This is a genomic window from Glutamicibacter sp. FR1 (assembly GCF_047300825.1).
GTDB classification, from domain to species: domain Bacteria; phylum Actinomycetota; class Actinomycetes; order Actinomycetales; family Micrococcaceae; genus Glutamicibacter; species Glutamicibacter nicotianae.
The window spans coordinates 57,672-112,089 of sequence record NZ_CP178603.1; the positions used below are offsets into that span (position 1 = coordinate 57,672).

Genomic DNA, 54,418 nt, shown 5'->3' on the forward strand with positions numbered 1-54,418 from the left:
GAAGGCAGCGAAGCGCTGTTTGACCGATTCCTCAACAGCGGGTGAAAGCTCATGGATGAGCATTCCCCGGCGACGTGAATCAACAGCTGCAGTTTCCATGTAGCGAATGCGGGTCTCGAAGACCGGTGCTGCCTCCCCCAGTGATTCAGTGAGGCGTTCCCGTGTCTGACGTGCAATGCGGCGACTTGCCCCACCGATGCCGAACATTACGGCCCCTGCTAGTCGAAGGTCGGGGTTGAAATGACGGGCACGCATGAATTTCTTGGCGGTGTTTTCAACGGCGTCAAGTGTGCCATCATCTGGTCGAGCCGGGATCACTAATGCTGAAGCCACACAGAGGGCACCTTCGGTGATCCATGGATCACCAGGCGGGGTATCAATGATGATCAGGTCGTAAGGCTCGGCAATTGCACCCAAGCTAGCCGACAAAAGTGAAGCGAAGGCCTCCATTGGAGCCTGGCCCCTGGAGAATAAGATTCCTTGTAGGTCTCGAAGTTCCGCTCCGCCTGGAACTACATCCAGATTTGGGCGAACGTCCTTGATGACAGGCAAAGGGTGCCCCTTGCGAAGTGCATCAAACAGTCGCGCCCCATCCTCTTTGTCGTAACCAAGGTCGTTGTGCATGGCACCTACGGGATCAAGATCGATAATGAGCGTCTTGTATCCAGCGGCTGCAGCCTGACCAGCGACGTTGCATGAGCAAGAGGTTTTACCGACCCCACCCTTGTCAATACCGAAGACTACGGCGCGAGCGATCTGCGTGATTTGCGGGCTGGTTCCAGCGAGAGAAAAAGAGCTAGACATGCTTCCTCCAAGAGATGATCTGACTTGAAGATCATAACACTATTCATAGGTAATTCAACAGTGGGCTAACTGGTTCGGGAGTAATTTCATATCTATGTACATATCTATGTACACAACTGTTCATGCATTAGGTAAGTAACTAGGTAACATGACAATGAAGATCATAGTTTCATAACTATGTAGTAAGTAACGTGTTATCTATGTGGTCTACTAGCTGCCCTGTAGTTGATGGTTGAAACGAAGCCAGCGGGCACTGTTGGCCTCAATCTACCGATCAGCATGCCTCCAATGGGGATTACTGTCCCTGCGCGCCAGGCCGCACTGAGGCAACTAGGCGGATACTTATGATCATCACGATGTGGATAACTAGGTAAGAAAATCTTCATTTACCTAGTTGTGCAAATAGTTGCCTAACTAGTTGCGTTCATATGTATATAACCTGCGGCCCGGGGATGCTTTTGGGGCTCCAGGGTGCTTTGGCTCAAGGCCGGCATCAGTTATTCGAGTGGGTGCGGTTATATCTGCCGTTTTGTGATTCCAGGTCGTCAATCTTTGCCCATGTCGGGCGGGTGATCCTATGAGGGATGCAGGGTATGGCGTGGGTTCGCAGGAATTTCGGGCAGCAAACTGGGGGAGAATGAGGTAAAGGAAAATTCTATGGCAGGTTTTCTGTCAGCACTGGGCTACCTGTAAGTATCAGTCAGTCCGACGGGAGTAAGAGGATGTTTGTTCGAAGGATCATGAGTAACTCGGCGCATCGAGATCGTTGCGCCTGGTACGTTACTGCGGTGCTTCCTCGAAGCTCTGGTGGTATGTCCCCTTTGACGGCGCCTGCTGCTTCTAGTGCCCTTAGGTTGGCCCTTACGGTGTGCTCGTTTAGATCCAGGCGTCCAGCAAGCATGGGAATGGAAGCGGGGCCTCGCCGCTGGAGGTCCCTGATCAGTTGCACTCGTGCCGCGGACCCAAAGGCATCAATTGCGAATTGGAGATCTGCAGGGAGGCCTGTATCTATTTTGCGCGGCATGATCCCATCATGACTTTTCCTTGTGCTCATGACCAATAAGCCTAGATTTAAAATCTAGGCAGTGCTACCGTTTTCTTGTCAGATCATCCATAAAGAGGAGAATCCCAGTGACTACTGAAGTCACCAGCGAAGAGACCCAGAAGAAGCAGATGCATGCGGGTCTTCCCCATCGCGGTAAGAACCCTAAGTTGCCGTCGCGCCGTAAAGGCTTTGTCGCCGCTGTATTGGCCATGGCTGTCCTCGGTGCATCTTTAGCCTGGGTGGGAACGAGGTCTACCGGAAGCCACCAGATTCTGACGGTCAAGAATGACGTTTTTCGCGGACAAACTATCAAGCAGGAGGACCTCACTTCGCTGTCGGTGGAGGGGGAGCAGCCACAATACATCGATATCAATCGTCAAAGTGATGTCGTGGGTACTAAGGCTCAGACAAATCTGCTCGCCGGCACACCTGTTGTCGAGGGTTCGTTTGCATCTGCAATGCCGGTTCCTGAGGACATGAGCATCGTGGGATTAGGCCTGAAGCCTGCCAACATGCCAGGGCGCGAACTGGTGCCTGGTGACAAAGTTCGTGTAGTTCACACCCCATCAGGAGAACAGCTTACTGGCGATGAGACTCTCAAAACCGTTGCAGCTGTCATAGAGAGGTATCCGACTGCCAGCGAAGATGCAGAAGGTAACAGCAACTTCATCGTAGATATTCGAGTGAAGAAGGCTGATGCACCACAGATCGTTACCTGGAGTTCATCTGGTCTGGTGGGCATCGTGTTGGACGGTGAAAAGTAAATGGCTATGGTCACGCTCACCAGCATCGGTACGTCCCCGGGAATAACGACAACAGCGGTGGCCCTGGCAGTTGAATGGCCAAAGCCAGTCCTCTTGGTAGAAGCAGACATTTCTAAGCCATCATCTGTGATTGCTGGCTACATGCAATGTCAGATATCAGGTAAGCGGGGACTCAGCACGTTAGCGGAAATTTCTGCCATGAGCTCTGTTGACCGGGAATCCATCCTGGGATCATGCGTGCCACTAACCAGCACGGGAGAAGATGAGGGAACCGAGAATCTACTCCTACCTGCGATTTCAAACCCGGAAGCTGGCCACGGTATCACCACCATGTGGGGAGAGCTCGCGGAGGAACTGACAGCTTTTGAAGCCTCCGGCTACGACGTGATCGTTGATCTTGGGCGTTGGACGGGAAGCAAAGACCGCCGAATTGCTTTGGCTGAACGTTCAGACGTTATGTTGTATGGTCTGCAACCTACATTCTCCGCACTTGCTGCTCTCGACTATGGGAAAAAGTCCATAGAACCTCTTCGCGATGCAGTAGGGAGGGGCGACTCCTCTTCTGCTGTTTTGTACCAGCCAGCTGTAGGCGGCTCTAGCACGCGGGAAGTCAAGAAGTTCCTCAACATGGGGATTTCTGGGGAAATTCCATTTGCTCCCAAGCAAGCCGCAGTCTTTTCACAAGGCGAACCTAGCTCGAAACGAATGATCATGCGTGACAGCTACATGTCAGCTATCCGTGCACTGCGAGCCAAGATCTTCAAAGATCTTGATAAGACAAGAGAACTGATCCAGGAGGAAAGCGATGCCGGATAACATTACTAGCGACTCTGACCAGGATCTCCGCTCTCTGCCATTTTTCGCTTCTGAATTGACGGCGCAGCCATCACTCAAAGTGCCCACTTCAGTGAAAGAACATCTCAATGCAGGACAGAGCGGGCGCCGTGCGGCGAAAATTCAAAGTGAAGCCCGTGTAGAAGGCTCCCAAGAGTTCTCGGAAGAGAGCGAAGAATATTGGGAAACCATTCAGCATCTGCGCAGCCAAGCAGCAGAGCTTCAATCCCAGAAGCTGATGGAGCGCCCGGACCTCGATAACGACGCCCGCGAGCAAATGGGACGCCAGCACATTAAGCAGGTGGTACTTGATCACGTCAAACTCCAGATCCGGACCCACGGCCAAGAAGGCAGCTGGAGCGCACGCACGCAAGAAGAAGTTGAACGTACTCTGCGTGACTACATGTTCGGATTGGGGCCATTCCAGAAATATGTTGATGATGAAACCGTAGAAAACATCACCGTGAATGGGTGTGACGAAGTATGGACAGAGCACGCCGGGGGCGAAATGCGCCGCCAACCGCCTATTGCGCCAAGCGACCGTGTGCTGGTTGACGATGTTCAATTTCTCCTCAACCGTAAAGAAGAAGAAGCCCGCCCCTTCGACCAGGCCCACCCAGACGTGGACGCCGATCTCATGGAAATGGTCCGCCTTGCGGCTGTCACAAAGCCTGTGACGACGCGGCCCGTAATCGTGTTGCGCGTTCACCGATTCCTCAACATCACTCTTGACGAAATGGTGCAAATGGGAAACCTTACCGAGTCCGCAGCACACTTCCTCCGTGCAGTGATTGCTGCGAAACGTTCGGTAGTTTTCAGCGGCTATGCGGGTGATGGAAAAACTACCATGTTGCGAGCAGTCGTCAATGAATTCGACCCCTACGAACCAGTGATCACCATGGAGATGGAACGAGAACTTCATCTCCATCACCTATCTGGCCGCGCTGTTTCCCCAATTTCGCTTCAGTATCGTCCCGCAGGCGAGGCCGGTGGCGCCGGCGAATATTCCATGTGGGCCGCCAGCCGTAAAGCGCTGCGTCTAAATGCTTTCCGATTCATCGTGGGTGAAGTCCGCGGTGACGAAATTGGTCCCATGATTCGAGCCATGCAAACCGGAGCGGGAAGTCTTTCAACTGCACATGCTGAAGATCCTGAAGATTGCGTAGAAGCCCTCGTGGGCCTCGCTAGCCAGGAATACTCCGAAGAATATGCCAAGCGCCAGATCGCCCGTCATATCGATTTCATCGTGCAGCTCAACCGTGTAGAGCAGGAAGACGGAAGCAAACTTCGAAAAGTAACCCATATTACTGAAGTACTGCCACACGAAACTCATGGAGTGACTACCCTGGACCTCTTTCACCTCGATGAAGAGGAAAACGACGAACACGCGAAGTTTCTTCGCCTTCCAAGCGATTCACGCATGCGCCGCCGACTCGCGCGTCACGGTTTGAAAGAAGAAGTTCTGAGGAGGGGATTCTAATGCAACAAATGATGCTCCCCCTTGGGGTTTTCCTCCTGATTACAAGCCTTGGGTTAGCGGTCTCATATTTGCTGCTTCAGCCTAAAAAGAAGCTCAAGACGGTAGCAGTTCCGGCGCGTTTCCAGTGGGTGAACACGAAATTCTCGAAAGCTGAGAAAGTCCGTACCGCTGCTGCATTCGGCGCAGCGGTCATCCTTTGCATCTTTACCCGTTGGTTCCCTGCTCTTATTCTCTTTCCGCTCGCTGTTCTTACAATCCCAGCACTTTTCTCGAACCGCGCTGATCGGCTGGTGATGGAACGACTGGAGGCCCTGGAAGCTTGGACACGTTCGCTTTCGGGTCTCATCGGGGTTGGAACTGCGCTAGAAACCGCGTTGAAGGCTTCGCTTTCAAGTGCTGCAGAATCCATCCGCCCAATGGTGAAACGCCTCATTGCTCGACTTGAAGGCGGGTGGATGCTGAAAGATGCCCTCGAATCATTTGCTGATGAAATCGACGACCCAACAGCTGACATCATCATCATGAATCTCATGCTTGCTGCTGAACAAAGGGGAGCGGGTCTAAGCACCGCCCTGGAGAACATCGCTGAAAGCGTGCATGACGAAATCAAAGCACGTCACCAAATCGATACAGATCGCTCCAAGACCCGCTCAGATATCCGGATCATCATCGTGGGCGTGGCAGTCATGCTCGCCATCATGCCCTTTATGCCGATGGTTTCAGAGCCCTATAAAACTACAACAGGTCAGATCCTGTATCTAGTGTGGGTAGCGCTGCTTTGCTACATCGTGTACGGGATGTACCAGCTGGCTAAGCCATACCGTGCAGCGCGACTCTTAGGAAGGACAACCAAATGATACTCATCATTCTTGGCGGTGCCCTCATTGGACTAGCAGTTGCTCTATTGGCTGCGCCTCTATTTACTGCGAAACCAAAATTGGCAGTAGCTATGGATAATTTCGGTTCCGAAGTTCTCATTGACAAAGAATCTAAATTGGCCCCAGTCGACTGGAAGAGCAAGATTGGGCTTTGGGGCATGAAACTTCCACCGGTTCCAATGACCCCAAAGGTCTCCAAAGAAGACTTGCAACTCATTGGACGCACGGAGCTAGATCATTCTTTCCAGAAAATGATATACGGCTTTGGGATTGCCGGAATTGCAAGCTTTGGAGCAATTCTCTTATCTATAGCTGGCATTGAAAACACCATGTTTCCTTTGCTCGTGGTCGTCGCTTTTATGATGGGACAAGCTGTGCCGGACCGTCGAGCCCGCACCATGGCACACCATGCTCGTAAAGAGTTCGGCCGTGGTGTAGGAAGCTTCATCGAGCTCGTCGCTACTGAGGTACGACGTGGGGCCCATGTCACGGCAGCAGTCACTAGCGCTTCTACAATCAGTAACGATTCGTGGGTCTTCGCTCGAATCAGGCAAGTTCTCACCAGAGCTCAATACCAACAGCAGCAGGTATGGGATGCACTTGAAGAATTGGCTAACGAGATTCAAGTCCCGGAACTCTCGGAGGCAGCAAGAATTGTACGACTAAGCGGAAAGGACGGAGCCAGGATCTATGAAGCACTACGCGCTTCAGGCAAGAATCTCAGAATGAGAGCCCTTGCGGAAGAGCACGAACAAGCCAACCTAGTAAGCAACAAGATTTCAAGACGCGTGCAGGCAATCGTGATGGTCTTCCTAGGAATGATCCTCACCGCACTCTTTATCAATATCTCTAATTCCCCTTTTTGAAAGGAAATAACAATGCGCAAGACAATCGCAGATAAGGCAGTTCTGGCAACATTGACGGCTGTAGCTTTCATGACCTCACAGCTCAAAAGTGTTGCTCCGCGCAACGAACGAGGCAGCAACGATACCTCCAATTTCAGCTGGATCTGGATCGCTGTAATTGTGGCAGCTGTTGCAATTTCCTTCATGACTGGCAAAGCCCAGGAATGGATGGAAAAGATCAATCAAAGCGCTTGGTGGTAAACCACAATGATTCATGCACCCAAGAATCAGTGGCGTTGTGAGAAAGGGAGCTCCAACGTTGGAGGGTTCGCCTTTCTCCCAATCCTCTTAGTGCTGATTTTTGGAGCCATCGAATTCGGATTAGTGGTCAACGCTGATCAAAAAGCTCATGCAGTCGCGGCGGCCGCTTACAACGTCGCCCGATATGAGGGCTCTACGGCCGCAGACGGCCGCCGCGCTGCTAATGAGCTACTAGCCAGATATCAGATGGAACTCCCGTCTGATGCAGTTACGGTGACCCGAAGCGCAACCGAAGTTCGAGTCAGCGTCCGTGCTCGTTCTGACTCCATGATTCCGTTTCATGACGGATGGAAAATAGACCAGGAAGTGTCTGGCCCGACGGAAAGGATCATTGCACGATGAAAGATCTTTTCAAGAATTCCGAACGCGGCAGCCAATCAGTCAGTGCTTTCTTTGCAATACCGATGATTTTCCTATTTTTCATGCTCATCCTTTATGCAGGCGTTATGGGGTCTGCGAAACAGGCCGTGCAATCTGCAGCTAATGCAGCTGCTCGTGATGCATCACTTGCTCGCACCTCGAATTCTGGTAAAGCCGCGGGGATACAAGCAGCCACCCGTGTAATGACACAAGGTTCAGTCAATTGCGATTCGATTGATGTTGACGTGGACACCTCAAGATTCCAAGCATCTGGCACTAACTTCGGCAGAGTTGATGCAACTGTGACATGTGACGTTGTCTTTTCTGGAATCAAGATTTCCGCTATTCCAGGCATTAAAAGCACTACAGCACACGGTACGTCCCCCGTCGATTCATTCCGAGAAAGGTAAGCGACTAACCATGAAAGCTAAATGGTGGCAGAAAGAACGAGGTGAAGCCCCAGTGATCCTCATCTTCGGCATGATTCCAGTGCTTCTTATCGTCATTGGCTTGTTCATGGAGAACGGGGCGCTCATCAATGCTCAAGAACGAGCAACCTTGATTGCGCAGTCAGCGGCGCGTGCCGGGGTTAATGGTGGAATCACTGCTGATACGTCGATAAATTCCGAACTGGCTAGGCGAGCGGCGCAGAAATACCTAACTCAATCTGGGGCAGAAGGTAGCGTGGCTGTACAGAACGGGAAAGTAACAGTTCGCGCTGTCATCCCCTATGAACCAAAATTCCTGCCTATCGGAAACAAAGAAGGCGTAGGAATCGGCGCAGCCAGAGTATTCAAGCCAGGACAGTAGAAAGCATGAAAACCATGAAGACCAAATACATGATTACCGCATCGACCGCTGCTTTGGCCCTACTCCTTGCCGGCTGCAGCCAGACTACTGAACCAGAGGGCGGTACGTCCCCAAGCACTAAACCTACGGCGAGCGCTTCTGCTGATTCTTCGGCCAGTTCTTCGCCGGTGGCTTCAGAAAGTGAATCGGAGAGCGGCTCGGGGGAGTCGAATGATTTTGAACCGGTGACTACGAAGCCTGGTCCGGATGCATCGGTGGATGCTGCCTTCGAGACATTTCAACAACTGGTCGCTGTCAGCAACAAGCAGATGCAAGCGGGAGATACTTCTACTGAAGATTTGGCCAAGTTTGCCGTAGGGAACGAACTAAAGTCCACTCTAGACTCGTTGAAGGCCATCAAGGAAGAAAAAGAAAAAGTCTCGGGTGAAGTTGAGGTTGAGGAGATATCTGGCTATTCCGCCTCTGTAATTGAGGGGAAGAAGGAGCTGGATGATCACGTGGTTTACTTGGAAGTCTGCAACGACACCAGTGAAGTCGAAGTGACGCGTGCAAATGGAAAGCCAGGAGAGAAGCCGGAACTACTCAGAGCGGTTCTGAATGTTCAGGCACAGTACGACACCAAATTGGGAAAATGGTTTATTAGCAAAACTGAATTTAAAGATGGCGGTGTGCCATGTTAGCCAAACGTGTCGCAACGATCATCGCTGTACTTGCGCTTGCACTTGCGCTTGTGCCTTTTACTGCTAATGCCAGCATGGCGCCGATGGTAAAACTCCCTAAGGGGCTTATTTGCGATCGAATGGGTACGTGCAGTTCCACGGAGAAGAACAAAGGTGATGATGGTGATGGGACGAAGACTCGTCCTATCGGCAATACGGAGAAGCCTAAGGGGAAGAACAAAGGACCATCGAAGTGCGAGAACACCCACGGTACTGAGATTCCCTGCTCTGATAAGGAGCGCGGTGTGTGGAGCGCGGGGGATGAGTGCTACTGGCAGTTGAGAAATCCGCAGAAGGCGCCACCTCCAGGTAAGGATCCGTCGGAGGGCGCTTGGTATGTATGTTCTCCTGCTCCCAAGGATTGCTCGCACATTGATAAGGACGATTCCATTGCTTTGAACCTTTGTGAGCAGAGCCCGAGTATCTATGCTCCGCGTCTGGAATGGCGTGATACCCCGCCCCCTGGCGTCGATCAATTGACCCCTCCTCAAGCCGCGAAGCGGTTCATTGATACGTTCCAGCTTGAGGGTGTTGATTTCACTTCTACGATCGCTCAGAAGGATTCTGGTGCGGTGAATTTGCCGGTGTGGTTGTGGGTTCCTGCTGAGAATCAGAAGCCGTTGAATTGGGGTCCTTATAAGCGTTCGAAGACTCTTGGTGGTGTGGCGATTACTGCTGACGCCAAGGTGACCAATGTGAAGTACTCGATGGGCGACGGGGGATCGGTGTCGTGTAATGGTGCTGGGCAGCCATGGATCAAAGGTTCCGGGCGGACGGATTCTCCGAGCTGTGGCTACCGGTACTCGAAGATGAGTCCTGGCGATGGTTCGCGGCCTTATGAGATTACTGCTCGTGCGACGTGGAAAGTGACGTGGACTGGTGGTGGTGAATCTGGCACTGTGACGACGTTTACTGAGTCTACGGGGAATGGTTATGTTGGTGAGCTGCACGTGCTTAATAGCCGGAATCAGTTCGTAAACCAGATAGGGTGTTGTGGGACGGTCTGGTCTGGATCTGCTTGATGGGGGAGTGGTTCTAGGCCAGACTTTTTTGTTCCCGCGGCGCCGGGGCTGGGGCTGAGCTTCGCACGCAAACTGCGAGATATTTAGTCGGGGTAGTAGCTCATAATGTTGATATGAATATCGAGCAGAAAGCTGTGGGTAGAGTCAACGACGCTATTTTAGATTGTGACCATCTTGCGCCCTATATCGCTTCCATTGACCGAGTCCCGCTCACCGATGGTCATATCAATATTCATTCATCCGAGGAGCATACGAAAGCTACTTTCGTTGGAAGTGTCAATGTGCAGGTCAAAGGCAAAACAGTCAAGAATTTAGACCGGTATAGCAAAACTTTTCCCATTGAGAGGGTGGATCTTGAGGGGTACCACAAAGATGGCGGAGTTCTGTATTTTGTAGTCTTCATGGGAGAGCGCGGCCAGTCTCCTAAAGTTCACTACAAAGTGCTGACACCTTTCGGCATTGACGAGCTTCTTAAGAATATGAAACCTACGCAGAAGTCGAAAACAATTTCGCTGAAGAAACTTCCGGCAGATCCGGACAAAATTGAGAAGATCCTTAACGTAGCGCTGCAGGCTAAACGAGAAGTGCCAGGTTCTCAAATAGATTCCGCACTGTTAGAACACATCACTGGGATGAAGCTCTACACCGACGGCAACATTCCATTCGATGAGCCAATGATCCTCGATCGTACTAATCAAGACTTCACGATTGAGTTTAGAACTGCTGGAGGAATGGTCGGAGCTCTTGATGGCCAGTTCGAGTTCGTCCCTGAAGAGTACATGAGGCGACAGATGGATATTCCGGTCACATGCGGTAGTTTCACTTTCGAGAGACCGTTTCGACGACGGATCAGTAAGCACTTGACCGAGGTTGAGCTCAGCCTCGGGCTGAAATTGGTTGTACCGGATACCAATGAGTCCGAGGCAGTCGGATCTGTTTCGTTCACTACTCAGCGATACCTGGAGAGCAGGTATAAGGACCTTGGATTCTTGTTGGAATGTGCGGCTACCGGAGAGATTCGGTTTGGAGAAGCAGTCGCTCAGATTCAGGTTAATCAATTTCTTGACGACCATGAAGAATTGAAGTCCCACTTCAGATTCTTGACTGAATTGAGGGAGCTCGTCGTTGGTGTGCACGGTAATCCTGACCTCGTGGAACTGGAAGCACTGGACCAACGAAGAATTCAGCAGCTAGGGCACCTCAAACCGATGCTTTTGGAAGGGGCGGAACGAAAGCAAGAATTCGACAGGCCAATGCGCCTTAGACAGCCTCTTGGGGAATGGAACATTGAGCTCGTCTTTCTTGAAGGAAAAAAGCCGGGGGAGTGGCGTTGCGTTGATCTATTTAGCAAGGAGCTTCATCCTTGTTTCGTTAAGCATGATCTGGATGCTCCCGAGGATGCACCAGTCGCGGTGAGAGTCACGCCCTATGACATTCTGGAGGTCGAAGAATTAGGAAAATGCCTGAACCTTAATCTCGAACACATCGTGGAGGTATACGAGCCCTTTGCGATTTATCCGCAGAGCAGAGCGGAAGCCAATCATACGGTGCTGAAACTCATCCATTGCGCCGATAAGCACGAATGTCGAAAACGCGAGTTCCTTGATGCAGCTGCTCGCCTGAACGGATGGCTGATCGAAAACGAAGGAGAAGAGCCTCTGCATCTCATCAATCTGCTCCAACTCAAATATCGGACTTCACAACTAGACGAAGCAGATATGAGAAAGCTCCGAACAATAAAAAGAGAAGCTTCTCGCAAGACCAACGCGCCGGCATCAACGATTGAAGTCGCCTGTGCAATCCTCATGCAGGACTTCGATGAAGCGCTAGAGTGCTTTGAACTTCTCAACGATGAAGAGCAAGAAAACATGCCAACATGGCCGATCTGGAACCTGATGCCTGCAGAAGATCTCGAATCTGTCCCTGATATTGCGCAGTGAGCGCCGGAACCTCATCATGAAGATGGTGCGGTGCCGACGCTCAAGTAGTAAAGCGTGATTAATTGCCTTCTCGTTGCACTGTTACCTCGCCGTGCTGCATCAGCCATTGCTTATTGAAGGGCACGTTGTATCCATGGCCGAGTGTGAATGTTACCGTCTCATCTTCTGTTTCAGTGATGAGAATGGGGTGCAGTAATTCTGTTCCCCTGGCGTGCGTCATGATGTCGCCTGCACGGAGTGATTCAACCGGTAACTCGACCTTTCGCCATAGGGGGCCGGTAGTATCGGGAAGATCCTTTGTCCGGAACTCGCCAGAGCGCAGCTGAACAAACTGCGGCTGGTCCTTCAATTTGTACTGCGCCCAAGATTCCTTAAACCGTCCGCTGTAGTCTTCATCGCTTTCACCTGGTTTCCGTGCAAAGAACCGTTGAAATGACTTGTGACTCGGTGGCAGCGGGGGCATATGCAGTCCCAACTCGTTGAATGGCGGCATGAGACGGATCTCTTGTGCTAGGTCATAAAGCTTCATTGCATATTGATGGAACTGAACCGCAAGCAGGATGTCCCCGGCATCTCCGGTGGTCGGATAAGTGAGCTGGGCGTGGGCATCTCGAATGAGTTGGTCGGCCCAGAGCCCCTCGGCAATCGGAATGAGAACTTCTGATTTTGCGGTGTAGGCCGAGAAATTCTTTTCGTGGGATGGCACGTAGGAATCGATAAACGCGTTGGCTAGCGAGTAGCGGATCTGGCGAGCAGCTCGCAAAGCCGTTCCGGACTCCCAGAGGACCTGAGTGAAATCCCAGAGTTCTTCAGCAGTCCTGAAGCACCAGACAGCAGTGATGGCTAAAGCTGAGAGGCTATCTCGTTCATCTTGAAGTTCAGAGTCCGGGCGCAACATCGAAAGTCGCTCGGCCAACCCCATGAGATTGTGAACGAGGGAGCGGGCTTGCTCTTCTTTCACTTCAGAGTAAATGTCTTGGAAGTAAGACTCAGCTTGAAATACTTGAGTGAGAACTTGTGCGATGTTGCTTTCAAGCACTCGACGTTGCTGATCTGCAAAGGGCAGTGATTGATCCTGGAGGAACGCTAAATGAGAATCAACTTCTAAATATGGGTCCTGCGGCGCTTCGTCCGAGCCTCGACGATGCGCAGAATAGGAGCGCCAATCTCGTGCATTCTCATCCCACTTTTGGAAGGGGCCATAGTCGGCGCCATGCTCCACATGTAGATAGTCTAAAAATTGGGTGATGCTGGGCCGACGGAAATTGATTGTCACCTGTGAACGTTTCGGATGCAAGGGCTCACCTGGTGAGTACGCGTTCCATCGCTCGACAAAGCCTCTGTCGATCAGTTCCAAAAGGGTACGGTTGACTGTAGCTGCGGGGATCTTTGTCGCTTTGGAGATTTCTTTTCCTGTAGAAGGGCGTTGTTGATGTACGAGCCCAACCATTACCTGCTCAGCAGTATCGAATCTAGCCATAAATTCACAGTAGCGAAGAACCTGCAGATAATCCACATGTAGGTCTCAGAAAATCAGTATTGAGTTTTGCCTAACCAGATAGGTAGAGTGGGAGCAGGGTGATGGAGTAATTAGCATCTTTCTGATTGGAGGTACGAGGTTGGCGCCGATTGCTTTCATAAAAAGTTTTGCAACCTGTGACCGGTTTTCACCCTGAGAGGGGCTATCCCCTGATGGAAGGCGTTGTTTGCGTTTCACAAGGTGGTACGTCCCCCTTGGTACAAGGATCGAAGATTGAGGTCAACGATGAAATTAGTTAAAGGCCTAGCGGCCCTCATAGTCCTTCTTGGGCTCATTGCGGGTCTGCCATTTGCTCTTTTCGCTGCAGCCGGCAACCCACTAGAACGCCTGCCCGATATCCTTCAGCTAGCATCGCGCCCAGACTACGGGCTCATCATCACGATGAGCACAATTCTCCCGCTACTTGGCTGGGGCTTCTGGCTCTATTTCATGCTCTCAGTGCTTATGGAGCTGCCAGCAGCCATCAAGGGGATCAAAGCCCCACGCATCAAGGGCTTCGGCTCCGCCCAAGGCATCACCGGGGCATTGCTGGCAGCCGTGATCGGCATCTTCGGTATCGCCGGCCCAGCCAACGCCGCCACGGTAGATACCTCCATGAGCAGCCACACGGTGATCTCTGCTCCGCAACAATCCGGCAATGTCACCATCGACCAGAAGGCAGCTGCGACCGCAGCACAGAAAACCGACGGCCCGGAAACGTTCAAACACACTGTCCAATCAGGCGATACGCTCTGGGGACTGGCAGAAAAGCACCTCGGTGACGGCGCAAAGTACAAGAAGATCCTGGACTGCAACCCAGACATCACCGACGCCGACGAGATCTACGCCGGCACCACCATCAACATCCCCAAGATCAAAGCGTCCACTGCGAAATCAGCACCGAAACCTGTCAAGACAGCACCCACTAACGAGTCCGTTCAACAGACCCAGAAAGACACCACAAGATCCTTTGAGCAAGACCACACCAATAAAGATGTCTCCGAGGCACTCAGCGCTCCAGCACCTGTTGCCACCCCAGAAGTACAGGCCGCAGACGAAGCTCCCGTAGCTGAAACCTCCGAAGGTGATCAAGCAGATGACAGCTTCATGGGCAATCAGCTGCTCCAGACCGCTACCGGCATTGGTGGCCTGCTCGCAGCAGGAATCCTGGCGCTACTAGGCCGCCGCCGCTTGCACCAACGCCGCATTCGCACCGCCGGGCAACGCACAGAAGCAGTAAGCGAAACAGCCGCGCGAACCGAACGCGAACTACGCGATGTCGAAGACCCGCTAACCCAAGCCACCATCGATGCAGCACTACGCTTCCTCGGATCCTGGGCCAAAGAAAACGGTACGTCCCTCCCCAAGATCTTCTGCCTCCGTGCGGCCACCGGCAGCTTGACGTTCTACCTCTCAGAAGCCGCAGAACTACCTGCGCCGTGGACTAAAGACGACGTTGACGGAACGGTATGGAGCCTAGCTCCTGACGACGTACCGGATGCCGAAGAAGGCAGCGAAGCACCGTACCCGGCCATGGTCACTTTGGGCGAAGACACCAAAAACGCCCAGATCCTCGTCGACGCCGAGTACATCGGCGCCCTCGGAGTGGAAGACCACCACAACGGAACCAGCCACGAAATCCTCACCGCACTGGCCGTAGAGATGGCCTGCAGCCCATGGGCCGAGCAACTGACCCTGAGCCTTTGCGGAGTTGCAGATGACCTCCCATCAGCCCTCGGTACCGGGCGAGTCACCAGCTACGAGAACATCCCAGAACTGCTGACCATGCTGGAAGGCAAAGCAGCTGACGTCAAAGCTGCCATGGAAGCCGCCGGTACCGAAACCATGCATCAAGCAAGGGTGCTCTCAGGGCAATCCTGGATGCCAGAAATAGTCCTACTGGGAATTGAACCCACCGACCGGCAGCGTCACCAACTACTGAACCTCGTTGGCCAGATCCCGCGCCTGGGCATCGCAGCGATCACTGCAGGCTTCACCATGGGCGACTGGAAGCTCAGCGTCGACGATGACGGCTATGCCACCCTCGACCCCTTGGGTCTATCGCTGAAACCACAGAAGCTTGACCAAGATCAACAGCAAGCTGTGATGGAACTGCTGGCCAAGAGCAGTAAGCAGCCACAAGCACCAGAAAACGGTACGTCCCCTCAGAAGGAATTCAACGACGAAGAGTTCGTCGTTGAGCTTCGCGCCGTCCCCGAAACAGATGAAACGCTCATTGACCCTGGGACAACTGGCCAAGCAGGGCCGGAACAGCAGGAGGTCCCTGCAGAACCAGTTGGCTCCGAACAGCCGGAAGAAGAGGCAGCCTCAGCCCAGATCGAAACAACCGATGCCATCGCACAGGAACACGAAGCTACCGAAACGATTGCGTCTGCAGCCGACGAAAACGCGGAAAGTCCAGATAGCTCACTAGAGCCAGAGGCTCTAGATGCTGCTGGCACAGAAGGCGCGCAGACTACCGTCAGTGACGAAGCCAAACCAAGCCTGGAGATCGTCAAAGACCAGGAGCCTGCAGCTGTTCCCGCAAACGGTATGTCCCCTGTAAACAGCGACGAGCTCGATAACCCTGAAGCTGAGCTGGATTCAGAAGCCCAGCAGCTATTGGCATCCCTCGCTGAAGAAAAGGTCCCAATGATCCGTCTTCTGGGCACCGTCGATGTCCTCAATACACGAGGCAAAATGCCGGTTTCACCAAATACCGGAAAGGAATCACCAGGTACTGCAGCCCGCTGCATCTCTCTACTGGCCTATTTGGCCATGAATCCAGGGGCAACCACCGAGCAGTACAACGAAGCCTTCTGGCCAGGAACACAACCTTCAGGAGCCAAAGGCGCGCAGAACCGCAACAAGCTGGCCAACCTCACCCGTGACTATCTCGGCCAGGATGAAGATGGCACCATGCTCTTCCCGCACGCCCGCAACGAGCGATACAGCCTCGACGAACGAGTGATGTGCGACTGGACCATTTTCACCAAGCTCATTGGGAACAACGTCTACACCGTTTCCCTGCCTCGACTCATCGCCGCCATAAAGCTGGTCCGCGGTGCACCATTCGAAGGAATCCGCCCGAAGAACTACCTCTGGAACACCGAGCTGCACACCGAAATGATTGAACTGATCACGGAAGCAGCGCACGAACTAGTAGACCGCGCCATGGCCATGAAGAACCCAAAGCTTGCCCGCCTCGGAGCCACCGTCGGTCGTACCGTCGACCCTGCCAACGAGCAAGCCTGGCGAGACGCGTTGAACGCCGAGTACATCGCCAAGAACCGCAACGCGGTACAAGAAATCGCTGACAAGTTGCAGGACTACCTGGGCGCCTATGGAGATGACGACGAGCCAGCTGACGAGACTCAAGAGCTGATCAACCAGCTGCGAGAGGTCGGATATGTCGCCTAACCCCGGAACCCGAGGCACCAGCCGTGGTGCGGTGGCCTTCATGAAAGCAGAAGCAGCGCGCATGAAGGCCAGCGATGGTATGTCCCCGGCCGTAAGCATTCCCATCAGCGTTGCCAGCACACTGCTGCTGGTACTGCTGATGCAACAGACCATCCTGCTGTACCAAATGCCGGCCATGGCACTTTCGCTGGTTTTCGGTGCACTGGTCAGCATCAAAGACCTCAAACAGCGCCGGGTCCCAGATGCCTACACTCTGCCTTGGACCGCAGGGCTCCTGGCAGCCTTAGCCATGGTCATCGTCTTAGTGCCCCAAGGATGGTCTATCGCTGGACAAACCCTGGCTCTTACCGGTGTACATGTCGGCTTCTACGGCCTGCTGCTTCTCGGCAAGGCCACCAGCATGGGGGACCTCAAGCTCAGCTTGCCACTCGGCCTGCTCCTAGCTCCCTTAGGCCTCGGCCCCATGATTTGGGCTGTCGCCCTGGCCGGAATCACCGGGCTGATCCACGGTTTGGTACTCAAACGCCAAGGCCAAAGCTCCTATCCGGCAGCTCCCCATATGGTGGTTGCCGCCCTACTTGTTTCCACTCTGGCGATCCTTGCCGAGCTTTCTAAAGTGCTTCTCTAACCCAAGGACGAGACCATGGACAATGAAGAGCAGCAACTAGACGAGCTATCCCAAAAAATCCTGGATTTCGAAACCAAGCACTGGAAATACGCGGGCGCCAAAGAAGCGGCTATTACCGAACAGTTGGGCCTGCAGCCAACGCACTACTACCAACTGCTCAACCGCCTTATTGAATCAGACCAAGCCCTGTCCCATAATCCCATGCTGATCAAGCAGCTTCGCGGTAAACGCAGCACCAAGCGCCGACTGTAGTTCAAGTAAAGCTGGCTCATACAGGAACCCACATGGCTGAAATGCCAGCCGTGGGCGATCGGCAAGCTAAGCCACTACCAATCAACGAATTCCGGAAAGATGAGATTCATGAGTTCCCCAGCAACTGGCCGTTTCCGTACCGTCAACGAGATCTCCAAAACTCCGTGGTGGTATGTCCCCGGAGCTGCAGGAACCATGGCGGCAGCCTTCTCCCGGCACGAGCCAGGAGCAGGATTGATGCGCGTGATCACCTACCCGGTTTACCTTTCCCTTGCCTTCGGAGCGAAGCTTCGTGGACGGCTCTATCAGCAGAATCATGCGGTAGGGATCGTCAATGACCTCAAGCCATCGGCGGCCCATAGAGTAGCCGACAGACTCGGCCTTCTGATCGTTTTATTCTCACCTTTCTTGGTGGCTTCGCTCTTTGATCCTTTCGGTATCTGGTGGGGCCTGGCACTGGCCTATGCTTTCGTGCCGGTCCTTGCCGTCCGTCGGCAGGGGAGCCGGAGCGCTGAACGGGAAATGAGCCGGAAGAAGCTCGCTAAAGATCTTGGACCGAGTGGTGTTGAACTCAGCTGCATTGCCCGCGGAAAAAAGTCGGCTTCTGGTGACGGAAAACTTCTCATTCAGGGGCTAGCTCATCAATACCAGCAGAACCATACTGTCGGGTTGGTTGCTCATACTGACAAGCACCTGACGTTGTATGCGCTCATGGGATTCAAACGCATTGGAACCACGCTGGCCATGAAATATCCAGCTGCAGGGGAGTAGCGACAACCACGGTACGTCCCCTCTAAAAGAAGGGGACGACCATGCTAGAGCTATTTTCGAAACCACACTGCGGACCATGCACCGGAGTAAAAAACTACCTGGAGAGCCGCAACGTCGATTTCAAGATCCACGACGTGACCGCTGACCCGCACGCACTCCAGCGCCTGAAAGACCTGGGCTACATGCAAACCCCTGTCGTCTTCGATACCCATACAGGCGATCACTGGTACGGATTCGACCCCACCAAGATCGACGCAGCTATCACAGCAGCGAATGCCCTGGCATCAGCGGACCACTAGATGGTATGTCCCATGGAACTGAACCAGCTCACCGACTCCGCATACACCCTCATCCTCACGGTGGCACTCCTCGGAAGCCTCGCCTGGTTGCCTCGGCCAAGCTTTCTTCGGAAGAAGAAACTGACCAGCGTGGCCGGTATGTCCCTCACCATGAACCGCCGGCGCATCCATAAGCGCCGGCACGCACCACGAGAAACCAAAATCAAGAAGCAGACGCCTCGCGTGGGACCCGGATCGAGCACCGCGGGAGAGGACTAGCGCCATGAATTTCAGCACTTCGCTCAACGGCACCTTTGGCACTAACGAGAGGTCAACGGCCTCATGGCTCCATCACGGCACTGGGGGATATACCCTGTTCCTGCCACGGAGGAATCAGCAGTGGTACCCGGATCTTCTCGAAGGAGTGTCAAAGGGATTCCTTCTTCGGCACAAAGCATGGCGTAGCTTCTCTAAGCTCACTGGATTTCTTTGCCTGGCTTTCATAGCTTCATTACTCGTTGCGGCACTGTTAGCTATGGTTTCGGGCGCCAGCGCGTGTCCTGAAGTTCGCTCAGCCTGGTCGGGGACCGCATGGCTGACGGGCCTGATTCTCATTGTGTGGGCAATTTCCCGCGTCACAAGATGGCAAGTGGCGAAAAAAGAAGCTGCTGCTTTAGCCAGAGCGAGTGAAATAGATTGCGCCACAGTCCATGTGCAGACCGAATCGCTATCGGAATGCGAAGCAATACTGCAAGCCTGGGATGCTTTGAGCTGGGCCAGCCAGCAGAACTTACTCAAGGCCCATGAGGGGTCCGGAGGAAGCTTGAAGGAAGAAGAATTCAGGATCTTGCTGGCCAGAAGCGACCGGACCTGCGCAGGTTAGCTAGAACCAGCGTAAAATTCGCACTGTGGATGTGATTGTGACGTATGAACTCGGTGATGTGGTCGACAGGATCATCGTGAGTGGACCAGACTACTACCTTGCCAAAGAGCAAGCCGATAACCAGGTACCTGAAGGCGCCATCAAATTGAATACGCGGGTTCTCAGAGACGTTGACCCGACGACGTTCGGCTAGCTCTAACCAGCTAGTTTTAGGCAATAGAAAAGCGCCCCGGAGAAGAGGTTGATTGTCAGATCATTCCTCGCAGCTTCACCGTAAAGGGAAGCCTCGCGAACGGGGCGCTTTCATATAAATTGTAACAGGCTAAAAGCCTTTCAGACAGGCCAAACTGGTATGTCCCCGACTATTTACCTGCCAGCAATTGCTGAATGCGTTGGGGAGTCATTCCCATCGCAGCAGCGATCTCATTGTTTCTCCAACCGGCCTTGACCAAGCCCCGAATCCCTTCCAACCGATGCTGCTCCGCCTTCAGGCGGGTAGCTTCTGCCTCGGCTGCGAGCTGGCGCCCTGTCTCGAAATGCGCAGCTTGTTCAACGGGGAATTCAACGGTGACGTCGACAACCAGTTCTTCCAGCTCGATCCCTAGTTTTTCCGCAGCTTTCATGCGACTCAAGGACCAAGCCCGCTGTAAGGTGTTGGCCTCTACCAGGATGGATGGATCTTCAACGGAAACAGTCCATCCATTGCCATTGGTAGTCCTAACCGCTGTACCGGCCACGTGCGTCTGCGCATCGGTATCTTCTGGAACCGAAGTCCGCTCAGACGCTGGAAGCGGCTTCCCGTTCTTTATCCAGGCTGCAAGCTTCTGCGGGCTATACCGGCGAGCGCGTTCGCCTGGTTCTGGTGGGGTGCGTAGGTCGAGGTTGGTGCCGTTGAGTTGAGACATGAGGTAGCGGAAGTAGGCGGGTTTGATGCCTGCTTTGTCGGCTGCTTGTTCGAGAGTGAGTCCGCGCATTGGGGGCGTCCTTGGGTGGGAGTGATCTGACACCTTGAATTATAGCAAGTTGAATTTTACTAAATTGCGTGGAGTGTGGGTTGTTGTTTTGTTAGCCCAGTGGTTTCATGGCAGGCGCGTCATTAACAGTCATTAAAACGAAAAAAGTGATCCGGACTTGGGATAATAGGAGTGTCTAGCTTCTAATCCACCAAAATCAAGGATCACCTTTTCAATGAACCATACTACCCAAGTTTTCCCTGCCATCCCCACCCAACTCACCGGCCAAACCTTGGTCTCCCATGCAGGCCTGTCAGTGCTCACCAACTTCCTGAACGCGGTGGACTTCCGTAGCCTCTGCGAAGACAGGTTCAGCCAGTTCGTGCCAACCACCGCGACCCACCGGCCGGGAAAAATTCTCGGCGCACTCGCCCTGTCCTTGGCGGCCGGCGGCGAACAAGTCACAGACATCGACCAGCTACGCACCGCACCAGAACTCTTCGGCCCTGTGGCGTCGGATGCAACGAGCAGCAGGTTCATGGGACGGATCAAAGATCAGCCAGAGGCTTTCGCTTACGGATTCGCCACCATGGCCCGGAGCCTGCGCACCAAAGTCTGGAATGCTGCCGGGCCGAGAAATCCGGCCCGGCTGGCTACGGCAGCCAATCCGCTGATCATCGACCTCGACGCCTCGTTGGTTCATGTCCACTCTGACAAGGAATCCAGCGCTGGGACGTATAAAGGCGGGTACGGGTTCTCACCGATGATTGCCATGGCTGATTACGGCAAAACCAACGGCACCGGTGAAGTCCTCGCCGTGCATCTGCGCCTAGGCAACCGGGGCGCGAACTCCGCGAAATCCCATATCGAGGTACTCACCCAAGCGCTGGCCCAGCTGCCTGAAAATTTCTATGACGAGCACGGAAATCTTATCGGTGAGAAGATCCTGGTCCGTACCGACAGTGCCGGCTCTTCCCGCGAGTTCTTGCACCACCTTCATTCGTTGGGGATCCAATTCTCCACCTCGTATTCTTTGCCGGTGCTCAAGGAGCGGTTCATCCGGTGGATCGATGAGAAGAAGTACTGGGAACCAGCTCTGGACCCTGATGGTGGTCAACGAGATAACGCGTGGGTGATTGATACGACGAAGGTTTTGGAGTTGAGGCAATACCCGCCTGGAACTCGGATTTACCTGAGAGCTGAGCCGTTTCATCCCGGGGCGAAAGCGAACTTGTTCGATACGGACGGGAACCGGGTGACCGCGTTCTTGACCAATAGCCCACGGTTCAACGTGGCGTTGCTCGATGCCCGGCACCGGGCGCGTGGCCGGTGCGAGAACAGGATTAAAATGTTGAAGAATGCGGGGTCGGGCAAGCTGCCGTATTGGTCTTTTGCGGCAAATCAGGCGTGGGCGGACCTGGGGATGTTCGCGGTCAATTTGGTGTCTTGGCTGCAGCTGGCGGTGCTGCCTGGTGGTCATGAGGCTTCGGTGTGGGATTTGAAGCGGTGGCGGTACCGGTTGTTTTCGATGGCAGGGAAAATCGTCACTGGCGGGCGGCAACGCCGGCTGTTGATCCCGGCGAGAGCGCCAGAAGCACAGTTGCTATGCCAGTTGCAGGAGAGTGTTGGTGTGTTGTTCCAGGGGTGGCGGCAAGGATTGCTGATCGGCTGAACAGGAAGTAGCTGTTCCCTTGTTTCCTAGGTTTTGAAAGGCTATTTTGGTCCGGGTGCGTGGAGCCTGGCAATCAGCGTCGGTGGTTCAGGCGCCCTTTGGCGCTGACTGAATCAGGAACGGCCACCGAGAATCCTTGGGATTGAAGTTCGGTAGCCGTTAGATAACTGATGAAAAATCTGGGTTAAACCTGGGGCTTGACACAACAGATACTATTGATTTTCTCCTAGATTCAGCTCAAACTATCCCGTCTAGTTACTTCCCTGCCCACGAGATATCATGAAGGCGCCGGAATGAGGATGCGCCGCTTCTTACTGAGTCGATAATCGATGGGGATTAGAACCCAGTATCAGGTCTGCCCCGTCCAGGGTTTCAGCGAGTTCGCCGACGTTGGGAAAACCTGTTTCTTTGCCGGAGGCAAGGTCTCATACATGTGTGCGGATACTTCTGGAACCGAGTCGCAATAGTAGAAATTTTCGGTCGCCGAATAGTATTCGGTATCAGATCGGCTATCGACCAACTTTTCGAAGTGTTCAAAAACCACGGCCAAACTCTCTAGTGTCCAAAAGCTTACTACCACACAACCGAAGTAACACTCGCCTACTGGTTCCTTATTCTTGAACATTCCTCAAAATCTGCATTGATTATGTACAGAGCATTGCAGAATCATGTTCGACATGAAGTGAATCGTACTTTCACCTGACAGTATTCCACTCTCAAATACTATATGCTGACTGCGTGATTGAACTAACAGATTCGACTACCGCGGACACACTCGCGGGCACTTTTACCACGAGCCGGGTAGTCGATCGTGCCATTAAAACGGATCCACAAAGTGTGAAAGCGCTGTCAGGCGAACGCCCTACAGATCCCTACGTCGGGGACATCGCTTCGCGACTTTGGCCAATCGTATGCACTTCCAAGAAGCGGACACCAGCGCCATCGCGCTCACTGCGAGCAACTCCGACGCAAATGAAGTAGCTGCCGCAACGCTTGATGAATTACGCAGTGCCACGCTTATGGCGTATAGAAATTTTTAAACAATTCAACCAATTATGCAACCAAAAGGCTACATCTTGAAATTAAATGAACGCGTAGATGCGTATCAATATTTACCGAATTTAGATTTCGACACATATTATGATGTTGTGAAAGATAAATGGCCATGGGTGTCTAATTTGATTGACGTCGATGGTTGTGATACTGAAAGGCGCCTAGTCGATTTAAGTAGTGTTAAGAATGAATTCGAAGAAAATGAAGCAGCTGGTCGAGGAGACTCCTATAGAGATGCCATGAGAAATACTGGTGTCAGGTCCGTTGGCATGTCTCAGTTATTGCAAAAATTCTCCTCGTCCATTGGGAATCCTTTAGTTCTTGACATTCTTGGCGGTGACGGTGAGCTTGCTCGGGTTGCTGCATCTGAATATCCGCATTTTCGAGTGCTGACGTCCGATCTGGCCGGAAGGATGATCGAGAGTGCGATGGCACAAGAAATTCCCGCAATCCGCCAATCAGCTGAGGACCTTTTGTTGCTCGATGGTTCGGTTGATGGCGTGCTCATCGCATACGGAACACATCACATTGACCCTGAGCAGCGGAAACGTGCCTATGCTGAAGGCCTTCGTGTGCTGGTGGCGGACGGATCATTAGTTGTGCATGACTTTGCCCCTGATAGCTGCGTAGCTACTTGGTTCCGCGAAGTAGTTCATCCGTCATCCCCCGCTGGCCATGATTACGTTCATTTGAGTGCGGATCAGTTGACGGATGACCTGACGAAAGCTGGAGCGAAATCCATATCAATTAGTGAGATGTACGATCCTTTCATATGCGAAGGCACGTCCGTGAAGGCAGCAATTGATAATCTCGGTTTCTACCTACGTGGTATGTATGGGCTGACGGCTTCGCTTTCGGACGACCAGATACTGGAACGTGCGCGAGAAATCTTTGTCCTCAGCGCAGAACAAGCGGAGCGTTGGCATGTCTCCCCAAACATTAGCGTGGAAGGCAAACACCATACGTACAGAGTGACTTTGCCACGCGTAGCGCTCGTTGCGACGGCGTTCAAATGAGTCAGTCACCCACTATATCGAGCGATGGTTGGCAATTGCCTACCGTTATCGACGGGACTCTAGCCAGGCATTCATCGCAATCGTTGGCAGGCGGAATCGAACGATACGTACAGATCCTGAGCCAGCAGGATTGTTCGCCGTCCACTCTAATTGTTCCAGATTTTCCACGCGGTGTAGAGCTGGTTGCTCTGCTTGTTGCTGGACTTCGACTGGGATTGCCAGTTCTCCCGGTCGATTTCCTTTGGGGCGAAGCTAAACGGCAGTCTCTGCGCGCATTGCCTGAACAACTCTTGATTTGTACACTTGGCGGTTCAGCTAGTTTAGGGCTAGAAGCAGACGTAGTACTTCCACCACTAGGGTGTACGCAAGAGGTACCTGGATGGAGTTCTCTTGCAGTGCCGCCGGAGTCAGGAACTGCGATAGTGCTCCCAACATCTGGTTCCACAGGTGAACCTAAATTTGTCATGATTCCCAAGGGCGCGTTATTGAAACATGTGGATTGGATAAAGAACCAATTCTCCGTAACTAATGAGGACTGTATTCTCGCTGAAGCTAGCCCTGCCTTCGACGCTGGCATCTGGGAAATTCTACTAGCATGTCGTAGCGGTGCCACCCTATGCGTCCCCGATGAGTACACGGTCAAAGACGGCATTGAACTGCTGGAATACGCAAAGCAAACACGCGTATCCATCGTGCACTTTACTCCGACAATGCTTGACCATTGCGCATCATTGTCTGCGCAAGCGATTCTCACGGTGAGGCTGGTTGTCCTCGGCGGCGAACGTTTGAATGTTCGCACGGTTGTTCGAGCACGAGCGCTCTTCCCAAACGCCAAGGTGGTCAATGTTTACGGACCTAGCGAAACTATCATTCATGCAACTTCGTTTGATGCAACCTTATGGATGGATTCATTCTCCGGTGACGAAGTGCCGAATGACGGTGTGCCTATCGGCGAAGTGATAGTCGGTCGTGAAGTGCGGCTTGCACCTCACACTGCGATTCCTGGTTGTGTTCCTGCTTCAACTGGAAATCAAGGAAGAGCGATCATAGGTGGTGTCGACGGGATCGCTACGGGTTATCTGGGGATGCCCGGTCTAACCGCCAGAGCTTTTCGACCTGTGGCTTCGGGGCGCCGGGAATTTTACACACAAGATCTTCTGGTTTCGGATGGCAGCGTACTCAAGTTTGTTTCCCGCCTTGATGATGCACGTAAAGTACTGGGTCATCTGGTTTCGCCCTCTGCCATCGCGCGTGCTCTTGAATCAGCCGTCGGTGTTAGAGCAGCAGTCGTTGCTTTCGTGTCTTCAGACGAACATACGCTCGTATCGGAAGTTCAATTGGAACCCGAAAGTCTGCAAACCGCAGAGGGGCTCAGAAGCTACTTACTTATGTCCTTCCCCGCTGTGGCTGTTCCCCAGCAAATTCGTATTACTGAAACTTTCGCCATGTCCGACAACGGCAAATCTTACCCAAAACACTTGTGAATATTTAGAGATCGGAGAGACCCGCAATGGTGAAACACAACGTTGAGATTGCAGGAATTGTGCGGGAAACGTGGAGTACTGCACTTGATCGACCCAATCTTGAGGAGAGCTCAGATTTTTTTGTAGCTGGTGGTCACTCACTCGTTGCCAGCAGGATGATGTACATCTTGCGAGAGCGTCTGGGCACTAAAATTTCCATGAGAACTCTCTTCGAGAATCCTACACTTGGTGCTTTTACAAATGCTGTGTGCCAAAAAATGTCGTTGGACGGAGAAGAATTCATTGACTGATACAGCGCAAACGCTTTGGGAGCTTGTCCTACGCGCAGCGGAACGATGGCCGAAAAGAACCGCCATCCAAGCTAACGGAACTACGCTAACCTACCAAGAGCTGACTCGCGAAGTTAATGAGCGGGCTCAAGAACTACTTTCGATGGGTTTCGGAGCTGGTCAGGGTCTCGCTATTGAAATTCACCGCGGTCCTGAAGCCTACATAAATATTCTGGCAAGTTTGTCTATCGGAATGTACTATGTACCGATTGGCCCTGACATCCCGGAGAAGCGCCAGTCCTATTTACTTGAACAAAGTAGCTGCACGGGTACTGTCCGAATGATGTCAGGTTCCTCCACAGAAACTTCGATTGTTCGGCTTAAAACCGTCGATACGCGCGCCAAAACAAAGACTCCCGAACACGCTGATTTGCTCGCCTACCTGATGTTCACAAGCGGCAGTAGTGGTAAGCCTAAGGGAGTGATGATGCCCCATCGTGGCCCTGTTTGGCATATAAAGGCCATGCAAGAGCTGGAGCCGTTAACACCCGACGATCGTGTTCTCCAAAAAGTACCGCTTTCATTCGATGTGTCCGTCCGTGAGATTTTCTGGACGCTAAGTCAAGGTGCAACATTAGTTGCGGCACCGCCACGGTCCCATCTGGACGCACAATCAGTACTCGACATAGCTGATGCAGAGCGAATCACGGTTCTGCATTTTGTGCCAAACCTACTCAGGCCTTTTGTTGACGAATTAGCCTCGGACATGTGCAAAAACTTGAGATTAGTCATTTGCGGTGGCGAGCCGCTCTCCGTCGACTTAGCCATCAGTCTCAACCGAAAATCAAACGCCCAACTAATCAATGTTTACGGCCCAACAGAAACCTCTATCGATGTGACATCTCATTCATGGTCTGGGGCTGGTCGTGAGACTGTGCCGATTGGTCGCCCTTTGCCGGGGGCCGAGATCAATGTCGTTGAGGTTTCGAGCCAAGCTCAGTTAGCTATCGCAGGGCCTGCTCTGTCTTGGGGATACATTGGTGCGTCGGGCGAGACCGCCCGGCGCTTCCGTCCTCAACCAGGCGCTCATTCACAACGAATGTATCTGACCGGAGACGCAGTCACGGACAGCGACTGGGGTTTCATCTACTCCCATCGAGTGGATGAGCAGTTCAAGTTTCATGGAGTACGCATAGAGCCAGGGGAGATTGAAGCCCGCCTTCGAGAGCATCCTGAAGTCAACGATGTCGCCGTTGTGGTGTCTCACGAGAGCACAACCAATGAGGCTGAACTCGTCGCGACAATCGTCCCCTATCGCGCTTCGCTCGTTCCCCAAACAAATCTGGGCTGGTCAACGAGTTCCGCGAACGACGTCATGATGCTTGAGCGTGATCTCAAAAATTTCTGTCGAGAGATGCTTCCTGGAACCCATATACCGAGTGCTATGAGATTTGTCGACGAGCTTCCACGCCTTACTTCCGGCAAGATCGATAGGCGAAGTCTTCGAGATCCACAAGACAAATCCACATTGGGTTTGAAAGACCAGGATTTAGACCTTTCCAAATTCATAGCGGAAATCATGGGGTCCGTCCTGAATACCACATCATACGAAATGAGCGATGACTTTTTCCTACACGGTGGACATTCGTTAGCCGTAATTCGTCTTCTTGGTGCACTGCGTAGAGCCAGGCCTGGAATCTTAGTAAGTGTTCGCGATATCTACGACTGCCCGACCCCGGAAACGTTGGCAATACGAGTTAGGAGCAATACAAATGATCGTTCGAATTGATGGTACGAATCAAGCGACGGATACATTACAACAATGTATCCGCGATGCCATGGAAACGCACGGCAAATCGGCTGCTCTCCATGTCCGCACCTCACTTGCAATGACTCCTGAAGAGTTGAGTCGTCTCTTTAATTCCCTTGAAACGGATTTTGGGTACGAAGGGGGAAACACTCCGAGGCGTCAATTGTCTGGCGCAGTAGTCTCTGCAACTGAGTTACCACCCGAATTTCCAATCTCAGCGCATAATGAACTCTCGTATGGTCGCACTTGGCCAACGCGAGTTTATTTCGGCTGCGAGAATCCACCTAACAGTGGTGGTGAGACCTATCTGGTCTCCGGTGAATCGTTATTGTCCCAATTGCCAAAAGCCATTCGCCTAGCCTTCGTAGAGAAGAATCTCGTCTACATGAGAACGTTGCATAGCGGCCATGGGCTCGGTCGCAGTTGGCAGGAAACCTATCAGACTGAGAACGCGAACGAACTATCCGCAAGGCTTAGGTCTGAAGGATCAGACTTCAGCTGGCATGAAGACTATCTGACCGTCCGTCAAAAGGGACCTGCAGTCTTGGATGATCCGACGAAGAACGGATCAGTATGGTTCAATCAGGCTGAGCAATGGCACCCTTCTTCGCTTCCCTTAGACGTACATGAAGTTCTCCTGGAAACTCTCGGAGACGAACGTAAGTTCCCCCAGTATGCTGAGTTTGGTGATGGAACTGAGATCCCAAATGAATGGCTAGAAGAAATTCGTTCGCTTGCATTATCGCTGGCCGAACCGGTTCAGTGGTCTGCCGGTGATCTCCTCATATTCGATAACCGTGTGCACTTGCATGGAAGATACGCCTTTACTGGCCAGCGACGAGTCCATGCCGCGCTGGCCGTGTGAGGCTGAAAAGTGACCTTAATGAGTACAAATATCAGTGAAATGCTAGCTGCTGTTGTCGCTGAAGCACCAGATTCGACTGCGATTGTGGACGACGCAACCGAAATGTCTTTTGGCGAGCTCGATGCGAGTATCAATGCCATAGCTTCGTGGCTATTGGATCGCTCGTTTCCACCCGAGACAATTGTTGCATTACAGATGAAACGAAGCGCATCCCTTATCGCTGCGATGTTTGGAGTCCTAAGAGCGGGTTTTGCCTTCCTCCCATTAGATAGCGAGCTACCCCTCGAACGGCTTGACTATGTGATTAGGCACTCACGTACACCCCTAGTCATAGTCGATGATGCTCTTCGAGCGGCAACCATACCGACTGAAAAGGTCGAGATTTCCACACTGATGCACTGCGCCACATCCCAAAACGTAGAAATACCATTTCCTGAGCCTCATGGGACTCAATTGGCTTACTGCATTTACACGAGTGGCACCACAGGCAAGCCCAAGGGTGTAGCCGTAAGCCATAATTCGCTAGCGGCGTTCAGACACGATATGTTCCGACTAATGGGCCATCAGAAACTTGGCTGGCTGAGTCTCACTAGTCCTGCATTCGACATCAGCATCTTGGAATTGCTACTGCCACTTACATTCGGCGGGAGAGTCGTCATCGGACCACGCCCAAACGATACTTACGCGATTCAAAAAATAATCGCGTCCAATTTAGTCGGAATAGTGCAAGCAACCCCCTCTACCTGGCGTCTACTGCTTGAAATAGACAAAGACGTGCAACGAAGCATTACAGCAATCGTTGGTGGGGATAGAGTCTCCCTTGAGTTATGCCAGCAATTGAAGAGATACGCGAAACGTGTAATTCATGTCTATGGACCAACAGAAACAACCATATGGTCCTCGTGGTGGGAAGTCCCAGAATCACCTGGTCAAGTGGTTCTGGGGCAAGCGTTTGATAGTGAACGATTGCAACTTGGAGAAAGTGAAGCAGAGTCTCTACAGCCGCTCGCGATTCTCGGGGGCGGTCTGGCAAGAGGTTACCTTCATGATGCGGGTGCAACGGCGCGTAGCTTTCGACCCGCAAATTCCGGAGATCGTTTGTACGTAACTGGAGACCTAGTACGTCAAATGAGTGGGAAAATAATTTTCGCAGGTAGAGATGATCAGCAAGTCAAGATTTTAGGCTATCGTATCGAGCTAACTGAGATCGAAGTTGCTCTGGGAACGCTACCAGGAGTATCAGACGCAATAGCGGCAACAGTTGGCACACCCGGCGGAGTCGTCGTGGGCGCCCTGGTTGAGTTCGATGGCGAGACAACTCCACAGCCGTCGACAGACGAGCTGCAAAGATCGCTATCGCTCATGCTCCCAAAGTATATGCTCCCCGGCATTGTCCACTCGATAGACAGGATCCCGACTACCTGGAACGGAAAAGGCGATAGACACGAAGCAAAACGGATCTTGGAACGTTCGTTGTCGCACAGACTCTCGGCTGCGCGACCTAGTTCAGATCTTGCTGAAGTAGTCAAAGGAATCTGGCAGGAAATACTTCCAGATTCGGAGGACCCATCTAGTGGCACATTCATGAGTCAAGGCGGAGATAGTATGCAAGCATTTCGCCTACTCTTGAGAGTCTATGACTCGTTTGGTATTTGGGTGAGGGTTGATTCCTTCTTATTAGATGCCCGCTTGGAATTTTTAACCGGGCTCGTGAAGAAACGACAGACCGAGTCAGAAGACCAACCCATAAGTAGGAGATCTTGATGATGTTGATCCCCCATGCGGAACAGCAACCTGTGTCGTCCGCGCAGTTTCGTTTGTGGTTCCTTAACCAGATGGATCCGGACTCCGCCGCATATAACATGGGTGGTTCGTTTGATTGGCCGGGAACGGTGGACGGCCAAGTTTTGCAGTCGGCCGTTGATCATATTGTTCAACGGCACGAATCCTTGCGAACGACGTTTTCTATGTCCGGGGGTGACCCCGTTCAAGTTATCTCTCCTTCTTCAGAAATTTCGGTTGGGATCGCCGAGTGGGCGCCTGACCTCGACCGTTCCAAGCGAGAATGGCTAGAAAGTCAGTACCGTTCCGTTGCAGACCATCCGTTTGATCTGGAGCGTGGTCCGCTGCTGCGAGTAGCGTTGCTGTCGGTGGGGCCCGCAGAGCATGTTCTCGTTGTGGTCATGCATCACATCATTAGTGACGGGTGGTCGATGCAGGTCTTCCTGCGGGAACTGTTCGAGTCGTATCATGCATTGGCGAATCAAAAGCAACCTTCCTTGCCGGAACTTCCTATTCAGTACGCTGATTATGCCCTGTGGCAGCGAGAACGTCTTACTAGCCCTGCTATGCAGAATGAGGTCAACTACTGGAGGACCGTCCTGGCCGATGCTCCTGCCCAGTTGAGTTTCCCTGATGCCGATCCAACTGCTAACGATTACAGCGGGGAGACCATCCATTTCAGGATCGACGCTGAAACGGTTGAAGCGCTGAAAGTCTTGGCGAAGGCCGAAAACGCAACCCTCTTCATGGTGCTGTCTGCCGCCTTTAAATGGGCGTTGTATGAAGTGACGGGACAGACGGATCTTCTTGTCGGGACTCCTGTTTCTGGACGGGATCGCCCGGAAGTGGAGCACCTCATTGGGTTTTTCGTCAACACCGTCATTCTTCGAACGAATCTTGAGGGCATTCAGTCGTTCCGAGAGCTTGTTCGGCGTGAGCGCGATGTCATACTCGACGCGTTCTCACACCAGTCTCTGCCCTTTGATGAATTGGTGAGAACCCTAAACCCGGGACGACGCGGGGAGGTTCCATTCATTTCCTGCATGCTGATCATGCAGAGTGGTGAGATGAGCAAAGTACATGAGGGACTCGGCAATTCTCTGCTCTCGAACCAGAATCACACGGCGAAGCTTCCGCTGAGCCTCGCCATTTTAGAGCAGGGAAATTCGTTGGTTTGCTCGCTCGAGTACTCCAACGCACGAGTAACACGTCGTTTTGGACAGAGACTCCTAGATGCCTGGAGGAACGTAGTTTCTACGATCGAGCTCGAAACCGATGCTGCATTTCATATCGTTCGGAGCGCAGGCGGAGACCCGAACGCTGGAGCGGGATCAAACTTGTCGAGCATTCCAAAAGATAGGAGTTTGCTTCACGTAAACTTCGAAGCTTGCGTCGATTCCAACCCAACGGCTCTATCAATAATGTTCGATGGGCAGGAACTTTCGTATGCAACCGTCGATGAAAGAGCGAATCAGCTGGCCCATTGGCTCAAGGAGCAGGGGATCGAGAGGGAAGATGTAGTCGCTGGCCTTCTCACGAGGCCGTTCCATCGCTCGATTTTGTTTTTAGCTACCATGAAAGTGGGAGCCGTTTATGCAGCACTTGATTCGGGCTCCGATCCGAGCACACTGAATTCTCTTGCAATGGAATATGGTGTCAAAATAGCAATTGTTGATGGGGACATTGCAGCATTTTCTTCTGTTATCGAATCCCACATTGCATTACACGAAATGGTATTGACTTTAGAAAAATCGCAGGAAAAGTCTACTGAGCGTCCTGCAGTGAGCGTGCACCCTCTACAACTGGCATATATTGTAAGGACGTCTGGAACAGCTGGGCGTGCCAAAGTGGTTGGGGTTCCACATCAATCAATTTGTCACGTATTGCTAGCAGAGGCGGAACGTCGTCATATTCAAGCGTCCGACCGCATTGCACTGCTCGCGGGTGGCGGATTTGACGTTCACATCCTTGAGATGGGATTAGGATGGGTGAGCGGTGCAGGATTGATTGCCTTCGAAGGAGAAACGAAGTTCCCCACAAAAGCAACAGCTGAAATGCTTGTGGCGACGAAAACTTCAGTCCTCCTCGCTACGCCCACTTTTCTGTCCGAACTGCCAACTCCTAGGGGAGCCCATAATTTACGATTGGTCATGGTTGGTGGCGAAGTACTTCATCCCGCCGTGTATGACAAGTGGTCACAGTACTCAGATGTTGTCATCGCCTATGGTCCGTCGGAAACAGCTGGACAAGTTTCGAGTACCCCACGGCATTCAAACCGAACAATAGGGACACCGATACCAGGCGTGATTTTCGATTTGGATAAAGAAAATTCATCCAATCGAGGTGTCCTGCATATTCAAGGCCCAGCAGTATCACGTGGATACCTAGGACGTCCAGGATTAACAGCTCTTCGATTCAGGCCTGTTGCTGATGGAGGGCGGCGCTACAATACGGGTGACATTGTCAGGCGTGTTAATAATGAATGGTACTTCGAAGGCCGCGTTGATGCGCAAGTTAAGATTCTTGGTACCAGGGTGGAACTAAATGAGGTTGAAGACAGGATCGCCCAGTTGCCGGCTGTGAAGCAGGCCATCCTGGTACCCGTTCGTGAAGGACAAGCATCAAAAGATGGAAGCGCAGAATCTTTGGCCGGATTTATCACATACTCTGATCGTGAACTGGCGGAATGGTCCGAAACCAGAGCGCTTGATGCATGGCAAGAGACAGCCACGGCCGTATACGAGAACGTTGCATCTGGTCAGACAGACTATGCAGGCTGGAGCAGCGAGGCATCCGGCGTAATGATTCCTTCTTCGCTGATGAGCAGATGGCTCGATGAACATATGGCGCAGATTTATCGGTTGGCCCCTCGCCGAGTCGCTGATATTGGAGCAGGGGATGGAAACATCGCTACGCGTTTGGGTGGCGTGGTCGACACGTACTTGGCAGTGGACACGTCTCAAGCTGGTTTACATCGCCTCGAAACTAAGCTGAAACCAACCCTTGGATCGCGGCTGTCGACAAAAGTGGGTGACGCTCTTGATGTAATTCATCTATTAAAGGATGAGGACGTTGTAATCCTCAACAGTGTCGTTCAGTATTTTCCATCAGTGGAGTACCTGTCACGTCTGCTGAAAAAGCTAAGCGAAGTTCTGTCAGATTCGGCAGTAGTGTACTTGGGAGATTTGCGTTCCCCTTGGCTTGCAAACCTTCTACACGATTCCAGTGAAAAAGTCTTGGTTTCAAACGATGAACTTCTTCTTGACCCCGGTGTGTTGGGAGAGATTGCCGAAAAATTAGGCCGCAAATGCGTGGTTACTGTTCGGGCAAGCGCTGCGAGTTCAGGAGCTGACCTAGGTGGACGCTATAGTGCGTGGTTGGTCTTTGACGAGGAGTCTTTGTCGGCACCGCATGAGATCTTCTTCAGCTCTACGGCTGAACAACTACTTCACTGGCCTGAGCCAACAAGTTGCCTTGTTCTTCGCCGCGTTCCCCTTCAAACAATTAGAGATTTTTGGAGATGGCAAGGCGATCCATCTATCTTCTGGGGGGACCTTCCAAAAGACCTATCGATTGATGTAACGCCGTCGGATAGTAATGATTGTTTTGACGTGCATATGTCGCACATTTCCCGTCCTCATACACACGCTGGTTCAATGGCAGACAACTTGAAGTTGTATCGCCAGAGCAACGCAGAATCGATTCAGGACCGTGACAAGCAGTGGTTTCTTCAGAATTGTCGATTAGAAATAAGTCGACAAGTGCCTGCAGGAGTCACGTTCAGCCTGACCCTTGTAGACTCTTTCCCAATGACACCGAACGGTAAAGTTGATGTGACGCAATTGCTCGGTTCAGGGAACCTGCCGCGTGGTGCAGCAGAACCGCAACGAATTCATGATCTAGAATCGGTAGTCCGAGAACTGTGGCTGGAACTTATCGGCGTCGAGTCACTCATTGATGACGAGTTCTTTCTCTCGGGTGGAAACTCATTACTGGCGACGCGGCTGTCGAACCTTCTTGCCTCATATTCTGGAGTACATCCTCCAGTCAGAATGCTGTTCGAGCATCCTACGGTCGACGAGTACGTCGCCGCATTGGAGAACGCTCACCCGGACATTGTTCGTACTCTTAGAGAGTTCATTAATACATGAGTCGTACTACCAGTAATCGATCCATTCTAGGGTCGATGTCTATCCGAGATGCGATTATCTGTCGAATAGATGAGAATTCGCCAATTGTTCTGTCGTCTGCGCAGTTTCGTTTGTGGTTCCTTAACCAGATGGATCCGGACTCCGCCGCATATAACATGGGTGGTTCGTTTGATTGGCCGGGAACGGTGGACGGCCAAGTTTTGCAGTCGGCCGTTGATCATATTGTTCAACGGCACGAATCCTTGCGAACGACGTTTTCTATGTCCGGGGGTGACCCCGTTCAAGTTATCTCTCCTTCTTCAGAAATTTCGGTTGGGATCGCCGAGTGGGCGCCTGACCTCGACCGTTCCAAGCGAGAATGGCTAGAAAGTCAGTACCGTTCCGTTGCAGACCATCCGTTTGATCTGGAGCGTGGTCCGCTGCTGCGAGTAGCGTTGCTGTCGGTGGGGCCCGCAGAGCATGTTCTCGTTGTGGTCATGCATCACATCATTAGTGACGGGTGGTCGATGCAGGTCTTCCTGCGGGAACTGTTCGAGTCGTATCATGCATTGGCGAATCAAAAGCAACCTTCCTTGCCGGAACTTCCTATTCAGTACGCTGATTATGCCCTGTGGCAGCGAGAACGTCTTACTAGCCCTGCTATGCAGAATGAGGTCAACTACTGGAGGACCGTCCTGGCCGATGCTCCTGCCCAGTTGAGTTTCCCTGATGCCGATCCAACTGCTAACGATTACAGCGGGGAGACCATCCATTTCAGGATCGACGCTGAAACGGTTGAAGCGCTGAAAGTCTTGGCGAAGGCCGAAAACGCAACCCTCTTCATGGTGCTGTCTGCCGCCTTTAAATGGGCGTTGTATGAAGTGACGGGACAGACGGATCTTCTTGTCGGGACTCCTGTTTCTGGACGGGATCGCCCGGAGGTGGAGCACCTTATTGGGTTTTTCGTCAACACCGTCATTCTTCGAACGAATCTTGAGGGCATTCAGTCGTTCCGAGAGCTTGTTCGGCGTGAGCGCGATGTCATACTCGACGCGTTCTCACACCAGTCTCTGCCCTTTGATGAATTGGTGAGAACCCTAAACCCGAAACGCAACTCGCAAGTTCCCTATCTGTCAGTGCTTATGAATTTTCTGCCGCCGACACCTGACAGTGAAAACATCGTAGGTGGTTCAATCATCCGTGTTATAGAAACCCCCAGCGTCGGTGTGGGAATCTCTGTAAGAATTTCAGAGCTCAAGGACGGCATCGATGTTCGAGTAGAAAGCGCGCCGGGACTATCAAGCGCTGCTAATGGTATTTGCCAGACCGTTCCTCGTATTCTTGGCAGTTCGATTGAAAGGTTGTCCTGTGAATGAAAGATTAATGAGTAAGATCAAGTCTTCCTCATCTTCAGCAGTTGAGGCATGGATCCTTGTGGGGGTGCAAGCGGTGAGCTCACTCGGCACAGCTTTAAGCACGTTTGGTCTAGCCATACACGTCCTACGGATAAGCGACGATTTGTCCAGTTACGCTATGTCACTGACAATTGCTTTTGCTCCATCTGTAGTGCTATTCCCCTTTGCGGGGGCCTTCATTGATCGTTTCGGTTGGCGCCCGGTATTACTTTGGTCCTGTGGTGGTTCTTCAATTGCGCTGCTAGCATTCGGTTTATTCTTTGAAAGGCTAGCGGATAGCGTGCCTGCCACGGTGTTGCTGATGATTGTGTTGAATGCTTGGGCTACGTTTATCCTTCCTGCGCTCGATACAGGGGTAGCAGGCAATGCTGCGAACCGTGAGCTGTCCCGAATGGTTTCAGCCATGCAAACTGGAGAAGCCGTTTCCCGCGTTGTCGGTCCTGCACTGGCCGCGCTCGTATTTGCCAATGCTGGTCTCGTTGCACTGCTGCTTCTGGATGCACTTTCATTTTTGGTAGCCTGTCTCGCGATCATACTGGCGACTGGTAAAGGGGCGATTCTGCCTGGTAAACGTCGTATCAGTTGGAAGATTGTACTTGAGGGCGCTACTTTACTCTTGCGAAGCAAACAACGGCGGATATTGATGTTGTTTCTAGCATTGCTAAACGTAAGTGCTGCGGCCGCATTTGCTGCGCTTACGCCTGTGGTCCTTTCAATATCGACGGAGGAGTCGCTGGGAAAAGTATTGAGTGTGGGAGGAATAGCGGCATTCGCGACCAGTCTATTATTAACGGTCATAGGACCGTCAAAACCAGAATTACTATTGTTTGCTGGTTCAGGATGCATTCTAGGCGGCATTGTTGCTATCTCTCTCCGCCCACATATTTGGTTAATTTCTTGTGGGGTGGCAATCACACTGATAGGGTTACCTTTGGCTGTAACCGGTGGTCAAGTACTGATGGCAAGGCTGACAAGCAAAGAATTCTATGGAAGAGTTTTTGCTGCGCGTTCAGCCATTTTAAGATTGACAACGCCTTTAGGATCTGCGGCGTTAGCCATGATACTCGGAGTGATCGGAACTCTACCGTCGGACAATACGGCATTCAAAATTCTGGTAGGGGCCCGCACCGATGATGGAACAATGCTGGCAATTTGTTTGCTAGTTATTGCAGTAGCTACTTTTTTGATTTTGCTTCCGACAGGCACTCGCCTAAGACAATCACTAGTCCGACAAGAGGATGTTTCTAATGCATGAAACCCAGTTTGATGTAGTTATCAATGAAGAAGAACAATATTCGATTTGGGAAAAGGGGACCGAACCGCCATCAGGATGGCGCACTGTAGGTTTTTCTGGCACGGAGGAGGAGTGTATTCGCCATATTGACGTGGTTTGGACCGATATGCGTCCTGCAACTCTTCGGCGCTGGTTTGCAGCTCAGCATGGCTAAGAAGTTACTTTTTTGCCTCCCCTATGCAGGTTCAGGAGCATCCGTCTATAGATCGTGGATTTCCAGGCTAGACGGTTACGTGACAGTAGTGCCGATACAGCTACCAGGTCGGGAAGAAGCATATTCCCGCGAGATGCCCTCCACGTTTCATGAACTCGTTTTCGAACTAAGTAACTCGATGGAATCACATCTCGATGAGGCAACTTCGCACTGGTCTATTTTCGGACACAGTCAAGGTGCCATTCTTGCATACGAATGCGCCCGGGCTCTCATACGCCGCGGTCACGGTGGGTTTGGGCAAGTATGGGTAAGCGCTAGTCCGTCGCCTTTAATGGTAGAACGTGAATTACATGAACAGTCCGTCGAAGTAATTGCGAAGAATCGCCATGCTCAGAATCCCATCATCGAGGATTCCGCCACTGATGATGAATTCTGGATGCGCCCCCTTATCTCTGACCTTAAGTTGCGGCGTACGTACATTTTTAACGATGCTGAACCTAAATTCATAGAGATCCGGGCACTCATCGGTGATCAGGATATGGGTGTTACTTCTCAGGTGGCCTTGGCCTGGCAGGAGCACTGTGTGGGCGCCCTCGAGATCCAGCAGGTGGAAGGTGACCATTTTTATGTACGTGACAATCCAGATCAAGTCATCGAGCTACTGAGGAGAGCGTATGGGGACCGCAACTGACGAATTTGAGTCCTGTCCACTTACTGAGGGGCAGAAAGGAATACTCACAGACCTTCTGTTCGGGGGCGCTCCTGAGCGCTATAATATTCCTCGCGTAAGCATCTGGAACGAACTAATCGATTTTCACGCGTTGGAGTCTGCGCTTCAACTAATTGTTGACCGGCACAAAGCTCTCCAATGGCGTTTACATCGGGACGAAGACGGATGGAATTTTCGTGGCTCTGATCAGCAAATTAGTTTGACTCAGACAATGACAGAAGTCAATGATGTTAGGCGTTTGGCCGAGAAACTTGCTTGGACACCGTTTGATCTGGAGCATGGTCCGCTGCTGCGGGTAGCGTTGCTGTCGGTGGGGCCCGCAGAGCATGTTCTCGTTGTGGTCATGCATCACATCATTAGTGACGGGTGGTCGATGCAGGTCTTCCTGCGGGAGCTGTTCGAGTCGTATCATGCATTGGCGAATCAAAAGCAACCTTCCTTGCCGGAACTTCCTATTCAGTACGCTGATTATGCCCTGTGGCAGCGAGAACGTCTTACTAGCCCTGCTATGCAGAATGAGGTCAACTACTGGAGGACCGTCCTGGCCGATGCTCCTGCCCAGTTGAGTTTCCCTGATGCCGATCCAACTGCTAACGATTACAGCGGGGAGACCATCCATTTCAGGATCGACGCTGAAACGGTTGAAGCGCTGAAAGTCTTGGCGAAGGCCGAAAACGCAACCCTCTTCATGGTGCTGTCTGCCGCCTTTAAATGGGCGTTGTATGAAGTGACGGGACAGACGGATCTTCTTGTCGGGACTCCTGTTTCTGGACGGGATCGCCCGGAAGTGGAGCACCTCATTGGGTTTTTCGTCAACACCGTCATTCTTCGAACGAATCTTGAGGGCATTCAGTCGTTCCGAGAGCTTGTTCGGCGTGAGCGCGATGTCATACTCGACGCGTTAGATCACGCTGAGGTTCCATTCTCATGGGTCTCCAGAAGCACAGGTCGGATAGGCGGCGGCGGGTGGCTTATCGATTTTGCTCTTGTTGTCTTGGAAGATCTCGGTCGACAAACTGGCGACATCTCGCGCGGGACACTACCTCGTTATGAAATTGACGGTTCATCAAGCAAACTGAACATCAGTCTTACCTTGGAGGCCGATGTTCAAAATTGGCGGGGAATGCTGGAGATAAATAGTGCTTTAGTGAACCGCTCAGTGGCAAGACAACTGGTAACTGCGTTTTTGGATGTATTGCGCCAAGGGACGAAGTTTAGGGAGAGAACCCCCAGAAGTTTGCAGCATCTTGGGTTGAATACAAAGTCACCTGTCACTATCAGGGTCAGTCCGCCTCGCCCATCTGTTGGAACGGTGGCTGTCCTGAACCACACCGTCACAGCCGCAGTCCGCGATCTTTGGCAGACGGCACTTGATTATAGGGATCCGGAAGACGACGATGAATGGTTCGCCTGGGGCGGTGACTCCTTGGGCTTGACCGCATTTCTATGGAAAATTGAACGGGACATTGGGCTCAGCCTCGACCCTGCGGTCATCGTTCGTGATGCGAGGCTTGGACACATAGTCGAACAACTTGGGTGTGCAGAACGATCATTTTCACTTGAGAAAAAACACTCTCGGATTACGCAGCTGTCGTCTGCGCAGTTTCGTTTGTGGTTCCTTAACCAGATGGATCCGGACTCCGCCGCATATAACATGGGTGGTTCGTTTGATTGGCCGGGAACGGTGGACGGCCAAGTTTTGCAGTCGGCCGTTGATCATATTGTTCAACGGCACGAATCCTTGCGAACAACGTTTTCGATGTCCGGAGGTGACCCCGTTCAAGTTATCTCTCCTTCTTCGGAAATTTCGGTTGGGATCGCCGAGTGGGCGCCTGACCTCGACCGTTCCAAGCGAGAATGGCTAGAAAGTCAGTACCGTTCCGTTGCAGACCATCCGTTTGATCTGGAGCATGGTCCGCTGCTGCGGGTAGCGTTGCTGTCGGTGGGGCCCGCAGAGCATGTTCTCGTCGTGGTCAAGCATCACATCATTAGTGACGGGTGGTCGATGCAGGTCTTCCTGCGGGAGCTGTTCGAGTCGTATCATGCATTGGCGAATCAAAAGCAACCTTCCTTGCCGGAACTTCCTATTCAGTACGCTGATTATGCCCTGTGGCAGCGAGAACGTCTTACTAGCCCTGCTATGCAGAATGAGGTCAACTACTGGAGGACCGTCCTGGCCGATGCTCCTGCCCAGTTGAGTTTCCCTGATGCCGATCCAACTGCTAACGATTACAGCGGGGAGACCATCCATTTCAGGATCGACGCTGAAACGGTTGAAGCGCTGAAAGTCTTGGCGAAGGCCGAAAACGCAACCCTCTTCATGGTGCTGTCTGCCGCCTTTAAATGGGCGTTGTATGAAGTGACGGGACAGACGGATCTTCTTGTCGGGACTCCTGTTTCTGGACGGGATCGCCCGGAAGTGGAGCACCTCATTGGGTTTTTCGTCAACACCGTCATTCTTCGAACGAATCTTGAGGGCATTCAGTCGTTCCGAGAGCTTGTTCGGCGTGAGCGCGATGTCATACTCGACGCGTTCTCACACCAGTCTCTGCCCTTTGATGAATTGGTGAGAACCCTAAACCCTAAACGCAACTCGCAAGTTACTCCATACGGTGCTATCAGGATCGTTTTCGGGGAGGAAGACAGCTCTGCGACGTTGTCAGAGAGCTATCGCCGGGTGCCCACGGCTACCCGCGAGCTACTGTCACTTCGCATTGTTGCTGATGACGCCCAATTGGATTGCATTCTTATCTCACGACGGTGTGCAATGAGTGATACGGTGAATCGAATTATCGCAGATCGCTTTCAAGAAATCATTATCAATAAAATGCTTTGACATCTTACCCAAGATGAATACATATGAGAACGGTGAACTATATGATCGGACAGCGTCTAAATCCGCTCTTTGAGGGGGTTAATAATCCATTTTCAGATCACACGGTTCATGATCTATTCCTGCGGCTTGCCCAAGAATGGCCATCGCGCCCCGCCATAACACACGGGAGTTTGACCATTTCGTATGGATCGTTAGCAGCAGAATCGGCTATTGCTTCTCAACAGCTATCTCGTCTTGGAGCATTACCAGGAAGCATCATCCCGATCGTGCTATCTAGGAGTATCGATCTGATTGTCGCGATTTTGGGCGTGCTCAGGGCTGGTTGCGCCTACAGCTTGATTGACCCTGCTCTACCGCTTGATCCTCTGGTGGTTAAAGCCGCGCGACAGGCGTCTGCTGGCTTCTATATAGGTCAAGAAATTGAAGGACTTGAGGGATGCCAGCGAGTTGCTTTCGATAATTTGATGAACGAGCCACTGAATAGGAAATGCCAATTCGAAAGTGAGCAGATTAATGCTTCCACGCCAGCAACATTGATCTTCACATCCGGCACAACAGGAACCCCGAAAGGTGTCTTAGTACCACATCGGGCCATTACAAGACTCACAGTTGCAACTTGCGGACTGAGCTGGGGGCCAGAAGTGCATACCCTACAGGCTGCACCTCTCCAATGGGACGGTTTCACTCTTGAACTATGGCCGACACTACTCTCCGGTGGGTTGGTTACGTTATCACCCGCGCAAATTGTGACTCCTGCTGAACTGCGAACTCAGGTTATCCGTGGCGTCAATCGGGTGTGGCTGACCAGCAGTCTGCTAAATTTCATTGTCGACTCGGACGTGGGTGCGTTCAGCGGATTAAGCTGCGTAATGACAGGCGGTGAACGACTGAGCCCGGGGCACATCAGAACGTTGGTAGATACACACCCAAAGCTAGAAGTTTTTAATGGCTACGGACCTGTAGAATCCTGCGTTTTCGCCACGGTGCAAAGAATAGACAACAGAATCTTGAACCAAGTTTCTCCCGGTATGGATATACCCATCGGGTTACCAATTGCTGCCACACAGCTCAAAATCGGATCTCCTACCAGCGAATTCGGTGAAGAACCAACCTCCGGTGAACTCTTCATCGGAGGGGATGGCGTTGCGATTGGATACATAGGTGCGCTACCAAGCGAGGATGCTCGCTTTGTTTCGCAAGCAGGGAAAATCTGGTATAGAACAGGCGATCTAGTTCATGTTCGAGAAGGTCGCTTTTTCTATATCGGCCGAGATGACCGTCAAGTTAAGTGGCACGGCCATCGTATCGAGTTGGACGGCATCGAACGTTCAATTGCAGGTCTCGACGGAATTGGATCCGTCGCTGTGTTATTCGAAGCCCAGGATGGCGTGGATAAGCATCTCGTTGCGTATTACCAACTCGATCATGAGGCTAATATTTCGGAACGGGAACTTCGAAAAATGCTCGCAAACGCTCTTCCACGCTATGCGTTACCCAAGAAACTTCATTGCGTTTCGAAGATGCCTCTTACCCCGCAAGGTAAAGTAGATAGAAAGGCTTTGGTTACAAATGAATTTAATTAATGTAGATTCCAATGATGCAGTACATTTAGCAATGGACAAGGTGCACAGATCAGATTTTCTTTGTTTGACAGCTGATCCGAGTGAGGCAGGAGGATCTACAGAACCCGACGTCTCGTCTTTTGTAGTCTCCGACAAAGACGTTGTTGCCGAGACACTTCGGCTCTCTAACCTTGCGCCCGGAATGTCAATTCTTGAAATCGGAACTGGAAGCGGATATTCAACAGCACTAACGTACGAGTTGGTACGGCCGACCGGAAGAGTGCATTCGATCGAGTATGATTCGCAACTCGCAACTACGGCCTCAGAGAAGTTGAACCAACGCTATGCTGATCCTCAACATTTGACAATTCGCACTGGCGATGCATTTGGCTCAATTGACCTACCGGATCACTCTGTCGATCGAGTAATTGTTACTGTTGCAACACCAGCCATTGGACCAGATTGGCTAAGAGTGCTCAAACCGGACGGACAGATTATCTGTCCCTTGGACCTGGCGAACCATCATAAATTGGTTCGTCTGCGTCGTATCAACTCGGTTACTCTTAAGTCTTCTGAATGTATCGACTGTCGCTTCGTACCTGTGTCAGGCATCATGGAAAACTCTCGCTCTATAAATGCCATGTCCAAGGGAACATACTTTTATAGTCATAGCTCACCTCCGGAATCGTTGCTAATGCAAATCAAAGCATCCGGGTGGAGGGTCGCTGCCAGCATGGAGCCTCTATCACCGACTGAGTATAGAGCATTCAGATTTTACTGCAACCTTGTCGATCCTTCAGTATTTGGGCTACTCGTGGAAGAGCGGTTTGAGCCGAAACGGAATTCTGAAGGCACCTCGCCCGGATTCCGACTTGAGCTAGTGGGACACGACGACGCAGGCATAATGTTGATGCGCCGTAATGGCTCAGTACTAGTCGTTGGAAATGGAGATAACCTTGCTAGCACACTGCAGGCATACTATGCCCAATGGAGGGATCTAGGAAGCCCATATCAAACTGACGTAGCTGTTGTAGCATCACTGGACGCAACGGCTCATTGGACATTTAATGTGGAGCCTAGTTTTCCGAAAGATCGGCCGTGAGTAACCGGCGTCCATCCGCTAGCGTATCGGTGTGTCTGAACCCTAAATCCTCATGAAGTTTTAGACTTCCAATTGCATAAGCATCGATCAGCGTGTGACACGTGGTATTTTGTTGGTTGTTCACCCAGTCCATCCGCCGTACGGTCAGGAGCTTTCCGATGCCGCGACGCCTGGCTGAAGGTTCGACCCAAAGACCCAGAAGAAAATAGCCTTCCGTATTTTTCAAGGAACCATTCACTTCGTAATGCGTTACGCGGGCGACTGCGATGACCTCTTCGCGGAGAGTCGCGACCATTAGGCATCTGTTTTTGTCTGCCAGATCGCGAAGTCCTTGCGCTCGAATTTGGCTCGCCTCTAGCCCGAATGCTATTGCTAGTTTGTCCGAATAGTTCGGAATATCTGCCTCGCAGGCGGTTCGTACACGAAGGTGATCGTTAGATTTTTCCATGTACAAAGGCTACATTCTGTTTGCGGCAATTGGACGCATCACTGCCAAATTTGAGGAGGAATCGTGAATAAAATCGACCAATGGATCCAATCAGATACAAACTCTGTAATTCTTCTGTACGTCAATGTTCGAAATTTATCGGACGATTTCTTCTACCAATCGGCCCAACAATTTTCGCCTCCTGAGATTCAACGGCTAGGGGGCGAAACCAAGGATAGTTTGAGCGCCCGTGAGCATTTTGCCGGCCGGGCGATTGTAAGGAAACTAGCGATTCGAGTTACAGGAAATTTGTACGGTTCTGAAACAATAACGACGAAATGTCAATGGTGTGGGTGCAAACTGGGCCGCCCCCGTTTGGAACCGCAGATTTTTTCTTTTTCTATTGCGCATTCCCAGGGTTTGGTAGTAGTCGCGGCAGCGTTTCAGGGGGAAATTGGGGTGGATGTGGAGAAGCATCTTACTGAAGTCAGCCAGAATACTGTTATGCAGTGGGCCATGACCGAAAAGGAGCTATGCTATGCCCGACAAGTGTCTGAAGATCGACTTCCTGAGTATCTGGCGAACATTTGGGCTCTGAAGGAGAGCGCATTAAAGCTTGTTGGTCGAGGTTTATCAATTTCCCCTGCTACTATCGATACGACTTGCAGCCCGATTTATCTGGAACTACCGGGTAGTAAATCGACCAGATCAGCGGTGTTCATGAAAACTGTTAGTGTCGCAGATGGATTCTCTGCTGCACTTTCGTACACCCTAGCTATGGACGAATCTCCAATTCTTCTTGACGCAGGCGATTGGCTAGCAAAAACCGACGAAAGATATGAAGAATAGAATCACATATGGTGGATGAAAACCAGTCGAGCATTTTGGCAATGACAGTCAGAGGATACTACGACCAGATTGATCGCAACGATTTGGTTTCTGCGCTCAGTCTATTTGCCGACACTGCCGTCTATGTGCGGCCCGGATACCTGCCAATGATTGGCATTGCAGCCATTAAAGAATTCTTCACGACTGAGCGAATTATTTCTGTAGGAAGTCACGTTGTAGAGAATCTGCTGGTAGATGGGTTGAACGTTGGCTGCTTTGGATCATTTTCGGGCAAGGCCTTTTCAGGCGAACGATTAGAAGTCCGTTTTGCGGACTTCTGGTACTTTGATTCGGCTCTCCAAGTGACGACCCGTGAGTCGTTTTTCGGTGTTCCTGCGGTTTAGCGTCAATGTATCTTGAAAGGAAGCGCGGATGCGAGATTTCTTCTTGGATGAGAGATCATATCGGGTTATGTTGACGACTGAAGGAACTCGGCGAAATAGTGGATCCTGTCAGGGTGATTGTGTAAGACCCCTAGTCAATTGATAAAAAGAGACTAGGAAAACACGATATGACCAGGCCGAACAGAGCATGGAAAACGTCTCCGACATCGCCGAGAAGATCGCAGCACTCGGCTCCACGGACGCCGTGAAGGAATCCGGGGCCTTCAGCGAGCTCATGGGATTCATCGACCGCGGAGCGACCCACCTCGATGGCAAGGACGGGTTTATCCAGCAGATTATCCGTGCAGGGCTGGAACACGGTCTGAAATCCGAGTTGAGCAGCCACCTGGGTACGAGCAAGGCGAGGCCCACGGCCGGTTCCGGCCCAACTCGCGCAACGGCTCTTACCCGAAGACCGTGTCCACGGTGGCCGGGGATATCGACCTGCAAATCCCCAGGGATCGGGCCGGCACCTTCACCCCGCCCCTCGTGTCCAAAGAGTCTCGTCGCACCGGCAGCCTAGATGAAATGATCATCTCTCTATGCCGGTGACATGACGGTGCGGTATATCGCCTACCAACTCACCAGGCAGCACACTGTTCGAACCCAGCACCCTCACCGGAGCCCCAATGATCGGATCGCTCAACAACCTGACCGCCCAACAGCGCATCTCATTCAACCACTACCGAAACTCACTACACGGCATACAAATCGTCACCTATAACGAAGTACTCGGCAGCGTCGAATCACTACACACAATGCTCATCGACGCCAAAACCAATTAACCCAGATTTTTCATCAGTTATCTAACGGCTACCGAACTTCAATCCCAAGGATTCTCGGTGGCCGTTCCTGATTCAGTCAGCGCCAAAGGGCGCCTGAACCACCGACGCTGATTGCCAGGCTCCACGCACCCGGACCAAAATAGCCTTTCAAAACCTAGGAAACAAGGGAACAGCTACTTCCTGTTCAGCCGATCAGCAATCCTTGCCGCCACCCCTGGAACAACACACCAACACTCTCCTGCAACTGGCATAGCAACTGTGCTTCTGGCGCTCTCGCCGGGATCAACAGCCGGCGTTGCCGCCCGCCAGTGACGATTTTCCCTGCCATCGAAAACAACCGGTACCGCCACCGCTTCAAATCCCACACCGAAGCCTCATGACCACCAGGCAGCACCGCCAGCTGCAGCCAAGACACCAAATTGACCGCGAACATCCCCAGGTCCGCCCACGCCTGATTTGCCGCAAAAGACCAATACGGCAGCTTGCCCGACCCCGCATTCTTCAACATTTTAATCCTGTTCTCGCACCGGCCACGCGCCCGGTGCCGGGCATCGAGCAACGCCACGTTGAACCGTGGGCTATTGGTCAAGAACGCGGTCACCCGGTTCCCGTCCGTATCGAACAAGTTCGCTTTCGCCCCGGGATGAAACGGCTCAGCTCTCAGGTAAATCCGAGTTCCAGGCGGGTATTGCCTCAACTCCAAAACCTTCGTCGTATCAATCACCCACGCGTTATCTCGTTGACCACCATCAGGGTCCAGAGCTGGTTCCCAGTACTTCTTCTCATCGATCCACCGGATGAACCGCTCCTTGAGCACCGGCAAAGAATTCTCTTGCCAATCGAGGACACCGACGAACTCAAGACTCGCTCCGTTGATCTAGTGATCCACGCGCAGGCCGATCCAAGCACAGCTAATGGCGCCATCCGACGCGTGGCCAAGGAACTAGGGTTGAGCGGTGAAACGCTGCGCACCTGGGTACGCAACTACAAGAACAGTGGTGCAACAACACCAGCGCAGTCCATCGACTTGGATGCTGGGAATAAGCGCCTGCGCGCCGAGCTGGCCGAGACCAAACGTGCTAACGAAATCTTGAAGAAGGCAGCGACTCTCTTCGCGGCGGAGCTCGACCGCCCTTCAAAGTAATCATCGATTTCATCGATCAGCACAAAGATGAACTCGGGGTCGAGTCGATCATCCACGCGTTGAAAGGAACCCGTGCACAGATCGCCCTGAGCTCGTATTATGCAGCGAAGAAGCGACCGCTTACGGCCCGCAGCGTGCGGGACGAACAACTACTTCCCAAACTCCTTGGCGTTTATGAGGAGAACTATTCCTGCTACGGGGTACGGAAAATTTGGCATGCCATGGACAACCAGCATGTTTTGAAGGCAAATGAACGCATGTTATTGTTGCATTTTTTGATGGCACAGGGCTTAGGATGGGGAACATGAACCTGAACCGCGTGTCTTGGTGGTGGCTGTCCTAACAGCCGGTTCAGTCATGTCCGCGGGCTGTACAGCAAGCCCGCGAAGACTTTCTCTCCGCTATCCGCAGCGCTGTGCAACCTCTCACGCTCAGATAGAGGAATAGTCATGAATTCATTTGCAACCACACAACTGCGCTCGACAGAACTAGCGCAGTCCATCATAGATGCACCTCAAAACTACCGGGTACTCACGGGTGAACGCCCTACCGGACCTCTGCACCTAGGACACTACTTCGGCAGCATCGTGGAACGCTTGAGGCTCCAAAGAGCAGGGGTCGAGTCCTTCTTGATCCTTGCCGACTATCAAGTGATCACGGACCGCGATTCGATGCCCCGCGTCCGCGAGTTCGTGCACGGAGCCGTCCTAGACTATCTGGCCGCAGGCATGGACCCTGAGCAAACCACGATTTTCACCCATTCATCGGTGCCGGCCCTGAACCAGCTTATTCTCCCGTTTCTCAGCCTTGTCACAGAGGCAGAACTACACCGCAACCCGACGGTCAAAGCGGAATTGGCAGCCTCGGGACGTGCCCTCAGTGGACTGCTGCTCACCTACCCCGTGCACCAAGCAGCAGACATTCTGTTCTGCAAGGGCAACCTGGTCCCGGTTGGAAAGGACAACCTGCCGCATATCGAGATGACCCGAGTTATTGCCCGTCGCTTCAACGAACGCTACGACAAGGTGTTCCCGGAACCGGAAGCTCTGATTACTTCAACTCCCGAAGTGCCGGGTCTTGACGGGCGTAAGATGTCTAAGAGCTACGGTAACGCCATTGCGCTGGGCATGTCACCGGACGAAACGACCCAGGTTATTCGCCGTACCACCACCGACGCGGAACGCAGAATCACCTTTGACCCCCAAACGCGCCCTGGGGTCTCGGCACTCCTTTCCACTGCTGCCCTGTGTTTGGGCGAGGCCCCGGAAGCGATTGCCGAAAGGATCGGAGATTCGGGAAGCGGTGCGCTTAAGCAACTAACAGCTGAGGCCGTCAACGATTTCCTTGCCGGCCATCGCGAGCGACGGTCAGAATTGGCCAAGGATCTCGGCTACGTTAGTGAGATCCTCAAACGGGGCAACGAAAGAGCCAACCTTGAGGCAAACCAGACCCTCGCTGAAGTGCGTACGGCGATGGGCACAAACTACTAGAACCAAGTAAGCCTGACTAGCTGTTTAGCCCGGCGACTACCTGGGGTGGTTCACCTCTGATTCGCTGCGCAGACATGAGCCACCCCGTCAACCCAGGATTTTTCAGTGAGTGACGATGAACCGTCCCGGTGAAGGTATCGCTTGCGGTCAATCGATCGCAGTGTAGATAACTTCGGGCGGTGCAACCGCCTTGGAGGAGAACGGCTTGGAGATCAGCCCCACAACGAACATGATCGAAGGCGGAATTAACTCCGAGCTCAGAGAAATGCTCAGGCTCCACCGAGGAATACCGGTAGAGCACCGGCGGCCGGCCATGGAATGGTTCTGATGGTCTCACTCCTACCCGGCCTGGGCTGGAAGAGTTCATCACCCCGGAGCTTCAAGCTTCGTAACGGCACACTACAGAACACTTGGGTGTGGCGGAGGATCTTGGTGCTCCGCAGCTTTGTGGCACGGCGGTGGTACCTTTCCAGTCGCCGTATGCAGTGTGGGCAGTCTTGAGAATCTGAGTCATGCCAAAAGGATATAGGGGCGACGACATTATTCGCTTGTAGGCGGGCTCTACTGTGTGGAACTTGGGATTTTGGTCCCTCATTGAGCGCGGTGTCATTTGGTTCCGCTTTGAGCTGCGCAGCCCGATGCCGGGTGGGTGGGGGCGTACCATCGGGCGGGCTGCCGGCAGCCCGCCGCGGGACAGGATCCTTCTTTGGGGCAGGTCGTCCTGGGCACTGTCAGCTGGTGGTACGTCCCCGGGTTTCCTTCAACGACTGCTCTCGAAGGCCAGAACCTGGCTGCTGCCGGGATTTGGTTGTGTTTGGTGCTCGTCACTTGGCCCCTGGCGGGGCACCGTCTTTGTGTGGTTTGTGAGGTGTTTGGTGGGGCGCTTCTGCACCCATAATGGCCTGCCTAACCCCAATGCCGTTTACTTAACGGGTTTCGGGACCTGCTTCAACAACCGGATTGACATCTTCCGCTTCACCATCCACGGACACACCCTGCCCCGCCGCTCCGGCAACAGGCCATGCATTAGTTCCGAACAGAACACTGCGAACTGCTGCCGCAGATTCTCAAGGGGAAAAACCGGGCTGTCCAGCCATGGAATGCCGTGCTGCCCGTAGCGTGCGCGAAAAGGAAACCCTCAAAGGATCCTCGCGAACTCCAAAGCAACCTCGCCGATCAACATGCACAACGCGTGATGAGTACACAAATACCCATAGATTTCCTGTGACACCCGCTCGGGAGTTTTCGAACGCAAAACCATCGAAGGGCCACGCAGATGGGTTTTCATTTCCTTGAAGCACAATTCGATTTCCCACCGCTTCGCGTAGGCCTCGGCAAGCTCTTGAGTGCTGACCACAACTGGATCCAGCAGTGTGGTGAGCAACCGGAATTCGCGGGCATCCGCGCCATTGCTGACCGCGTACTCGACCACGCGCACCGGCACCGGGCCCGCCTGGTTCCGGCGTTGTTTCGTCCCTTCGTGCACGGCTGAAAGATACGAACTGTCCTCCAGTTCCTCCAGCACCGGAAGAACCATGTTCCCGCACACCCGCCACAGCAGCTGGGCACCGGTTGCGGCGCTGTCCTTGAAAGATCGGGTCTGCTGAAGAACCCGCGGTCGGCCATCAGCAGCATGCTCGGATCCAGCTTGTGGTGCAGCCCGAAGTACATGTCGTTTTCCGCCGTGGCATGGGGGCCGGTCACCGCGCCGGTAATGGCGTGGGTGTCGCATTCCACCAGCCCCAGGATCTTCGCCTGCGGGAAGGCGCTCTTGAAGCTGGTATTCGTTCCCGGCCGCCCATAGGCCCGCTCGTTTGCGGGCGTGTCTGCGATATCCATCGTGGTACCGTCAACGCTGACCAGGCGCAGCCCAGCGAAGAATTCTCGCTGGGCTTGGGAGCCGAAAGGCTTTCTGACCTGGTCGAACAACTCGATCGTCACTTCGGATCCCAGCCGGGTACGGGCCATGAAAATCGCCGCTTTGGTGGGCATCGTCCATTTGCTGGTCCGGTGAGAAATTCATTGCAGGCCACCGAGCAAGCTGCGCATAACCTCCTCGTGGGAGGCCGCAGCATGCAAGGCCAGAGCTATCACGTAATACACCATCGTCCATGACGGGAGCAGGCGTGAGCCCTGCTCACCGGAGCCCACCTTGGCGATCACCTCGTCAACCAGCCTGGGCGGGAAAACCTTCGCTAGCTCGCCCAGAGAAACGTGGTCTGAGAGTCGTTCTGGTCTTTCGGTTTTCACTCATCCGCTGCGTGCCGTGAGAAAAGATCAACACATCAGAGTGCTAAGTAAACGGCATTGGGGCTAGAGACTAGAAGCTACGAGAATTACCTCCGGCCACGCCCTGTGAACTCCGGAATCCATACGATTTCGTGGTCCTATTGGTGTCCGACTGCGACCTGAGGTACAGAATTGCCCTGAGAATTTTGGTCAAAGTTAGGGGCTGAAATGACCGTTGCTATCAGGCTCACCAAACGGGCAGGGTGGGTCACTTCTGTGATTTTAAAGGTGCGTACTGAATCGTAGGTGTCCACTGCCCCCATTGCAGCGGTCATTTTATTCGCATAGCTTGGTCTATTGGCAAATTTTATTTGCAGGTCAATTAAATCTAGACGAAGGTAAAAACAAGTGTTAGCGTGATGCCTGTCACATTCCATCATTTTCTGGAGGTATTCCATGCACCCCAAAGGGCAGTACATCCGAAGAGCACTGGGCGCAGTGCTCGTGATTCCAATGGTGTTGGGGCTGGCTCTACAACCTGTAGCTGCGGCACCTAAAGAGCGGGACTCAGTATCCGCACCGGAGTCCGCCACCGCGTCGTCGGCTGGGGCGGTAAAAGTTTGCGACGGCAACACCGTGAAGCCCACCGATGTGGCAGGGAATCCGCTACCCGAGCGGGAGCTGACGCTGATGCTGAAGCAAGTGTCGCAAATTTGTGGCGAAACTTCCTCGGAAAGGGTAGATGATAAGGATATCTATTTCCAAAGCGAGTCGAATGTTGCGCCTTTCGGTAGCGTTGGATATGCCTATCTCGGGGCCTACGGAACGTATAGGGGCGATACCCTAAGTGTTTACTTCAGCGCTGCTGCGTCATCAATTCCAAGTGGATACCATTCGTTGAGTTGCATTTATCGTATGGAGCCAACCAGCGGAGGTTACGGATCTTGGCAGTCTTGTGGAGCGTCCAGCGGGTCGGGAACGTCCCTGACAACTTCGACTACCGCCTTCTGTCCCGCCCCGGGAACTCGCTGGCACGTCCATGCTGCTCTTTACAAGGGGACCACTAACGTGCTGAAGCAGACGGACGACGACTGGGTAATTGCGGGGTAGCTATTTGATGAAAAAATTTGAACTTGTCGACAAATCGGTAACGATCCAAGACGTAGAGATGTTGCTGGTCATGATTGAACGTACGGATAACGCGACGCTCATTCACTGGCGCGTCCCCAAATCCCAAGTCGGAGGTTTTGGACGAGCGCCACAGGTGGCACTGTGTGAATCAAGCAGCGATAAAACCATCCCGATGGAATTTCGTAATTCGGGCGGATCGGGCACTGAAAGCCATATGGTGGACGTTTACCCCGGCCGGTTCGATTCAGGATTGGTGATCAGAGACGTTGAAAGCGGAACAATTGTATTCCAAGAAGGGCTTTGAACATTCTCGGAGTGCACTTAGTTAAAATTGAGTTCCGTTGATGCCAAGAACTCTGGTCTTGCATCAACGGAACTTTTCTGCGTACAAGCCATCAAACTGGGTCCCGAAAGTTGGACTAGCTGTAGTTCTCAGTGAGGTTGTGAATACGATCTGACGGAGTAAGACCACCGATCCCGGTGTGGGGTCGATGATGATTATAGTGATGAAGCCAGGCGCCGTAAGCTGCGGCCCTGGCTTCATCGCCGTCATAAGCCCTCGCGTACGTCCATTCCTGCGCCAACGTCCGATTGAACCGATCGACCTTCCCATTGGTCTGTGGTCGATACGGCCTGGTGCGCCGGTGCTTCACCCCCGGCCCCAACGCCCGGGCAAACACCTTGGAACGATAGCAGGTACCGTTATGGGTCATCGCCGCGGTAACGGCAATGCCCGCTGCAGCCAGAGTTTCCGGAACCTATCCTGCACGACCTGACCAAGGCAGAACTGCAGGATAGGTTCTTCAGCGCATCCGTGGTTTTCCTATCCAGGATCCCGGCAGTCCAGACGCTGCCGTCCGGGGACGTCCCACCGGGTGGGCCGTTTGCCGTGCGGCTGCCCGCGCCCTTGTCTCCCTTGGGCCCGGGAGCTTTTAATGGGTGAGCTCCTAACTTCAGCCGGGTCCTGGGCGTCGTCAGCTGGTGGTACGTCCCGGTGCGTCCTCGGGTTTTCTTCAACGACTGCTCTCGATGGCCAGAACCTGGCTGCTATCGGGATCTGGCTGCACGCGGGCGCGGCCGCGGTGGGCAGTGGTATGTCCCCTGGGGGCTGGCTCACCTGGTGAGGATAGGCCTTCCCTGCTCTGGTACACGCCCTGGGCCCAGAGTTCTCCGGTGCGGACCATGTGCGGCACCACGTGCACACCGTGTTACATGGGCAGAGGGTTGGGGCGCTTGCTGGTGGCTCATCGGTCCTGCATTCGGCCTTCTAGTCTGGGTGGGGTCGGAGAGTGATTCCGTGCTGCGCCTGGTTTTCTGGTCTGGGGAGGGGTACTGGATGGATCCACGTTTCTGTGGGGGAGGGGTGGTAGGTTTCATCTTAAGCACCCTGAAAGAGCACGTGAAAGGAGCCTTGCGATGCGCTGGGCCTTGTTCGACGGTACCCTACAGATCGATGCAACGGAACTGCGCGAGCAAGACCGTGGGGACTACCGGGACCGTTTGAGCTGCCTTGACCAGGAGTGCGCCGCACCGATGCACTGGCGTAAGCGCTCCAAGGACGGCAAAGCCGCGACGTTCGTCGGGAAGCACACAGCGCGTTGCCAGTATGGTTCGAAGCGTGATGAGCAGATTGAACTGCAACGAGCTGTCGAGGAATTCAATGCTATCGCCAACACCGCGGACGGACTGGTCATCCGCCTTGATCCTCTGCCCCAGAACCGGCCGGTCACCGAGGACACTCCCGGCGCCACTGGTACACCGGGTCGGACCCACCGGCATCAAGGCGCTGACAGGCAGCGGCGTGCAGGGTCAGTGGGCTACCGACCTTTGCTGGGCAAGCTGATCACTGATCCGGATTTCCGGCGCAGCAGAAGAGCTTTGATGCTGAGCGATCGAACCCGCACGACGATCGCCGATGGTTGCGTTCACGCCGATGACTTCACCCTCAGAGCCACCACCATGATCCTCTGGGGACAGATTGGAAACGTGCGAGGGAACTTCCTCAATACTGGCTATAAGGGGGAGAAGAAGCCAGCTGTTCTCCTGCACAAGGAGGCGGCTTCCGCAGTGAAGGATTCCCTGAATCTGACGGAGCTCAGCGAGCTGAATGGACGGCATTTCCTGGTGGAGGGTCGTTTCCAGGAAAGTTCTAATGGTGGGCCCTATGTATCTCTCGGCAGCGCCCAGATGATCGCTTTTCTCCCGCCCCAGAACCCGGCAAGCTAGTCCGCTAGAGGCTGG

At 52.9% G+C, this 54,418-nt stretch carries 46 protein-coding genes, 4 pseudogenes and 1 other annotated feature (1 of these 51 running past the window's edge); of the genes and pseudogenes, 42 read left to right on the plus strand and 8 right to left on the minus strand.

Features of this window, described 5'->3' with window-relative positions:
- Nucleotides 1-804, minus strand: partial view of a ParA family protein gene (locus tag ACLQ8T_RS16645; protein WP_413456439.1) — the 5' portion only. It extends 138 nt beyond the left edge of the window; the window shows 804 of its 942 coding nt (coding positions 1-804); it begins with the start codon at nucleotides 802-804; the stop codon falls past the left edge of the window.
- A 1,131-nt stretch (nucleotides 805-1,935) separates the two neighbouring features.
- Between ACLQ8T_RS16645 and ACLQ8T_RS16650 the strand changes: the two genes are divergently transcribed.
- From ACLQ8T_RS16650 to ACLQ8T_RS16705, 12 genes are all read left to right on the plus strand, one after another.
- Complete coding sequence (locus tag ACLQ8T_RS16650) at nucleotides 1,936-2,613, plus strand: SAF domain-containing protein (protein WP_413456440.1); 678 nt, start codon at nucleotides 1,936-1,938, stop codon at nucleotides 2,611-2,613.
- A 6-nt stretch (nucleotides 2,614-2,619) separates the two neighbouring features.
- Nucleotides 2,620-3,429, plus strand: a complete 810-nt coding sequence (locus tag ACLQ8T_RS16655) for a hypothetical protein (RefSeq protein ID WP_413456441.1) — start codon at nucleotides 2,620-2,622, stop codon at nucleotides 3,427-3,429.
- Complete coding sequence (locus ACLQ8T_RS16660) at nucleotides 3,419-4,927, plus strand: CpaF family protein (RefSeq protein ID WP_413456442.1); 1,509 nt, start codon at nucleotides 3,419-3,421, stop codon at nucleotides 4,925-4,927. The genes ACLQ8T_RS16655 and ACLQ8T_RS16660 overlap by 11 nt, the downstream gene beginning before the upstream one ends.
- Nucleotides 4,927-5,784, plus strand: coding sequence for a type II secretion system F family protein (locus ACLQ8T_RS16665; protein WP_413456443.1), 858 nt, complete (start codon nucleotides 4,927-4,929; stop codon nucleotides 5,782-5,784). Before ACLQ8T_RS16660 ends, ACLQ8T_RS16665 begins: the two co-directional genes overlap by 1 nt.
- Nucleotides 5,781-6,671 carry a type II secretion system F family protein gene (locus tag ACLQ8T_RS16670; RefSeq protein WP_413456444.1) on the plus strand — a complete coding sequence of 297 codons (891 nt, stop codon included), beginning with the start codon at nucleotides 5,781-5,783 and terminating at the stop codon, nucleotides 6,669-6,671. Before ACLQ8T_RS16665 ends, ACLQ8T_RS16670 begins: the two co-directional genes overlap by 4 nt.
- A gap of 12 nt (nucleotides 6,672-6,683) precedes the next feature.
- Nucleotides 6,684-6,911: a hypothetical protein gene (locus ACLQ8T_RS16675; RefSeq protein WP_413456445.1), complete on the plus strand. Its 228-nt coding sequence runs from the start codon at nucleotides 6,684-6,686 to the stop codon at nucleotides 6,909-6,911.
- A 6-nt stretch (nucleotides 6,912-6,917) separates the two neighbouring features.
- Complete coding sequence (locus ACLQ8T_RS16680; RefSeq protein WP_413456446.1) at nucleotides 6,918-7,313, plus strand: TadE/TadG family type IV pilus assembly protein; 396 nt, start codon at nucleotides 6,918-6,920, stop codon at nucleotides 7,311-7,313.
- Nucleotides 7,310-7,741 carry a TadE/TadG family type IV pilus assembly protein gene (locus ACLQ8T_RS16685; RefSeq protein WP_413456447.1) on the plus strand — a complete coding sequence of 144 codons (432 nt, stop codon included), beginning with the start codon at nucleotides 7,310-7,312 and terminating at the stop codon, nucleotides 7,739-7,741. Before ACLQ8T_RS16680 ends, ACLQ8T_RS16685 begins: the two co-directional genes overlap by 4 nt.
- A gap of 10 nt (nucleotides 7,742-7,751) precedes the next feature.
- Nucleotides 7,752-8,141 (plus strand): TadE/TadG family type IV pilus assembly protein, encoded by a 390-nt coding sequence (locus ACLQ8T_RS16690; protein ID WP_413456448.1) that lies wholly within the window; start codon nucleotides 7,752-7,754, stop codon nucleotides 8,139-8,141.
- A gap of 5 nt (nucleotides 8,142-8,146) precedes the next feature.
- A complete protein-coding gene (locus ACLQ8T_RS16695; RefSeq protein WP_413456449.1) occupies nucleotides 8,147-8,821 on the plus strand; it encodes a hypothetical protein in 675 nt (224 codons plus the stop codon).
- The gene (locus ACLQ8T_RS16700; RefSeq protein ID WP_413456450.1) at nucleotides 8,815-9,882 is read left to right on the plus strand and encodes a hypothetical protein; all 1,068 of its coding nucleotides are present in this window, start codon (nucleotides 8,815-8,817) and stop codon (nucleotides 9,880-9,882) included. The genes ACLQ8T_RS16695 and ACLQ8T_RS16700 overlap by 7 nt, the downstream gene beginning before the upstream one ends.
- A 113-nt stretch (nucleotides 9,883-9,995) precedes the next feature.
- On the plus strand, nucleotides 9,996-11,822 hold the full coding sequence (locus ACLQ8T_RS16705; protein WP_413456451.1) for a hypothetical protein: 1,827 nt from the start codon (nucleotides 9,996-9,998) through the stop codon (nucleotides 11,820-11,822).
- 58 nt (nucleotides 11,823-11,880) lie between these two features.
- On the opposite strand, the gene ACLQ8T_RS16710 is transcribed toward ACLQ8T_RS16705, so the two are convergent.
- Complete coding sequence (locus ACLQ8T_RS16710; protein WP_413456452.1) at nucleotides 11,881-13,338, minus strand: helix-turn-helix domain-containing protein; 1,458 nt, start codon at nucleotides 13,336-13,338, stop codon at nucleotides 11,881-11,883.
- 405 nt (nucleotides 13,339-13,743) lie between these two features.
- Here ACLQ8T_RS16710 and ACLQ8T_RS16715 point away from each other — a divergent pair, with 405 nt between their 5' ends.
- The 8 genes from ACLQ8T_RS16715 to ACLQ8T_RS16750 all read left to right on the plus strand — a co-directional run bounded on the left by ACLQ8T_RS16715 (nucleotide 13,744) and on the right by ACLQ8T_RS16750 (nucleotide 19,766).
- Nucleotides 13,744-16,761: a LysM peptidoglycan-binding domain-containing protein gene (locus ACLQ8T_RS16715; RefSeq protein ID WP_413456453.1), complete on the plus strand. Its 3,018-nt coding sequence runs from the start codon at nucleotides 13,744-13,746 to the stop codon at nucleotides 16,759-16,761.
- A 40-nt stretch (nucleotides 16,762-16,801) separates the two neighbouring features.
- Nucleotides 16,802-17,389, plus strand: coding sequence for a prepilin peptidase (locus ACLQ8T_RS16720; RefSeq protein WP_413456454.1), 588 nt, complete (start codon nucleotides 16,802-16,804; stop codon nucleotides 17,387-17,389).
- A 15-nt stretch (nucleotides 17,390-17,404) separates the two neighbouring features.
- Nucleotides 17,405-17,641, plus strand: a complete 237-nt coding sequence (locus ACLQ8T_RS16725; protein WP_413456455.1) for a DUF3263 domain-containing protein — start codon at nucleotides 17,405-17,407, stop codon at nucleotides 17,639-17,641.
- Between the two features lie 108 nt (nucleotides 17,642-17,749).
- On the plus strand, nucleotides 17,750-18,412 hold the full coding sequence (locus ACLQ8T_RS16730) for a hypothetical protein (RefSeq protein WP_413456456.1): 663 nt from the start codon (nucleotides 17,750-17,752) through the stop codon (nucleotides 18,410-18,412).
- A 41-nt stretch (nucleotides 18,413-18,453) separates the two neighbouring features.
- Entirely contained in the window at nucleotides 18,454-18,711 is a 258-nt protein-coding gene (locus tag ACLQ8T_RS16735) for a glutaredoxin family protein (protein WP_413456457.1), read from the plus strand.
- 12 nt (nucleotides 18,712-18,723) lie between these two features.
- On the plus strand, nucleotides 18,724-18,969 hold the full coding sequence (locus ACLQ8T_RS16740) for a hypothetical protein (RefSeq protein ID WP_413456458.1): 246 nt from the start codon (nucleotides 18,724-18,726) through the stop codon (nucleotides 18,967-18,969).
- A 4-nt stretch (nucleotides 18,970-18,973) separates the two neighbouring features.
- Complete coding sequence (locus ACLQ8T_RS16745) at nucleotides 18,974-19,573, plus strand: hypothetical protein (protein WP_413456459.1); 600 nt, start codon at nucleotides 18,974-18,976, stop codon at nucleotides 19,571-19,573.
- 37 nt (nucleotides 19,574-19,610) lie between these two features.
- Nucleotides 19,611-19,766, plus strand: a complete 156-nt coding sequence (locus ACLQ8T_RS16750; protein WP_413456460.1) for a hypothetical protein — start codon at nucleotides 19,611-19,613, stop codon at nucleotides 19,764-19,766.
- A 169-nt stretch (nucleotides 19,767-19,935) separates the two neighbouring features.
- Here ACLQ8T_RS16750 and ACLQ8T_RS16755 read toward each other — a convergent pair whose 3' ends face one another.
- Nucleotides 19,936-20,547, minus strand: coding sequence for a hypothetical protein (locus ACLQ8T_RS16755; protein ID WP_413456461.1), 612 nt, complete (start codon nucleotides 20,545-20,547; stop codon nucleotides 19,936-19,938).
- 214 nt (nucleotides 20,548-20,761) lie between these two features.
- Between ACLQ8T_RS16755 and ACLQ8T_RS16760 the strand changes: the two genes are divergently transcribed.
- The 15 genes from ACLQ8T_RS16760 (at nucleotide 20,762) to ACLQ8T_RS16830 (ending at nucleotide 43,700) form a co-directional block, all read left to right on the plus strand.
- Nucleotides 20,762-22,198, plus strand: a complete 1,437-nt coding sequence (locus ACLQ8T_RS16760; protein WP_413456462.1) for an IS1380 family transposase — start codon at nucleotides 20,762-20,764, stop codon at nucleotides 22,196-22,198.
- A gap of 1,076 nt (nucleotides 22,199-23,274) precedes the next feature.
- Nucleotides 23,275-24,267, plus strand: coding sequence for a class I SAM-dependent methyltransferase (locus tag ACLQ8T_RS16765; RefSeq protein WP_413456463.1), 993 nt, complete (start codon nucleotides 23,275-23,277; stop codon nucleotides 24,265-24,267).
- Nucleotides 24,264-25,751, plus strand: coding sequence for an AMP-binding protein (locus tag ACLQ8T_RS16770; RefSeq protein WP_413456464.1), 1,488 nt, complete (start codon nucleotides 24,264-24,266; stop codon nucleotides 25,749-25,751). Before ACLQ8T_RS16765 ends, ACLQ8T_RS16770 begins: the two co-directional genes overlap by 4 nt.
- A 26-nt stretch (nucleotides 25,752-25,777) precedes the next feature.
- Nucleotides 25,778-26,041, plus strand: a complete 264-nt coding sequence (locus ACLQ8T_RS16775; RefSeq protein ID WP_413456465.1) for a phosphopantetheine-binding protein — start codon at nucleotides 25,778-25,780, stop codon at nucleotides 26,039-26,041.
- Nucleotides 26,034-27,809, plus strand: coding sequence for a non-ribosomal peptide synthetase (locus tag ACLQ8T_RS16780; protein ID WP_413456466.1), 1,776 nt, complete (start codon nucleotides 26,034-26,036; stop codon nucleotides 27,807-27,809). Before ACLQ8T_RS16775 ends, ACLQ8T_RS16780 begins: the two co-directional genes overlap by 8 nt.
- Nucleotides 27,793-28,695 (plus strand): TauD/TfdA family dioxygenase, encoded by a 903-nt coding sequence (locus tag ACLQ8T_RS16785; protein ID WP_413456467.1) that lies wholly within the window; start codon nucleotides 27,793-27,795, stop codon nucleotides 28,693-28,695. The genes ACLQ8T_RS16780 and ACLQ8T_RS16785 overlap by 17 nt, the downstream gene beginning before the upstream one ends.
- An 18-nt stretch (nucleotides 28,696-28,713) precedes the next feature.
- Nucleotides 28,714-30,459 (plus strand): non-ribosomal peptide synthetase, encoded by a 1,746-nt coding sequence (locus tag ACLQ8T_RS16790; RefSeq protein WP_413456468.1) that lies wholly within the window; start codon nucleotides 28,714-28,716, stop codon nucleotides 30,457-30,459.
- Nucleotides 30,459-34,628, plus strand: a complete 4,170-nt coding sequence (locus ACLQ8T_RS16795; protein WP_413456469.1) for a condensation domain-containing protein — start codon at nucleotides 30,459-30,461, stop codon at nucleotides 34,626-34,628. The genes ACLQ8T_RS16790 and ACLQ8T_RS16795 overlap by 1 nt, the downstream gene beginning before the upstream one ends.
- A 35-nt stretch (nucleotides 34,629-34,663) precedes the next feature.
- Nucleotides 34,664-35,983: a condensation domain-containing protein gene (locus tag ACLQ8T_RS16800; RefSeq protein WP_413456470.1), complete on the plus strand. Its 1,320-nt coding sequence runs from the start codon at nucleotides 34,664-34,666 to the stop codon at nucleotides 35,981-35,983.
- 7 nt (nucleotides 35,984-35,990) lie between these two features.
- Nucleotides 35,991-37,277 carry an MFS transporter gene (locus tag ACLQ8T_RS16805; RefSeq protein ID WP_413456471.1) on the plus strand — a complete coding sequence of 429 codons (1,287 nt, stop codon included), beginning with the start codon at nucleotides 35,991-35,993 and terminating at the stop codon, nucleotides 37,275-37,277.
- Entirely contained in the window at nucleotides 37,270-37,470 is a 201-nt protein-coding gene (locus ACLQ8T_RS16810) for an MbtH family protein (RefSeq protein ID WP_413456472.1), read from the plus strand. The genes ACLQ8T_RS16805 and ACLQ8T_RS16810 overlap by 8 nt, the downstream gene beginning before the upstream one ends.
- Nucleotides 37,463-38,161 carry a thioesterase II family protein gene (locus tag ACLQ8T_RS16815; RefSeq protein ID WP_413456473.1) on the plus strand — a complete coding sequence of 233 codons (699 nt, stop codon included), beginning with the start codon at nucleotides 37,463-37,465 and terminating at the stop codon, nucleotides 38,159-38,161. The genes ACLQ8T_RS16810 and ACLQ8T_RS16815 overlap by 8 nt, the downstream gene beginning before the upstream one ends.
- Entirely contained in the window at nucleotides 38,145-41,036 is a 2,892-nt protein-coding gene (locus ACLQ8T_RS16820; protein WP_413456474.1) for a condensation domain-containing protein, read from the plus strand. Before ACLQ8T_RS16815 ends, ACLQ8T_RS16820 begins: the two co-directional genes overlap by 17 nt.
- Before the next feature lie 41 nt (nucleotides 41,037-41,077).
- A complete protein-coding gene (locus tag ACLQ8T_RS16825; RefSeq protein ID WP_413456527.1) occupies nucleotides 41,078-42,619 on the plus strand; it encodes an AMP-binding protein in 1,542 nt (513 codons plus the stop codon).
- On the plus strand, nucleotides 42,606-43,700 hold the full coding sequence (locus tag ACLQ8T_RS16830) for a protein-L-isoaspartate O-methyltransferase family protein (RefSeq protein ID WP_413456475.1): 1,095 nt from the start codon (nucleotides 42,606-42,608) through the stop codon (nucleotides 43,698-43,700). The genes ACLQ8T_RS16825 and ACLQ8T_RS16830 overlap by 14 nt, the downstream gene beginning before the upstream one ends.
- On the opposite strand, the gene ACLQ8T_RS16835 is transcribed toward ACLQ8T_RS16830, so the two are convergent.
- Nucleotides 43,675-44,148, minus strand: a complete 474-nt coding sequence (locus ACLQ8T_RS16835) for an N-acetyltransferase family protein (protein WP_413456476.1) — start codon at nucleotides 44,146-44,148, stop codon at nucleotides 43,675-43,677. The two genes, ACLQ8T_RS16830 and ACLQ8T_RS16835, sit on opposite strands and share 26 nt — an antisense overlap.
- A gap of 63 nt (nucleotides 44,149-44,211) precedes the next feature.
- Here ACLQ8T_RS16835 and ACLQ8T_RS16840 point away from each other — a divergent pair, with 63 nt between their 5' ends.
- The 3 genes and pseudogenes from ACLQ8T_RS16840 to ACLQ8T_RS16850 all read left to right on the plus strand — a co-directional run.
- Nucleotides 44,212-44,976 carry a 4'-phosphopantetheinyl transferase family protein gene (locus ACLQ8T_RS16840; protein ID WP_413456477.1) on the plus strand — a complete coding sequence of 255 codons (765 nt, stop codon included), beginning with the start codon at nucleotides 44,212-44,214 and terminating at the stop codon, nucleotides 44,974-44,976.
- A gap of 8 nt (nucleotides 44,977-44,984) precedes the next feature.
- Complete coding sequence (locus tag ACLQ8T_RS16845; RefSeq protein WP_413456478.1) at nucleotides 44,985-45,359, plus strand: nuclear transport factor 2 family protein; 375 nt, start codon at nucleotides 44,985-44,987, stop codon at nucleotides 45,357-45,359.
- 187 nt (nucleotides 45,360-45,546) lie between these two features.
- A pseudogene (locus ACLQ8T_RS16850) lies at nucleotides 45,547-46,017 on the plus strand (transposase); the annotation flags it as partial.
- Nucleotides 46,018-46,367: 350 nt separating this feature from the next.
- Here ACLQ8T_RS16850 and ACLQ8T_RS16855 read toward each other — a convergent pair.
- Nucleotides 46,368-47,054 (minus strand): annotated as a pseudogene (locus ACLQ8T_RS16855) (transposase); the annotation flags it as partial.
- Between the two features lie 9 nt (nucleotides 47,055-47,063).
- Here ACLQ8T_RS16855 and ACLQ8T_RS16860 point away from each other — a divergent pair.
- Entirely contained in the window at nucleotides 47,064-47,327 is a 264-nt protein-coding gene (locus ACLQ8T_RS16860) for a transposase (protein WP_413456528.1), read from the plus strand.
- Nucleotides 47,285-47,416, plus strand: a sequence feature (AL1L pseudoknot). It overlaps the preceding gene by 43 nt.
- Before the next feature lie 360 nt (nucleotides 47,417-47,776).
- Entirely contained in the window at nucleotides 47,777-48,817 is a 1,041-nt protein-coding gene (gene trpS / locus ACLQ8T_RS16865) for a tryptophan--tRNA ligase (RefSeq protein ID WP_413456479.1), read from the plus strand.
- A gap of 1,067 nt (nucleotides 48,818-49,884) precedes the next feature.
- Here trpS and ACLQ8T_RS16870 read toward each other — a convergent pair.
- A pseudogene (locus ACLQ8T_RS16870) lies at nucleotides 49,885-51,067 on the minus strand (IS4 family transposase).
- A gap of 137 nt (nucleotides 51,068-51,204) precedes the next feature.
- Entirely contained in the window at nucleotides 51,205-51,504 is a 300-nt protein-coding gene (locus ACLQ8T_RS16875; RefSeq protein WP_413456480.1) for a hypothetical protein, read from the minus strand.
- Between the two features lie 659 nt (nucleotides 51,505-52,163).
- On the opposite strand from ACLQ8T_RS16875, the gene ACLQ8T_RS16880 reads away from it, so the two are divergent.
- Nucleotides 52,164-52,481, plus strand: coding sequence for a hypothetical protein (locus ACLQ8T_RS16880; RefSeq protein ID WP_413456481.1), 318 nt, complete (start codon nucleotides 52,164-52,166; stop codon nucleotides 52,479-52,481).
- Nucleotides 52,482-52,596: 115 nt separating this feature from the next.
- Here ACLQ8T_RS16880 and ACLQ8T_RS16885 read toward each other — a convergent pair.
- Nucleotides 52,597-52,920: pseudogene (locus ACLQ8T_RS16885) on the minus strand (integrase core domain-containing protein); the annotation flags it as partial.
- 673 nt (nucleotides 52,921-53,593) lie between these two features.
- On the opposite strand from ACLQ8T_RS16885, the gene ACLQ8T_RS16890 reads away from it, so the two are divergent.
- On the plus strand, nucleotides 53,594-54,403 hold the full coding sequence (locus tag ACLQ8T_RS16890) for a hypothetical protein (protein WP_413456482.1): 810 nt from the start codon (nucleotides 53,594-53,596) through the stop codon (nucleotides 54,401-54,403).
- Nucleotides 54,404-54,418: the final 15 nt, after the last annotated feature.

Excerpts from the sequence above, each read along its gene's own strand:
- trpS (WP_413456479.1), top strand. The coding sequence starts at position 47,777 with ATGAATTCATTTGCAACCACACAACTGCGCTCGACAGAACTAGCGCAG.
- ACLQ8T_RS16700 (WP_413456450.1), top strand. The coding sequence starts at position 8,815 with ATGTTAGCCAAACGTGTCGCAACGATCATCGCTGTACTTGCGCTTGCA.
- ACLQ8T_RS16820 (WP_413456474.1), top strand. The coding sequence starts at position 38,145 with ATGGGGACCGCAACTGACGAATTTGAGTCCTGTCCACTTACTGAGGGG.
- ACLQ8T_RS16790 (WP_413456468.1), top strand. The coding sequence starts at position 28,714 with ATGAGTACAAATATCAGTGAAATGCTAGCTGCTGTTGTCGCTGAAGCA.
- ACLQ8T_RS16815 (WP_413456473.1), top strand. The coding sequence starts at position 37,463 with ATGGCTAAGAAGTTACTTTTTTGCCTCCCCTATGCAGGTTCAGGAGCA.
- ACLQ8T_RS16760 (WP_413456462.1), top strand. The coding sequence starts at position 20,762 with ATGAACCATACTACCCAAGTTTTCCCTGCCATCCCCACCCAACTCACC.
- ACLQ8T_RS16845 (WP_413456478.1), top strand. The coding sequence starts at position 44,985 with ATGGTGGATGAAAACCAGTCGAGCATTTTGGCAATGACAGTCAGAGGA.
- ACLQ8T_RS16680 (WP_413456446.1), top strand. The coding sequence starts at position 6,918 with ATGATTCATGCACCCAAGAATCAGTGGCGTTGTGAGAAAGGGAGCTCC.
- ACLQ8T_RS16740 (WP_413456458.1), top strand. The coding sequence starts at position 18,724 with ATGGAACTGAACCAGCTCACCGACTCCGCATACACCCTCATCCTCACG.
- ACLQ8T_RS16805 (WP_413456471.1), top strand. The coding sequence starts at position 35,991 with ATGAGTAAGATCAAGTCTTCCTCATCTTCAGCAGTTGAGGCATGGATC.
- ACLQ8T_RS16755 (WP_413456461.1), bottom strand. The coding sequence starts at position 20,547 with ATGCGCGGACTCACTCTCGAACAAGCAGCCGACAAAGCAGGCATCAAA.
- ACLQ8T_RS16695 (WP_413456449.1), top strand. The coding sequence starts at position 8,147 with ATGAAAACCATGAAGACCAAATACATGATTACCGCATCGACCGCTGCT.
- ACLQ8T_RS16890 (WP_413456482.1), top strand. The coding sequence starts at position 53,594 with ATGCGCTGGGCCTTGTTCGACGGTACCCTACAGATCGATGCAACGGAA.
- ACLQ8T_RS16830 (WP_413456475.1), top strand. The coding sequence starts at position 42,606 with ATGAATTTAATTAATGTAGATTCCAATGATGCAGTACATTTAGCAATG.
- ACLQ8T_RS16670 (WP_413456444.1), top strand. The coding sequence starts at position 5,781 with ATGATACTCATCATTCTTGGCGGTGCCCTCATTGGACTAGCAGTTGCT.
- ACLQ8T_RS16660 (WP_413456442.1), top strand. The coding sequence starts at position 3,419 with ATGCCGGATAACATTACTAGCGACTCTGACCAGGATCTCCGCTCTCTG.
- ACLQ8T_RS16800 (WP_413456470.1), top strand. The coding sequence starts at position 34,664 with ATGTCTATCCGAGATGCGATTATCTGTCGAATAGATGAGAATTCGCCA.
- ACLQ8T_RS16725 (WP_413456455.1), top strand. The coding sequence starts at position 17,405 with ATGGACAATGAAGAGCAGCAACTAGACGAGCTATCCCAAAAAATCCTG.
- ACLQ8T_RS16665 (WP_413456443.1), top strand. The coding sequence starts at position 4,927 with ATGCAACAAATGATGCTCCCCCTTGGGGTTTTCCTCCTGATTACAAGC.
- ACLQ8T_RS16795 (WP_413456469.1), top strand. The coding sequence starts at position 30,459 with ATGATGTTGATCCCCCATGCGGAACAGCAACCTGTGTCGTCCGCGCAG.
- ACLQ8T_RS16655 (WP_413456441.1), top strand. The coding sequence starts at position 2,620 with ATGGTCACGCTCACCAGCATCGGTACGTCCCCGGGAATAACGACAACA.
- ACLQ8T_RS16810 (WP_413456472.1), top strand. The coding sequence starts at position 37,270 with ATGCATGAAACCCAGTTTGATGTAGTTATCAATGAAGAAGAACAATAT.
- ACLQ8T_RS16675 (WP_413456445.1), top strand. The coding sequence starts at position 6,684 with ATGCGCAAGACAATCGCAGATAAGGCAGTTCTGGCAACATTGACGGCT.
- ACLQ8T_RS16825 (WP_413456527.1), top strand. The coding sequence starts at position 41,078 with ATGATCGGACAGCGTCTAAATCCGCTCTTTGAGGGGGTTAATAATCCA.
- ACLQ8T_RS16880 (WP_413456481.1), top strand. The coding sequence starts at position 52,164 with ATGAAAAAATTTGAACTTGTCGACAAATCGGTAACGATCCAAGACGTA.
- ACLQ8T_RS16875 (WP_413456480.1), bottom strand. The coding sequence starts at position 51,504 with ATGGAATACCTCCAGAAAATGATGGAATGTGACAGGCATCACGCTAAC.
- ACLQ8T_RS16685 (WP_413456447.1), top strand. The coding sequence starts at position 7,310 with ATGAAAGATCTTTTCAAGAATTCCGAACGCGGCAGCCAATCAGTCAGT.
- ACLQ8T_RS16715 (WP_413456453.1), top strand. The coding sequence starts at position 13,744 with ATGAGCACAATTCTCCCGCTACTTGGCTGGGGCTTCTGGCTCTATTTC.
- ACLQ8T_RS16835 (WP_413456476.1), bottom strand. The coding sequence starts at position 44,148 with ATGGAAAAATCTAACGATCACCTTCGTGTACGAACCGCCTGCGAGGCA.
- ACLQ8T_RS16730 (WP_413456456.1), top strand. The coding sequence starts at position 17,750 with ATGAGTTCCCCAGCAACTGGCCGTTTCCGTACCGTCAACGAGATCTCC.
- ACLQ8T_RS16770 (WP_413456464.1), top strand. The coding sequence starts at position 24,264 with ATGAGTCAGTCACCCACTATATCGAGCGATGGTTGGCAATTGCCTACC.
- ACLQ8T_RS16745 (WP_413456459.1), top strand. The coding sequence starts at position 18,974 with ATGAATTTCAGCACTTCGCTCAACGGCACCTTTGGCACTAACGAGAGG.
- ACLQ8T_RS16690 (WP_413456448.1), top strand. The coding sequence starts at position 7,752 with ATGAAAGCTAAATGGTGGCAGAAAGAACGAGGTGAAGCCCCAGTGATC.
- ACLQ8T_RS16785 (WP_413456467.1), top strand. The coding sequence starts at position 27,793 with ATGATCGTTCGAATTGATGGTACGAATCAAGCGACGGATACATTACAA.
- ACLQ8T_RS16720 (WP_413456454.1), top strand. The coding sequence starts at position 16,802 with ATGAAAGCAGAAGCAGCGCGCATGAAGGCCAGCGATGGTATGTCCCCG.
- ACLQ8T_RS16735 (WP_413456457.1), top strand. The coding sequence starts at position 18,454 with ATGCTAGAGCTATTTTCGAAACCACACTGCGGACCATGCACCGGAGTA.
- ACLQ8T_RS16705 (WP_413456451.1), top strand. The coding sequence starts at position 9,996 with ATGAATATCGAGCAGAAAGCTGTGGGTAGAGTCAACGACGCTATTTTA.
- ACLQ8T_RS16775 (WP_413456465.1), top strand. The coding sequence starts at position 25,778 with ATGGTGAAACACAACGTTGAGATTGCAGGAATTGTGCGGGAAACGTGG.